At 74.8% G+C, this 54,977-nt stretch carries 46 protein-coding genes, 1 tRNA gene, 3 pseudogenes and 1 riboswitch (1 of these 51 running past the window's edge); of the genes and pseudogenes, 24 read left to right on the forward strand and 26 right to left on the reverse strand.

Features of this window, described 5'->3' with window-relative positions; all coding sequences use genetic code 11:
• Positions 1–138: 138 nt before the first annotated feature.
• The 6 genes from IEX99_RS19560 to IEX99_RS19585 all read right to left on the reverse strand — a co-directional run bounded on the left by IEX99_RS19560 (position 139) and on the right by IEX99_RS19585 (position 5,562).
• Positions 139–1,143, reverse strand: coding sequence for a zinc metalloprotease HtpX (locus IEX99_RS19560; protein WP_188903436.1), 1,005 nt, complete (start codon positions 1,141–1,143; stop codon positions 139–141).
• 7 nt (positions 1,144–1,150) lie between these two features.
• Positions 1,151–1,483: a chaperone modulator CbpM gene (locus IEX99_RS19565; RefSeq protein WP_188903438.1), complete on the reverse strand. Its 333-nt coding sequence runs from the start codon at positions 1,481–1,483 to the stop codon at positions 1,151–1,153.
• The gene (locus IEX99_RS19570; RefSeq protein ID WP_188903440.1) at positions 1,480–2,424 is read right to left on the reverse strand and encodes a DnaJ C-terminal domain-containing protein; all 945 of its coding nucleotides are present in this window, start codon (positions 2,422–2,424) and stop codon (positions 1,480–1,482) included. Before IEX99_RS19570 ends, IEX99_RS19565 begins: the two co-directional genes overlap by 4 nt.
• A gap of 222 nt (positions 2,425–2,646) precedes the next feature.
• Entirely contained in the window at positions 2,647–3,660 is a 1,014-nt protein-coding gene (locus tag IEX99_RS19575; protein ID WP_188903442.1) for a TRAP transporter substrate-binding protein, read from the reverse strand.
• Between the two features lie 43 nt (positions 3,661–3,703).
• The gene (locus IEX99_RS19580; protein WP_188903444.1) at positions 3,704–5,029 is read right to left on the reverse strand and encodes a TRAP transporter large permease; all 1,326 of its coding nucleotides are present in this window, start codon (positions 5,027–5,029) and stop codon (positions 3,704–3,706) included.
• Positions 5,030–5,043: 14 nt separating this feature from the next.
• The gene (locus tag IEX99_RS19585) at positions 5,044–5,562 is read right to left on the reverse strand and encodes a TRAP transporter small permease (protein WP_188903447.1); all 519 of its coding nucleotides are present in this window, start codon (positions 5,560–5,562) and stop codon (positions 5,044–5,046) included.
• A 215-nt stretch (positions 5,563–5,777) separates the two neighbouring features.
• Between IEX99_RS19585 and IEX99_RS19590 the strand changes: the two genes are divergently transcribed.
• The 6 genes from IEX99_RS19590 to IEX99_RS19615 are packed head-to-tail and all read left to right on the forward strand — an operon-like array spanning position 5,778 to position 11,555.
• Positions 5,778–6,680: an isocitrate lyase/PEP mutase family protein gene (locus IEX99_RS19590; RefSeq protein ID WP_188903449.1), complete on the forward strand. Its 903-nt coding sequence runs from the start codon at positions 5,778–5,780 to the stop codon at positions 6,678–6,680.
• A complete protein-coding gene (locus IEX99_RS19595; RefSeq protein ID WP_188903451.1) occupies positions 6,664–7,269 on the forward strand; it encodes an HD domain-containing protein in 606 nt (201 codons plus the stop codon). The genes IEX99_RS19590 and IEX99_RS19595 overlap by 17 nt, the downstream gene beginning before the upstream one ends.
• Positions 7,266–8,642 carry an acyclic terpene utilization AtuA family protein gene (locus IEX99_RS19600; protein ID WP_188903452.1) on the forward strand — a complete coding sequence of 459 codons (1,377 nt, stop codon included), beginning with the start codon at positions 7,266–7,268 and terminating at the stop codon, positions 8,640–8,642. The genes IEX99_RS19595 and IEX99_RS19600 overlap by 4 nt, the downstream gene beginning before the upstream one ends.
• 6 nt (positions 8,643–8,648) lie before the next feature.
• Positions 8,649–8,960 (forward strand): DUF4387 domain-containing protein, encoded by a 312-nt coding sequence (locus IEX99_RS19605; RefSeq protein WP_188903454.1) that lies wholly within the window; start codon positions 8,649–8,651, stop codon positions 8,958–8,960.
• A 40-nt stretch (positions 8,961–9,000) separates the two neighbouring features.
• The gene (locus IEX99_RS19610) at positions 9,001–10,728 is read left to right on the forward strand and encodes an acyl-CoA dehydrogenase family protein (protein ID WP_188903456.1); all 1,728 of its coding nucleotides are present in this window, start codon (positions 9,001–9,003) and stop codon (positions 10,726–10,728) included.
• A gap of 8 nt (positions 10,729–10,736) precedes the next feature.
• On the forward strand, positions 10,737–11,555 hold the full coding sequence (locus tag IEX99_RS19615) for an HpcH/HpaI aldolase family protein (RefSeq protein WP_188903458.1): 819 nt from the start codon (positions 10,737–10,739) through the stop codon (positions 11,553–11,555).
• 21 nt (positions 11,556–11,576) lie between these two features.
• On the opposite strand, the gene IEX99_RS19620 is transcribed toward IEX99_RS19615, so the two are convergent.
• Positions 11,577–12,566: a Bug family tripartite tricarboxylate transporter substrate binding protein gene (locus tag IEX99_RS19620; protein WP_188903460.1), complete on the reverse strand. Its 990-nt coding sequence runs from the start codon at positions 12,564–12,566 to the stop codon at positions 11,577–11,579.
• 489 nt (positions 12,567–13,055) lie between these two features.
• Here IEX99_RS19620 and IEX99_RS19625 point away from each other — a divergent pair, with 489 nt between their 5' ends.
• Genes IEX99_RS19625 through IEX99_RS19640 form a run of 4 tightly spaced genes read left to right on the forward strand, consistent with a single transcriptional unit; the run spans position 13,056 to position 17,261 of the window.
• A complete protein-coding gene (locus IEX99_RS19625) occupies positions 13,056–14,360 on the forward strand; it encodes an ABC transporter substrate-binding protein (protein WP_188903462.1) in 1,305 nt (434 codons plus the stop codon).
• Positions 14,361–14,372: 12 nt separating this feature from the next.
• Positions 14,373–15,329 (forward strand): carbohydrate ABC transporter permease, encoded by a 957-nt coding sequence (locus IEX99_RS19630; protein WP_188903464.1) that lies wholly within the window; start codon positions 14,373–14,375, stop codon positions 15,327–15,329.
• Positions 15,329–16,153: a carbohydrate ABC transporter permease gene (locus IEX99_RS19635; protein WP_188903466.1), complete on the forward strand. Its 825-nt coding sequence runs from the start codon at positions 15,329–15,331 to the stop codon at positions 16,151–16,153. The genes IEX99_RS19630 and IEX99_RS19635 overlap by 1 nt, the downstream gene beginning before the upstream one ends.
• Before the next feature lie 7 nt (positions 16,154–16,160).
• Positions 16,161–17,261 carry an ABC transporter ATP-binding protein gene (locus IEX99_RS19640; protein ID WP_188903468.1) on the forward strand — a complete coding sequence of 367 codons (1,101 nt, stop codon included), beginning with the start codon at positions 16,161–16,163 and terminating at the stop codon, positions 17,259–17,261.
• Between the two features lie 27 nt (positions 17,262–17,288).
• On the opposite strand, the gene IEX99_RS19645 is transcribed toward IEX99_RS19640, so the two are convergent.
• The 3 genes from IEX99_RS19645 to IEX99_RS19655 form a co-directional block, all read right to left on the reverse strand.
• Positions 17,289–18,431, reverse strand: coding sequence for an LLM class flavin-dependent oxidoreductase (locus IEX99_RS19645; protein ID WP_188903470.1), 1,143 nt, complete (start codon positions 18,429–18,431; stop codon positions 17,289–17,291).
• A 44-nt stretch (positions 18,432–18,475) separates the two neighbouring features.
• Positions 18,476–19,246 (reverse strand): SDR family NAD(P)-dependent oxidoreductase, encoded by a 771-nt coding sequence (locus tag IEX99_RS19650; RefSeq protein ID WP_188903472.1) that lies wholly within the window; start codon positions 19,244–19,246, stop codon positions 18,476–18,478.
• A 93-nt stretch (positions 19,247–19,339) separates the two neighbouring features.
• Positions 19,340–20,746, reverse strand: coding sequence for an MmgE/PrpD family protein (locus IEX99_RS19655; protein WP_229678162.1), 1,407 nt, complete (start codon positions 20,744–20,746; stop codon positions 19,340–19,342).
• Positions 20,747–20,914: 168 nt separating this feature from the next.
• Between IEX99_RS19655 and IEX99_RS19660 the strand changes: the two genes are divergently transcribed.
• Positions 20,915–21,901, forward strand: a complete 987-nt coding sequence (locus IEX99_RS19660; protein ID WP_188903474.1) for a Bug family tripartite tricarboxylate transporter substrate binding protein — start codon at positions 20,915–20,917, stop codon at positions 21,899–21,901.
• A 34-nt stretch (positions 21,902–21,935) separates the two neighbouring features.
• On the opposite strand, the pseudogene IEX99_RS22715 reads toward IEX99_RS19660, so the two are convergent.
• Together IEX99_RS22715 and IEX99_RS22860 are read right to left on the reverse strand one after the other, a co-directional pair.
• A pseudogene (locus IEX99_RS22715) lies at positions 21,936–22,504 on the reverse strand (TauD/TfdA dioxygenase family protein).
• Positions 22,505–22,655: 151 nt separating this feature from the next.
• Positions 22,656–22,874: pseudogene (locus IEX99_RS22860) on the reverse strand (hypothetical protein); the annotation flags it as partial.
• A gap of 191 nt (positions 22,875–23,065) precedes the next feature.
• On the opposite strand from IEX99_RS22860, the gene IEX99_RS19670 reads away from it, so the two are divergent.
• Positions 23,066–23,872 carry an SDR family NAD(P)-dependent oxidoreductase gene (locus IEX99_RS19670; protein ID WP_188903476.1) on the forward strand — a complete coding sequence of 269 codons (807 nt, stop codon included), beginning with the start codon at positions 23,066–23,068 and terminating at the stop codon, positions 23,870–23,872.
• Positions 23,873–23,898: 26 nt separating this feature from the next.
• On the opposite strand, the pseudogene IEX99_RS19675 reads toward IEX99_RS19670, so the two are convergent.
• Positions 23,899–25,031 (reverse strand): annotated as a pseudogene (locus IEX99_RS19675) (acetoin utilization protein AcuC).
• 62 nt (positions 25,032–25,093) lie between these two features.
• A riboswitch (TPP riboswitch) is annotated at positions 25,094–25,203 on the forward strand.
• Between IEX99_RS19675 and IEX99_RS19680 the strand changes: the two are divergent.
• The 4 genes from IEX99_RS19680 (at position 25,189) to IEX99_RS19695 (ending at position 28,602) form a co-directional block, all read left to right on the forward strand.
• The gene (locus tag IEX99_RS19680; RefSeq protein ID WP_188903478.1) at positions 25,189–25,947 is read left to right on the forward strand and encodes an ABC transporter ATP-binding protein; all 759 of its coding nucleotides are present in this window, start codon (positions 25,189–25,191) and stop codon (positions 25,945–25,947) included. (Overlaps the previous riboswitch by 15 nt.)
• Positions 25,944–26,795 carry an ABC transporter permease gene (locus IEX99_RS19685; protein WP_188903480.1) on the forward strand — a complete coding sequence of 284 codons (852 nt, stop codon included), beginning with the start codon at positions 25,944–25,946 and terminating at the stop codon, positions 26,793–26,795. Before IEX99_RS19680 ends, IEX99_RS19685 begins: the two co-directional genes overlap by 4 nt.
• A complete protein-coding gene (locus tag IEX99_RS19690; protein ID WP_188903481.1) occupies positions 26,792–27,799 on the forward strand; it encodes an ABC transporter substrate-binding protein in 1,008 nt (335 codons plus the stop codon). The genes IEX99_RS19685 and IEX99_RS19690 overlap by 4 nt, the downstream gene beginning before the upstream one ends.
• Before the next feature lie 17 nt (positions 27,800–27,816).
• Complete coding sequence (locus IEX99_RS19695; protein WP_188903483.1) at positions 27,817–28,602, forward strand: glucose 1-dehydrogenase; 786 nt, start codon at positions 27,817–27,819, stop codon at positions 28,600–28,602.
• Positions 28,603–28,709: 107 nt separating this feature from the next.
• Here IEX99_RS19695 and IEX99_RS19700 read toward each other — a convergent pair whose 3' ends face one another.
• Positions 28,710–29,135, reverse strand: coding sequence for a hypothetical protein (locus IEX99_RS19700; protein WP_188903485.1), 426 nt, complete (start codon positions 29,133–29,135; stop codon positions 28,710–28,712).
• 1,029 nt (positions 29,136–30,164) lie between these two features.
• Between IEX99_RS19700 and IEX99_RS19705 the strand changes: the two genes are divergently transcribed.
• From IEX99_RS19705 to IEX99_RS19720, 4 genes are all read left to right on the forward strand, one after another.
• Positions 30,165–31,322: a glycosyltransferase gene (locus IEX99_RS19705; protein WP_188903570.1), complete on the forward strand. Its 1,158-nt coding sequence runs from the start codon at positions 30,165–30,167 to the stop codon at positions 31,320–31,322.
• Positions 31,323–31,335: 13 nt separating this feature from the next.
• Positions 31,336–32,829, forward strand: coding sequence for an ArnT family glycosyltransferase (locus IEX99_RS19710; RefSeq protein WP_188903487.1), 1,494 nt, complete (start codon positions 31,336–31,338; stop codon positions 32,827–32,829).
• Positions 32,830–32,907: 78 nt separating this feature from the next.
• Entirely contained in the window at positions 32,908–33,870 is a 963-nt protein-coding gene (gene msrP, locus IEX99_RS19715; RefSeq protein WP_188903489.1) for a protein-methionine-sulfoxide reductase catalytic subunit MsrP, read from the forward strand.
• Positions 33,851–34,183, forward strand: coding sequence for a hypothetical protein (locus IEX99_RS19720; protein ID WP_188903491.1), 333 nt, complete (start codon positions 33,851–33,853; stop codon positions 34,181–34,183). Before msrP ends, IEX99_RS19720 begins: the two co-directional genes overlap by 20 nt.
• A gap of 93 nt (positions 34,184–34,276) precedes the next feature.
• On the opposite strand, the gene IEX99_RS19725 is transcribed toward IEX99_RS19720, so the two are convergent.
• The 3 genes from IEX99_RS19725 to IEX99_RS19735 all read right to left on the reverse strand — a co-directional run bounded on the left by IEX99_RS19725 (position 34,277) and on the right by IEX99_RS19735 (position 38,088).
• Positions 34,277–35,263 (reverse strand): 2-hydroxyacid dehydrogenase, encoded by a 987-nt coding sequence (locus tag IEX99_RS19725; protein ID WP_229678164.1) that lies wholly within the window; start codon positions 35,261–35,263, stop codon positions 34,277–34,279.
• 71 nt (positions 35,264–35,334) lie between these two features.
• Positions 35,335–36,327 carry an aldo/keto reductase gene (locus IEX99_RS19730; RefSeq protein ID WP_188903493.1) on the reverse strand — a complete coding sequence of 331 codons (993 nt, stop codon included), beginning with the start codon at positions 36,325–36,327 and terminating at the stop codon, positions 35,335–35,337.
• Between the two features lie 120 nt (positions 36,328–36,447).
• Positions 36,448–38,088, reverse strand: a complete 1,641-nt coding sequence (locus IEX99_RS19735) for a flavin-containing monooxygenase (RefSeq protein ID WP_188903495.1) — start codon at positions 38,086–38,088, stop codon at positions 36,448–36,450.
• Between the two features lie 1,022 nt (positions 38,089–39,110).
• Here IEX99_RS19735 and IEX99_RS19740 point away from each other — a divergent pair.
• The gene (locus tag IEX99_RS19740) at positions 39,111–39,746 is read left to right on the forward strand and encodes a tyrosine-type recombinase/integrase (RefSeq protein ID WP_188903496.1); all 636 of its coding nucleotides are present in this window, start codon (positions 39,111–39,113) and stop codon (positions 39,744–39,746) included.
• A gap of 123 nt (positions 39,747–39,869) precedes the next feature.
• On the opposite strand, the gene IEX99_RS19745 is transcribed toward IEX99_RS19740, so the two are convergent.
• The 7 genes from IEX99_RS19745 to IEX99_RS19775 all read right to left on the reverse strand — a co-directional run bounded on the left by IEX99_RS19745 (position 39,870) and on the right by IEX99_RS19775 (position 45,204).
• Positions 39,870–39,946 (reverse strand) — tRNA-Met (locus IEX99_RS19745).
• Positions 39,947–39,999: 53 nt separating this feature from the next.
• Positions 40,000–41,109 (reverse strand): tRNA 2-thiouridine(34) synthase MnmA, encoded by a 1,110-nt coding sequence (gene mnmA, locus IEX99_RS19750; RefSeq protein ID WP_188903498.1) that lies wholly within the window; start codon positions 41,107–41,109, stop codon positions 40,000–40,002.
• A 37-nt stretch (positions 41,110–41,146) separates the two neighbouring features.
• The gene (locus IEX99_RS19755; RefSeq protein ID WP_188903500.1) at positions 41,147–41,878 is read right to left on the reverse strand and encodes a TenA family protein; all 732 of its coding nucleotides are present in this window, start codon (positions 41,876–41,878) and stop codon (positions 41,147–41,149) included.
• A gap of 15 nt (positions 41,879–41,893) precedes the next feature.
• Complete coding sequence (locus tag IEX99_RS19760) at positions 41,894–42,223, reverse strand: ferredoxin family 2Fe-2S iron-sulfur cluster binding protein (protein ID WP_188903502.1); 330 nt, start codon at positions 42,221–42,223, stop codon at positions 41,894–41,896.
• A gap of 2 nt (positions 42,224–42,225) precedes the next feature.
• Positions 42,226–43,419, reverse strand: coding sequence for a cysteine desulfurase family protein (locus tag IEX99_RS19765; RefSeq protein ID WP_188903504.1), 1,194 nt, complete (start codon positions 43,417–43,419; stop codon positions 42,226–42,228).
• A 77-nt stretch (positions 43,420–43,496) separates the two neighbouring features.
• Entirely contained in the window at positions 43,497–44,666 is a 1,170-nt protein-coding gene (locus IEX99_RS19770; protein ID WP_188903506.1) for a cysteine desulfurase family protein, read from the reverse strand.
• Between the two features lie 4 nt (positions 44,667–44,670).
• Positions 44,671–45,204, reverse strand: a complete 534-nt coding sequence (locus tag IEX99_RS19775; RefSeq protein ID WP_188903508.1) for an Rrf2 family transcriptional regulator — start codon at positions 45,202–45,204, stop codon at positions 44,671–44,673.
• Positions 45,205–45,723: 519 nt separating this feature from the next.
• Here IEX99_RS19775 and IEX99_RS19780 point away from each other — a divergent pair.
• A complete protein-coding gene (locus IEX99_RS19780; RefSeq protein ID WP_188903510.1) occupies positions 45,724–46,392 on the forward strand; it encodes an alpha/beta hydrolase in 669 nt (222 codons plus the stop codon).
• 252 nt (positions 46,393–46,644) lie between these two features.
• Here the strand turns inward: IEX99_RS19780 and IEX99_RS19785 are convergent, their stop codons facing one another.
• Positions 46,645–47,724 carry an anhydro-N-acetylmuramic acid kinase gene (locus IEX99_RS19785; RefSeq protein WP_188903574.1) on the reverse strand — a complete coding sequence of 360 codons (1,080 nt, stop codon included), beginning with the start codon at positions 47,722–47,724 and terminating at the stop codon, positions 46,645–46,647.
• A 60-nt stretch (positions 47,725–47,784) separates the two neighbouring features.
• On the opposite strand from IEX99_RS19785, the gene tyrS reads away from it, so the two are divergent.
• The gene (gene tyrS, locus IEX99_RS19790; protein WP_188903513.1) at positions 47,785–49,020 is read left to right on the forward strand and encodes a tyrosine--tRNA ligase; all 1,236 of its coding nucleotides are present in this window, start codon (positions 47,785–47,787) and stop codon (positions 49,018–49,020) included.
• A gap of 26 nt (positions 49,021–49,046) precedes the next feature.
• On the opposite strand, the gene IEX99_RS19795 is transcribed toward tyrS, so the two are convergent.
• Positions 49,047–52,403 (reverse strand): YhdP family protein, encoded by a 3,357-nt coding sequence (locus IEX99_RS19795; protein ID WP_188903515.1) that lies wholly within the window; start codon positions 52,401–52,403, stop codon positions 49,047–49,049.
• A 17-nt stretch (positions 52,404–52,420) separates the two neighbouring features.
• On the opposite strand from IEX99_RS19795, the gene IEX99_RS19800 reads away from it, so the two are divergent.
• Positions 52,421–54,977, forward strand: the 5' portion of a protein-coding gene (locus tag IEX99_RS19800; protein WP_188903517.1) for a bifunctional [glutamine synthetase] adenylyltransferase/[glutamine synthetase]-adenylyl-L-tyrosine phosphorylase. It continues 437 nt past the right edge of the window; only the first 2,557 of its 2,994 coding nucleotides appear in the window; the start codon lies at positions 52,421–52,423; the stop codon falls past the right edge of the window.

Consider the following 54,977-nt stretch of genomic DNA (forward strand, 5'->3'; position numbering starts at 1 on the left):
CAACCGCGTCTTCGACAGCTACGACGCCATCCTCGACGCCTGCGGCGACGCCTGGAACTGGCTCGCCGATCAGCCCGAGCGCAGCACCGCCATCGCCTCACCCGCCTACGCACAGGTCAACTTCTGATGCCGCGCGTATCAGAGGAGCCAGCGGCCGGCCACGCGCTGACCCAGGCGGCCGCGCCACGGCCCGACGCCGCCGCCCCAGCCTGGCGGCCCCCCGGCTGGCAGCCAGCCGTCCCGGACCTCGGTGGGCCATTCGGGCACCGAGGGGACGAGGGCGATCGTCTCCGACAGGCGCGCGATCCGCTCGCGGATCGTGGGGTGGGTGCGGAACCACCGCAGCCAGCGCGCGCCGCTGCGGCTGGCCAGGCGCTCCCAGTCGTCGCCCTGAATGCGCTCGAGCCGCATCAGCGCCGCGGCCAGGCCGCCGGGGTCGCCGGTCAGCTCGACGGCGCCGGCATCGGCCAGGAGCTCGCGCCGGCGCGAGAGCGAGAGGATGAGCAGGTCGCCGAGCACCGGCGCTGCCATCAGCAGCAGGAAGGCGATCGGCGAGGGCGCCTCGCCGGCGGCGAGCAGCAACGGGAACCAGAGCACCAGCATCAGCGCCCCGAAGGTGCCCATGATCCGGGTCAGCGAGGACGCCGCGGCCGCGAGCCGCATCACCCGTACGTCGCCGTGCCGGAGATGCGCGATCTCGTGCGCGAGGATCGCGGCGACCTCGCGCGGCGGCAGGGCGCGCAGCAGGGCGAGGGTGAGGGCGATGGCCGGACGCGCGCGGTCGCCAGCGGCCATCGCCTGCAGCACGGGCGAGGGCAGCAGGTAGAGGGCGGGAGCGCGCAGCAGGCCCGCCCGGCGGGCCAGGGTCCGGGCCACCGCGTGGAGTTCGGGCGCCGCCTCGGGCGGCAGCGGCACGCCGCCGAGAAGCTGGCGGAACACCGCGCTGCCCGGCTCCGGGTCGAACAGCAGCAGCGCCAGCGCGACGCCGGCCGCCACCAGCAGCCCCGGCAGGCCGGCGACGATCAGTCCCGAGAGCGCGGCCAGCGCGGTGAGCCCGAGCAGCAGCAGCGCCGACTGCAGGCGGTTCAGCCGCGCCTGCCGGGCCAGCGCGGCGGTGTCGAGCGCGAGGCGGTAGGCGGCCACGCCGCGCTCAGCCCGGCGCGGGACCGTCGCGGCCCTCGGCCGCGGCGCGGAGCGCCGCGAGCGCCTCCGTGCGCAGCGGCTCGGGCAGGCGGTCGAGCGCCGCGCTCACCTGCCGCAGCGCGCGGCGCAGGCCGTGGATCTGGTCGATCAGGGCGAGCGCGACGGCCACCCCCTCGGCGTTCACGCCGAGCCGCTCGGTGAGGTCGCGGATCAGGGCGGCGCGCGCCAGTTCGGCCTCGGACAGGTCCGGCCCGCCGCAGATCCAGCCCTCCGCGACCCAGGCATCGAAGGTCTGCTCGCTGATCTCGGCGCGCAGCAGGAACTCGGCGCGGGCGATCATTGCCTCCCCTCCCGCGGGTTGTGCGCGCGACCGGCCTGCCAGCCGCGCACGAAGGCCTCGAGCTCGGGATCGGGCTTGTCGGGCAGGAACACGCGCAGCTCGGCATAGGCGTCGCCGCGGGTGCCGTCCCGGCGCGGCACGCCGCGCCCGCGCAGGCGGAGCACCGTGCCCGTGTTGCTGCCGGGGGGCACCGTGACCATCACGGGGCCGGCCGGGGTGGGCACTTCGACCTTGGCGCCGAGCACCGCCTCGACGAGGCTCACCGGCAGTTCCAGGTGAATGTCGTCGCCGCGGCGGGTGAAGCGGTGATGCCCGCCGACCTCCAGCTCGACCAGCAAATCGCCCGGCGGGCCGCCGCCGACGCCCGGCAGGCCCTTGCCGCGCAGCCGCAGCACCTGCCCGTCGTGCGCGCCCGGCGGGACCTGCACGTCCACCACCGAGCCGTCGGGCAGGGTGAGGCGCTTGGTGGCGCCGTTGATCGCCTCCAGGAACTCGAGGTGGAGCCGGCCGCGCAGGTCGCCGCCGCGCATCCGGATGCCGGCGCCCTCGAACGTCTCGCCGGGTCGCCGGCCCGGGCCGCCGCGGCCGAAGATCGCGGCGAGCAGGTCGTCGGCGTCGAGGATGTCGGCGAAGCCGGCGTCGGTGGCATAGGCGTCGCCGGCCGCGCCGGCGTGCTCGCGCCAGAAGCGGCGGGCCTGCGGCCGTTCCGCCCCGGTCGCGTCGATCTCGCCGCGGTCGAAGCGCGCGCGCTTCTCGGGGTCGCCCAGCAGCTCGTAGGCGGCCGTGACCTTCTTGAAACGCTCCTCCGCCGCCTTGTCGCCCGGGTTGAGGTCCGGGTGCAGCTTGCGCGCGAGCTTGCGGTAGGCGCTCCGGATCTCCTCGGCCGAGGCGTCGCGCTTGACGCCGAGCAGCGCGTAGGGGTCGTCGGACGCCTCGCTCATCGCACCGTTCGCCCCCGGGAACCGGCGCGACCCTGGGCCGCTCGGGGTCGCGGACGGGTCGGTCGCCGGTCGTGTTCGACCATGCCTGCTCTCCTTGTCGCGAGGGCCGGACGCAGCCGGCCGCCACGGCCCCCGTGGCGCGGGCGTAAGACGGCATCGTGGCGCGCGGCGTCAAGGTGCCGCGGGCGACTCGGGGAACGGCGTCGCCCGCACGCGCGCCGTTCAGCTGCTGGCCTCGCCGATCCGGGCCAGGCGCTGCATCACCGCCTCGCCCACCAGCGGGTTGCCGAGGCGTGCCCAGACCGGGCGCATCGCCTCGCGCCACTCGGCACGCTGCTCCGGCGTCAGCGTGTGCACCGTGGCGCCGAGCGAGGCGATGCGCCGGTAGGCCTCCTCGTTGATCCGCTCCGTGTTGGCCCAGTTCCACTCGGTCGCCTTGGCGAGGTTGCGGCGGACCGCGTCGCGCCGCTCCGCCGGCAGGCGGTCCCACCAGGCCTTGTTGGTGCAGACGACGTAGAAGTCCAGGATGTAGCCGATGCGGGTGATGTGGTCGGCGATCTCGTAGAGCTTGCTGGCGAGCCAGGCGTTCGCCACCGGCTCCACCGCGTCGATCACGCCCTGCGCGAGCGCGGTCGGCACCTCGCCCCAGTTGATCGTCACCACGTTGGCGCCGAGCTCGCGGAAGGCCTCGACGTAGTTGGCGCCCGAGGGGACGCGGATCTTCACCCCGCGCATGTCGGCGGGGCGCAGAATCGGCGTGCCGCGACGACCGACGTCGCGGTAGCCGTTGAGCCAGAAGGCGACCGGCTCCATCGCCTTGGCGCGCAGCTCGTCGAACAGGGCGCGGGACAGCTCCTCGTCCTCGATCACCGCCTGCAGGGCGCGCGGCGTCGGCAGCAGGTAGGGCAGGCCGAGCACGGCGAGCTTCGGCGCGGTGGCGGCGTAGATGCCCGCGACCGGCGCGATGAACTGGATGGCACCGAGCTGCAGCGCCTGCACCTGGCCGCGCTGGTCGTAGAGCGTGCCGGAATGGTGGAGCTGCACCTGCACCCGCGGGCCGAGATCGGACTCGATCTCGCGCTTGAACAGCTCCCAGGTCTGGCCCTTGAGCGAGGTGGCCTGGGTGTCGTTGTTGATGACGATGCGCGTCGCCGCCTGGGCGCGCGCGGCGCCGGGCGGCGTGCCGAGGGCGATCGCGGCGAGGCCGCCGAACGCGGCGCGGCGGGGGACGGTCATGGCGGGCTCCCTCCCTGTGCGGTCTTCTCGCCGGAGCATCGCCCTAGAACAGGACGCCCGGCAAGAAGGTCGAGAGCCAGGGCACGTAGGTGACGAGCAGCAGCATCAGGAAGGCCACCGCCACCCAGGGCAGCGAGGCGATCACCACCTCGTGGATCGGCACGTTGGCGATGGTGGAGGAGACGTAGAGGTTGATGCCGACGGGCGGCGAGATCAGCGCCAGCTCGATGTTCACCACCACGATGATGCAGAGGTGCAGCGGGTCCACGCCGAGCTCCATCGCCGCCGGGAACAGGATCGGCATGAACAGCAGGATCATCGGCACCCCGTCCATGAAGATGCCGGCGATGATCAAGACGACGTTGACGAGGAGCAGGAACAGCCATTGCGGCATCTGCACCTCGACCATCCACTGGGCGAGCGCCGCCGGCACCCCCTGCTGAGTGAGGAAGAACGAGAACAGGATCGCCATGGTGGTGATCCAGAAGATCATGCCGATCCGCGGCGTCACCAGGAGCATGGTGCGGACCAGGCCGGGGAGCGTCGTCTCGCGGTAGACCAGGGTGCCGATCACCGCCGCCAGCGCGGAGCAGACGACCGCCGCCTCGGTCGGGGTGAAGATCGCGCCGCCCTGGAACCGGTGGCCGAAGATCTCGAAGGCGGGGAAGCCGTAGATGCCGACGATCAGGAAGACCGGAAGGCTCAGCGCCGGCAGCGCGTCGCGGATCGCGGCGCGGCGCTCGGTCCAGGGCAGCGGCGGCGCGACCGGCACGCGATCGCGCACGGCGAGCACGCGCGCCAGCGCCATCAGCAGCAGCCCGAAGAGGATCCCGGGCAGAATGCCGGCGATGAAGAGCTTCGGGATCGAGGTCTCGGTGAGGAAGCCGTAGAGCACCATCGGGATCGAGGGTGGGATCAGGATGCCGAGCGAGCCGGCCGTCGTCATCGAGCCGACCGCGTAGCGCCTGGAGTATCCGTGCCGGATCATCGCCGGGATCATGATCCCGCCCACCGCCGCGACCGTCGCGCCGGAGGAGCCGGAGATCGCGGCGAAGAACATGCAGGCGAGCACGCCCGTCATCCCGATGCCGCCGCGCCGGTGCCCGACCAGCGCCTGCGCCACCGCGACCAGCCGGCGCACGATACCGCCCGTCTCCATGAAGGCGGCAGCGAGGAAGAAAAACGGCACCGCCATCAGCGTCGTGCTGTCGATGTTCGACAGGATCTTCTGGCCGACCAGCGGCAGCGGGATCGGGTCGAACAGCAGCAGCGCGACGAGGGTGGAGGCGCCGAGCGTCACCGCGATCGGCGCCCCGAGGACGGCGAGGAGGACGAACAGTCCGAGGGCGGTGGCGACGGCGGCGGACACGGCGGCGCCCCCGCTCAGTGCACCGAGGGGGCCGGGGCGCGAGCGCCGGCGGGCTGCCACGGATCGCCGCTCGGCGACCCGACGGCGGCCGGCACCAGCGCCGCATAGCGCACGCACATCAGCGCGAGGAACAGCGGCGTCACCAGGTAGGCGACCCACTCCGGCATGCCGGTCTCAACATTGGTGGTGCCCACCACGAACAGGAAGTCGAGATAGCCGAGCGCGGCCCACAGCATCACGCCGCAGAAGGCGAGGTTGATCGCGATGTTCAGCAGCTCCGCCGCGCGCCGCATCGGCGGGGCCAGATGCTGGAGGACCAGGTCCACGCGCACGTGCAGCCCGTCGCGCACCGCGCGCGCGGCGCCGATCAGGCACGCCCAGACCGTGAACTTGACGAAGGCCTCTTCCGACCAGACCACGCCCACGTTGAGCACGTAGCGCGCGAAGACCTGAGCGACGCCCACGACCAGGGCGGCCGAGAAGAAGAACGCCATGCCGAAGGTCTCGAGGCGGTCGATCAGGCGAAGCGGCATCGCGGATGTCCGGCAAGGGGTGGCGCGCGGGAGGGTTCGGCCGATCCGCCGGGCGATGCCCAGTCCGCCTCCTCCCTTCGCGGCGAGGCTCGCATCAGGCGCGGCGGACCGCAAGGGGATGCGCGATTGACGCGGCCCGCGGCACGGCCGAGAGTCCCGGCAGCCGGCGGCCCTTGCGCCGCGCAAGCCGGAGGGCGAGCCCAGTGACCCAGGCCATGCCGAGCAAGACCGCGGCGCTGCGGGCGCTGCTCCGCGCCGGGACCTTCCTGCACATGCCCTCGGTGTACGACCCGCTCGGCGCGCGCCTGGTGGCGCAGGCCGGGTTCGAGGCCGGCTATTGCGGCGGCTACGTCAGCGGCGCCTCGCGCTGCGTCACCGAGCCGCTGCTGACCATGACCGAGCAGATCGCCATCGCCGCGGAGGCCGCGGCCGCCGTGCCGATCCCCTTCTTGGCGGACGCCGGCGCCGGCTTCGGCGACCCGCTGCACACCATGCGCACGGTGCGCGAGTTCATCCGCGCCGGCGTCGCCGGCATCCACATCGAGGACCAGCTCTTCCCCAAGCGCGCGCACTACCACAAGTACCAGGTGCACGCCGCGCCGATCGAGGAGTTCGCGCTGAAAATCCGCTACGCCTGTCGCGAGCGCGACCGCACCGACCCGGACTTCGTGATCATCGCGCGCACCGACACCTGCCGCGAGTTCGGGCTGGAGGAGGCCGCGCGGCGCATCAACCGCGCCGCCGAGGAGGGCGCTGACATGGGCCTCCTCTTCCCGCGCACCCTCGAGGAGACGGAGCGCGCGCCGCGCGAGTGCCGACTGCCGCTCGTCTACGTCATGAGCCGCGGCAACCGCGACGGCCGGCCGATTCCCGCCGTCCCCGAGCTGAAGGCGATGGGCTGGGCCGCCTGCATCGACGCGCAGGTGATGCTGCTGACCGCCTTCGAGGCGAACCGGCGCGCGCTGGCCGAGCTGCGCGCGACCGGCGCCTTCACCGGCATGGGCGAGGAGGACTGCCGGCGCGCGCGCAAGGCGATCGAGGATCTGATCGGCCTCGACGAATACTACGCGATCGAGCAGGAGACGGTGGAGGGCCGGCCCGATGGCGGTGCGCATTGACGAGGCGGGGCTGCGGCGCCTGTTCCCGAAGATCGACCGGATCAAGGACGCGGCGCTGCGGCGCGGCGTGGCCGCGATCTGGCTCGAGGTCGCGGCGGAATGCGCCTGGGAGCGCTTCGAGGACGTCCCGAAGAACCTCGAGGCCGAGCGCCACCGCCGGCTGACCGACCACATCCGCGGCGTCACGCGCATGGCGCTGGCGCTCGCCGAGGTGGCGAAGGCGGAGCACGGCACGGCCTACGATCGCGACCACCTGATCGCGATGTGCCTGCTGCACGACGTGAGCAAGCCGCTGGAGTGCGAGCCGGATCCGGAGGGCCGGCCCTCCGGCGGCCCGATGCCGCCGGCGCGGAAGAGCGAAATGGGGAGGCTGATCCAGCACGCCGTGTACGCCACGCACAAGTGCTTCGTGCACGGCCTGCCGCTCGCGGTCGCGCACGCCGTGAACACGCACACGCACCAGAGCGCCCACCGCTCGCTCACGGTGGAGGCAGCCTACCTGTTCTACGCCGACTACGCCGACAGCGATTCCGCCCTGATCCCCGCCGGCGGCCGCGGCTTTCTCGCACGGTGGGAGCTGGGGCGATGACGGCCGAGGTCCGCGTCCTCTCCGCCACGGGCATGCTCGGATCGGGCTTCCTCGAATCCTCGCTCGAGCGCGGCGTGGCGCTGGCGCCGCACGTGATCGCCGCCGATGCGGGCTCGACCGACGGCGGCCCCGCCTATCTCGGCAGCGGCACGCCGTTCTTCTCGCGCGAGGCGACGGCGCGCGACCTGCGGCTGATGCTGCGCGCGCGGGCGCGGCTCGGCGTGCCGATGATCGTCGGCTCCTGCGGCTTCGGCGGCGGCGACGCCGGCGTGGACTGGACGCGCGACATCGTGCTCGCGATCGCGCGCGAGGAGGGGATGCGCTTCCGCCTCGCCCTGATCCGCAGCGAGCAGGACAGGGACTACCTGAAGCGCCGCCTGCGCGAGGGGCGCATCCTGCCGCTCCACCCCGCGCCGCCGCTCGACGAGGGAGTGATCGAGCGCAGCGCCCACATCGTCGGCGCCATGGGGCACGAGCCGATCGTCGCGGCGCTCGAGGCCGGCGCGGAGGTCGTGCTGGCCGGGCGCGCGACCGACACCTCGCTCTTCGCCGCGGTGCCGCTGATGCGCGGCGCCGGCGCCGGACCCGCCTGGCACGCGGCGAAGACGCTGGAATGCGGCACCGCCGCCGTGGTGCAGCGCAAGCGCCCGGACTGCCTCTTCGCCTGGGTGCGCGAGGACCACTTCGACGTCGCCCCCTGCGACCCCGAGATGCGCTGCACGCCGCAGAGCGTCGCCTCGCACACGCTCTACGAGAACGCCGACCCCTTCCTCGTCACCGAGCCCTCCGGCGTGATCGACACGACGGAAGCGGCCTACGAGGCGCTCGACGCGCGCAGCGTGCGCGTGCGCGGCTCCCGCTTCCGCCCGTCCGGGCAGGTGACGATCAAGCTGGAGGGCGCCGAACTCGCGGGCTACCAGTCCGTCATCGTCGCCGGCGTGCGCGAGCCCTACATCCTGCGCCAGCTCGACGCCTGGCTCGGCGGGATGCAGGCGCGCTTCGCCGAGCGGGCGCGGGAGGCGTTCGGCTTCGGCCCGGGCCCGGGCGGCTACGACCTGCGCATCCGCGTCTACGGCCGCGACGGCGTGATGGGCAGGCTGGAGCCGCGCGCCGGCGAACTCGGCCACGAGGTCTGCCTGCTGATCACCGTCACCGCCGCGCGGCAGGAGACCGCGCGCGCCGTGGCGAAGTCCTTCGCGCACTTCGCGCTGCACTACCCGATCCCGGAATGGGGCGGGCTGATCAGCGGCCTCGCCTTCCCCTTCACCCCGGCGGAGATGGACCGCGGGCCGGTCTACCGCTTCACCCTGCACCACGTCGTCCGGCCCGACGACCCGCTGGAGATGTTCCGCACCGAGATGCTGGAGGTCTGACCGGCCATGGCGACGCTCGGCGAGCTGGCGAGGCTGATCCGCTCCAAGAACGCGGGCCCGTTCCTCCTCACCTTCGACGTGATGTTCGGCGACGAGGCGACCTACCGCCGCGTGATCGCGAGCGGCGCGCTGACCCGCGCGCGCTTCGCGGCGCTCTACCGGCTGCCCGAATCGGAGGTGATGCTCTTCCATCACGACGCCGCGCGCGCGATCAAGATCTCCATCCCCCGCCCCTGCGTCCAGTGCGACCCCGACGACGGCGACGCCTATGGCGGCCAGCAGCACGCGCCGCTGGTCGAGCTGGTGGTGCCGAACTGAGGCCGCGCCGGCAGGGAAGGACCGCAAGGACGACGGCAGCATGCACATCCGCCCCCTCGCCCCGCCCAGCGGGGCCGCCGCGGTGCCCGACAGCCGCGGAATCAACCTCTACCGCGCCGATCCGACGATGCGGCGGCTGCTCGACCTCTACCTGCCCGCCGACCTCGTCGCGCACATCGAGCCGCATCTCGACCGCCTCGGCGGCCTCGCCGGCGGCGCGCTGGACGAGCTGGCCGCGACCGCCGACCGCAACCCGCCGGTGCTGCGCCACCGCACCCGCACCGGCGAGGAGGCGCAGGGCATCGAGTACCATCCCGCCTACCGCGAGATGGAGCGCATCGCCTTCGCCGAATACGGCCTCGCCGCCATGTCGCACCGCGGCGGCGTGCTCGGCTGGCCGGAGCCGATGCCGCCCGCGGTGAAGTACGCGATCACCTACCTCTTCGTGCAGGCGGAGTTCGGCCTGTGCTGCCCGGTCAGCATGACCGACAGCCTGGCGCGCACGCTGCGCAGGTTCGGCGATCCCGCCCTCGTCGCCCGCTACCTGCCGGCGCTGACCAGCCAGGACCTCGACGCGCTGCACCAGGGCGCGATGTTCATGACGGAACAGGGCGCCGGCTCCGACATCGCCGCCACCGCCGTGCGCGCGGCGCCGCTGCCGGACGGCACCTGGGCGCTTTCCGGCGACAAGTGGTTCTGCTCCAACCCGGATGCCGAGCTCGCCATGGTGCTGGCGCGGCGCGAGGGCGGGCCGCCGGGCCTCAAGGGCGTGTCGCTGTTCCTGCTGCCGCGCACCCTGCCCGACGGCGCGCCGAACCGCTACCGGATCGTGCGCCTGAAGGACAAGCTCGGCACGCGCTCCATGGCGAGCGGCGAGATCCGCCTGGAAGGCGCCATCGCCTGGCTGGTCGGCGAGCCCGAGGCCGGCTTCAAGCAGATGGCGGACATGGTCAACAACTCGCGCCTCTCCAACGGCGTGCGCGCGGCGGGGCTGATGCGCCGCGCCGTCGCCGAGGCGCTGTTCGTCGCCCGCCGCCGCGTCGCCTTCGGCCGGCGCCTGATCGAGCTGCCCCTGATGCGCCGCCAGCTCGGCAAGATGCTGGTCCGGGCCGAGCAGGCGCGCAGCATGATGTTCCAGACCGCCGAGGCGCTTCGCCGCAGCGACGCCGGGGAGCCGGGCGCCTACCCGCTGCTGCGCATCCTGACGCCGCTGATCAAGTTCCGCGCCTGCCGCGACGCGCGCCAGGTGACGGGCGACGCGATGGAGGTGCGCGGCGGCTGCGGCTACATCGAGGAGTGGCCCGACCCGCGCCTGCTGCGCGACGCCCATCTCGGCTCGATCTGGGAGGGCACGAGCAACATCGTCGCGCTCGACGTGCTGCGCGCCGCCGCGCGCGAGGGCGCGCTGCCGGTGCTGGCGGCGCATGTGCGCGGCCTGCTCGGCAACGGCGAGGCGCTGCCGGAGGCGCTCCCCGCGCTGGACCGCGCCGTGGCGCTGGCCGAGGCGGCGCAGCGGGACCACGCCCTCGCCCGCCAGGCGGCCTCCGCGCTCTACCACGTGACCAGCGCCGCGGCGATGGCGTGGGAGGCGGCGCGGCTGCGCGACGGGCAGCGCCTCGCCCTCGCCCGCATGGCGCTGCGCCACCGCGCGCTGCCGCGCGACCCGCTGGCGGCGGAGGACGCGGACGCGCCGGCCCTCGCCGCGATCCTGGCGGGGGACGACCGCGACGCGGAGGGCGCATCCGTGCCGCGCCCGCCGGGAGGATGACGCCCCGCATGGCCGACGAATCCCTGGACAGCGTCGTCCGCAACGCCGTGGCCGAGCGGCTCGCGGCGGGCGAGGTCGCCGTCTCGATGACGGTGCGCCTGGTCGAGAGCGTCGAGATCGCCCAGATCGCCAGGACCTGCGGCTACGACTCGCTCTACATCGACCTCGAGCACTGCCCGATGTCGCTCCGCCAGGCCGGGCAGATCTGCGTTGCCGCGCTCGGCGCCGGGATCACGCCCTTCGTGCGCGTGCCGAGCCACGCGCCGGAGTGGGTCTCGCGCGTGCTCGACGCGGGCGCGATGGGCGTGATCGCCCCGCACGTGCGCTCCGCCGAGGAGGCGCGCGCGGTCGTCGCCGCGGCGAAGTTCCCGCCCTTCGGCCACCGCTCCGTCGGCGGCGGCCTGCCGCAGCTCCGCTTCCGCGGCTACCCTCCCGTCGAATCCCGCCGGCTGCTGAACGAGCGGACGACGGTGCTGGCGATGATCGAGGGCCCGGAGGGCCTCGATCGCGTCGAGGAGATCGCCGCCGTGGACGGGGTGGACATCCTGTTCATCGGCACCAACGACCTCTGCGCCGAGCTCGGCATCGGCGGCCAGTTCGACCACCCCCTCGTGCGCGAGGCCTACGCGCGCACCATCGCCGCGGCGCGGCGCCACGGCAAGCATGTCGGCATCGGCGGCCTCGCCGGGCGGCCGAAGCTGCTCGCCGAGTTCGTCGCCCTCGGCGCGCGCTACGTCTCGGCCGGCAGCGACCTCTCCTACCTGATGGCGGCGGCGGAGGAGCGCTGCAGGCTGGTGCGCGGGTTCCTGGCGCGACCGCCAGGCTGAGCCGCGGCGGCACCGGCGGTCCTAGTCGAGCCGCACGCCGGACGCCTCGACCACCGGAAGCCACAGGTCGAGCTGGGCCTGCCAGAACGCCCTGAACTCGGCGGCGGTGGTGCCGGCGGGCTCGGAGCCCGTCTCGCGCAGGCGCCGCGCCACGGCCTCGTCGCGCACGGCGGCCCGCACCGCCTGCTCGAGCCGCGCGATCACCGCCGGCGGCGTCGCGGCCGGCGCGTAGATCCCCATGAAGTTGATGATCTGGAAGCCGGAGAGGCCCTGCTCGATCGCCGTCGGCACCTCCGGCAGCAGCGGGCTCCGCTCCGGCGCGAGCACGGCGATGGCACGCAGCTGGGCGTTGCGGACATAGGGCGCCTGGGACGGGATGCCCTCGATCAGCATGTCCACGTTGCCCGCGATCATGTCCGCGAAGACCAGGCCCGAGCCGCGGTAGGGCACGTGTACCGCCTGCGTCCCGGTGCGCTGGTTCAGCAGGTGCCCGCCGAGGTGGTTGATGCTGCCGGGGCCGGCCGAGCCGTAGGTCATGCGCCCCGGGCGGGTCCGCATCAGGGCGATCAGCTCCTGCAGGTTCTGCGCCGGCACGTGCTTGCCGACGGTGAGCACCATGGGCAGCGTCGCCACCAGGGAGACCGGCTGGAAGTCCCGGCGCGGATCCACGCGCGCGTTCGGCTGCAGCCCGACCATCAGCACCGAGTTGGTGATGGTGAGGATGATGATGGTGTGGCCGTCCGGCGGCGCGGCGGCGACGGCCTCGGCGCCGATCAGGCCGGCGGCGCCGCCGCGGTTCTCGACCACCACCGGCCGGCCGCCGAGGGCCTGCTGCATGCCCGGCGCCAGGATGCGCGCGACGATGTCCGTCGCCCCACCGGGGGCGAAGGGCACGATGAGGCGCACCGGCTGGCGCGGGAAGTCCGAAGCGTCCTGGCTGCGCGCGGCCTGCGGATAGAGGGGGGCGGCGACGGCGGCGGCGAGCAGCGGGCGGCGGGCGAATGCGCGCATGGTCATCCTCGTGCTGTTCGGTTGCGCGATGGACGGAAGGGCGCCGGGGGCGGACACGGCCGCGGCGCGCCGGGCGCCGCGGTCGCGCAGCGGCGCCCCTGTCGGGATCGCGTGCCTCCGCCCCCGCGCCGGTCGCGGCCTCGACACGCCGCCCGGACGGTCCGGGCCAGCAGCGGCGCGTCGCGCGCCTCCCGTCCGGCATCCGCGAATCCTCCCCGCCGCCAGTCGCGTCCTTGCCGCGCGGCCCGCTCGCGAGCCTGCGCAGCCACCTCGGCCCGGTCAAATGGAAAATCACGGGCGCGCGATGCCGGCGACGCTCGCGGCGGCGAACCGCCGATCGGCACCACGGCGCAAGACGCCGGGGGCAGGCGGGCGCAGGATGCCCATGCCCCGTCATTGACCGTTGCAGCGCTCCGTCCTGCCCTGCAAAGCTCGCCGCACAACGCGACGACCGGGCCGAGGGGCCAGGCGACCAGGGAGGGAATGGACATGAAGCGACGCGAGCTTCTCGCGGCCGGCCTGCTTGGCGGGTTCGGCCTCGCCGCGGGCGGCGCCCGACCGGCGCGGGCGCAGGCGCAGGCCACGATCCGCTTCCTCACGCCGGAGACGGACCCGAGCCAGGTGCGGGTGTGGCAGGAGCTGATCCAGGGCTTCGCCGGCGTCAACCGCACCGTGACGATCCGCCCCGAATACGCCTCCTGGGACGACCTCGTCCGCAAGATCTCCGCCGACCTGATCGCCGGCGCGCCGCCCGAGATCGTCGCCGGATCGAGCCGCACCGGCTTCATGGCGAGCGCGGCGCGGCGCAACCTGCTCGTGGACCTCGCGCCGCTGGTGGACGAGCTCGGCCGCGACGACTTCCACAAGCCCAGTCTCGAGGCCTGGCACTACAACGGCATCCAGGCCGCCATCCCCTACGGCATGCAGTGGCCCGTCCTGTGGTGCCGCACCGACCTGTTCCAGGAGGCCGGCCTCGCGCTGCCCACCACCTGGGACGAGTACCGCGCCGCGGCCGAGCGGCTGACCAACCCCTCCCGCGGCATCTACGGCGCCTGCTTCCCCGCCGGACGCACCTGGAACACGGAGATCCAGTCGAGCATCACCATCTGGGCCGCCGGCGGCCACATCTTCGACGAGCGGCTGAACGTCTCGCTCGACACGCCGGAGGTGCGGCGGGCGATGACCTACTACGCGGAGATGTGCCGCTTCTCGCCGCCGGACATCGGCCAGTACGGCTTCCGCGAGGCCTCCGCCGCGTACACCTCCGGCAAGTCGGCGACGACCTTCTACTGGGGCCGGGTGCTCTCGCACCTCTACCAGCAGGCGCCGGACCTGCTGCAGAAGACGAAGACCGTGCACATCCCGCACGGCGGCAAGCGCGCCACCTCGCTCGGCTGGGACGAGTTCGTGGTCTACCGCGGCCGCAACAGCCGCGCGGCGCTGGAGTACGTGAAGTACCTGATGCAGCCGCGGCAGGTGTACATGATGATGGAGCCGGTGATCGCGCACGTCGTGCCGACGCGGAACTCCGTGCTGCCGATGCTGCGGCAGCACGAATGGGTGCAGAAGAACCCCGACATCGTGACGACGCTGATCGAGCCGATCGACTTCGGCATCTCCGCGACGAAGGAGAGCCCGAACCATCCCTTCAACTACAAGTGGGACGCCTTCCAGGCCCGCAACATCCTGCCGGACATGGTCCAGCGCATCGTGCTGGGCCGCGAGCCGGTCGCGCTCGCCGTGGAGAAGGCGCACAAGGAGGCGGTCGAGGCCACCAGGGACATCCGCCAGTAGGACGGCCGCCGCATGGCACCCAACGAGGCGGAGGCCGCCCTCGCGCGGGAGGGCGGCGCGTCGTGGCGGGCGGCCCGCCGCGCCGGCGGCCTGCTCGCCGCGCTGCGCGACCAGCACCTCGGCGTCATCCTGCTGCTGCCGAGCGCGCTCACCTTCCTGGTGCTGCTCGTCTTCCCGCTCGGCTACGGCATCTGGACCAGCTTCTTCCAGCGCCACGTGCTGGACCCGGAGGGTGTCTGGGTCGGCCTCGGCAACTACGTCTGGCTGTTCGGCAACCGGGAGTTCTGGCACTCCCTCACCATCTCGACCTTCTGGGCCGGAGCGACGGTCGGGCTGCAGATCGTGCTCGGCACGGCGGTCGCGCTGCTGCTGCACCAGCCCTTCAAGGGACGCTCCCTCGTGCGGGGGCTGGTGCTGTTCCCCTACATGATGCCGGTCGTCTCGGTCGTGCTGGTGTGGATGCTGCTCTACAACGCGCTCTACGGCGTCATCAACTACCTACTGGTCGCGTCCGGCATCGTCGGCGCGCCGATCGCCTGGCTCTCGGACCCCGACAGCGCCTTCTGGGGCGTCGTCTTCGTCGGCGTCTGGAAGTACTTGCCCTTCGTCGTCGTCATCGTGCTGGCGCGCCTGCAGGTGATCCCGCAGGACCTCTACGAGGCGGCGCGGATCGACGGCGCCGGCGCCGTCGCCCGCTTCCTCGACATCACGCTGCACCAGATCAAGGACGTGCTGCTGGTGGTGGCGCTGCTGCGCACGATCTTCATGTTCAACAACTTCGAGATCGTGTTCCTGCTCACCGGCGGCGGCCCGCTGCGCGCCACCATGACGCTGCCGATCCTCGTCTACGAGCAGGCCTTCGGCACCTACGAGCTCGGCCGCGGCTCCGCCATCGCCGTCGTGATGTTCTTCCTGCTGATCGCCGTCATGTCGGTCTACTTCGCCTTCCTCCGCAAGGAGCCGGACTGATGCCGCCGCGCAACGCCGCCCGCCTCTACCCGCTGGTCCTGCTGCTGCTCGCCTTCGTCGCCTTCCCGCTCTACTGGATGGCCTCGACCTCGCTGAAGCCGCAGACCGAGGTGTTCCGCGTCCCGCCGACCTTCGTGCCGGAGACCTGGACGCTGCGGCACTACGTCGAGCTGTTCTGGCTGACCGACTTCGGCCTGCTGTTCGTGAACAGCCTGAAGGTCTGCCTGGTCTCGACCGGCCTCGCGCTGGTGGTGGGCAGCCTCGGCGCCTACGCCCTCGCCCGCTTCCGCGTGCGCGGGAAGGAGGCGTACGGCCGCCTGGTGCTGCTCGCCTACATGTTCCCGGGCGCGCTGCTGGTGATCCCGCTGCTGCTGCTGTTCCGCCAGCTCGGCCTCACCAACAGCCATCTCGGCTTGTCGCTCGCCTACCTGACCTTCGCGGTGCCCTTCGTGATGTGGGTGATGCGCGACTTCTTCGCCTCCGTCCCCGTGGACCTAGAGGAGGCGGCGCTGATCGACGGCGCGAGCCGCCTCGGCGCGCTGTGGGACGTGGTGCTGCCGCAGGCGGTGCCGGGCCTGATCGCCACCGGCATCTTCGCCTTCCTCTTCGCGTGGAACGAGTACCTGTTCGCGCTGATCCTGATCTCGGACGAGAGCCTGCGCACCCTGCCGCCCGGCATGATGCGCTTCGTCTCGACCACCGACACGAACTGGGGCCTGATCATGGCGGCGTCCACCCTCGCGACCCTGCCGATGGCGCTCGCCTTCGGCCTGATCCAGCGCTACCTCGTGACCGGCCTCGGCGCCGGCGGCGTGAAGGGCTGAGCGGCCCATGGCGAACGTCCGGATCGAGCGCCTGCACAAGGAATTCCGCGGCGCCGGCGGCATCGTGCACGCCCTCGCCGACCTCACCCTCGACATCGCCGACGGCGAGTTCATCTCCCTCGTCGGCCCCTCCGGCTGCGGCAAGACCACCGCGCTCCGCATCATCGCCGGGCTGGAGACGCCCACCTCCGGCCGCATCCTGTTCGACGGGCGCGACATCACCCGGCTCGAGCCGCGCGACCGCAACATCGCCATGGTGTTCCAGAGCTACGCGCTCTACCCCCACATGACGGTGCGGCAGAACCTGGAATACGGCCTGAGGAAGCGCGGCGCGCCGAGGGATGAGCGCGCGCGCAAGGTTGCCGCCATCGCCGCCATGCTGCGGATCGAGCCGATGCTCGACCGGCGGCCGCTCCAGCTCTCCGGCGGCCAGCGGCAGCGCGTGGCGCTCGGCCGCGCGCTGATCCGCGACCCGGAGGTTTTCCTGCTCGACGAGCCGCTCTCCAACCTCGACGCCAAGCTGCGCGTGCACATGCGCGCCGAGCTCGCCGCGCTGCACCAGAAGGTGCGCACCACGATGGTCTACGTCACCCACGACCAGCTCGAGGCGATGACGCTCTCCGACCGCATCGTGGTGATGAACCACGGCGTGATGCAGCAGGTCGGGCGGCCGGAGGAGATCTACTCCCGCCCGGCCAACCGCTTCGTCGCGGAGTTCATCGGCACGCCCTCGATGAACATGATCGAGGGCCAGGTGCGCACCGAGGCGGGCCGCCCCCTGTTCACCGGCCCCGGCATCACCGTCGTGCTGCCGCGGGACGCGCCCCAGGCCCTCCCCTCCTCGGGCCGCGCGACGCTCGGCATCCGGCCGGAGCACGTGAGCCTCGTCGCGCCGGACGCGCCCGGCGCCATCCCGGCCCGGGTCACCGTCTCCGAGCTGGCGGGGCCGGAACGCTTCCACTTCGTCGCGGTCGAGGGCGGCTCGATCATCGTCCGCACGCCGGCGGCGACCGTCCTGCATCCGGGCGAGACGGTCGCGCTCGGCTTCGACCCGGACCGGCTGCACCTGTTCGACGGCACCGGCGAGGACGCCCCGGCGCTGCGCTGACGACGCCCCGCCGGACCTCCGGATCCGCTACGCGACCGGCCGGCGGAGTCCCAGGCGCTCCAGGCGCGGCAGCACCTCCTGGACGAAGTACGGGATCTCCTTGAGGTAGTCGAGGAACGCGACCGAGGTGCCGGCGAGCCCCGCCTCGCTCATCCGCGCCATCTCGGCCGCGATGTCGTCGGGCGTGCCGACCAGCGGATAGGCCCCGGGATAGGCGCCGGCGAAGCGCTTGCCGGTCGCGCGGGTGAAGCGCGTCTCGAAGGGGCGCCCGATCTCGCGCCCCTCCGCGTCCTTCACCGTCACGCCGCGGGTACGGCGGTAGTAGTCCTGCCCCTCCTCGTCCGCCATCTCCTCGGCGAAGTAGTGGTAGAACGCCTCCGCTTCCGCCCGCGTCGGGCGGCACACCACATGGGCCATGGTGAAGACCGAGACGCGCCGGCCGTGGCGCGCCATGTGCGCCGCGAGGCTCGACAGCATCGCCGGCGCCTGGTCGAGCTCGGTCATGTTGGTGAACAGCACGTCGGCGGCCTGCGCGGCGAAGTCGCGCCCCTTCGGCGAGAAGCCGGCCGACATCACCGCCGGCCAGGGCCGCTGCACCGAGACCGGGTTGGTGTGCACGCGCCTGAGCTTGAAGAACTCGCCGTCCCAGTCGAACTCCGGCCCGCCCTGCAGCATCCTCGACCACACCCGGAACCATTCGAGCCCGTGGTCGTAGCGCCGCTCCTGGTCTATGGTGACGCCGTGGAGGTCGAACTCCTCCTGGTTCCAGCCGCAGACGATGTTGAGGCCCGCCCGCCCGTGGGTCACGTGGTCCACCGTGGCGATCGCCTTAGCCGCGAAGGCCGGCGTCACCAGCGGCGTGTGCACGGTGCAGAAGATCGCGATCCGCTTCGTCAGCGCGCCGAGCGCCGCGCCGTGCGTCAGCGTCTCGAAGGAGCGGCCGTAGATGTTCGCCTTGCCCTGGTAGCCGCGCCACTTCGCGACCGGCAGGATGAACTCCAGCCCGGCCTCGTCGGCGATGCGCGTCATCGCCGCGATGTCGTCCCACTCCGCCCGCCAGCGCTCGGGGGCGAGGCTCATCGTCAGGCCGCCGTCGCAATTGGCGCTGAAGACGCCGAGCTTGAAGCGGTTCGGGCCGAACAGCGGGTTGGACCGGCGGTCCGTCTCCATGGGCCGTCTCCCTCGGGGCCGCGGCGGCGGTCGGGGGCGCCGTTTCAGCGCCAGCCGCCGCCGCCGTTCACGTACACCGTGTCGGCCGTCATGTAGGGACAGGCGTCGGAGCAGAGGAACAGCACCAGCTCGCCGATCTCCTCGGGCTCCGCCATCCGCTTCATCGGCACGTCCTCGACGAAGCGGCGGATCAGCTCCGGCGGGGTGTTGGCCGCCCGCGCGAAGGGCGTGTTCACCGGCCCCGGCGAGATCGAGATCGCGCGGATGCCGCGGTCGGCGAACTCCCGCGCCACGCCGAGGGTCATGGTCAGCACCGCCCCCTTGGCCGAGGCGTAGTGCACCGAGGCGCCCGGGCCGCCGCGCTTGTGCGACATGCTGGCCATGTTGACGATCACGCCGGCGCCGTTCTCCAGCATGTGCGGCAGCACCGCCTGCATGGCGTAGAAGGTGCCCTTGACGTTGAGGTCGAAGGTCCGCTCCAGCAGCTCGTCGTCGATCTCGAGGAACCCGCACCGCCGCCCCGCCGCGCCGGCGGAGTTGAACAGGAAGTCCACCCGGCCGAATTCCTCGATGGCGCGGCGGATCAGTGCGTTGACCTGGGCGCGCGAGGTCACGTCCGTCGCCACGCCGAGCCCCTTCGCGCCGAGCTGCGCCACCCCTTCCGCCGTCCGGCGCGCGCCCTCGGCGTCCACGTCGGCGCAGACGACGTTGGCGCCCTCGCGCGCGAAGATCAGTGCGGTGGCGCGGCCGATGCCGCTCGCCGCGCCGGTGATGACGATGGTGCGGCCGTGGAAGTAGTCCGGCGTCCTGGGCATGGCGAGGGCGTCCTCCGCTGCGTCATGGTCCGGCGGCGGGCACGCCGCCAAGGCCGGCGCGTCCGCCGCCTATAGGCGCGGCGCCGCGCTTCCTCAAGCACGCGAAGACGGCCGAGCGCCCTGGCCGCCGCCCACCGCGCCCCGTCCCGACATCAGTGCCATCAGCGGCCCGACGCCGCCCGCCTCGTCGAGCCGCCAGACCTCCTCGATCAGCCGCGCCGTGTCGCCCGCGAAGCCGCCGAGGCGGGCGTTCTCCGCGAATTTCGCCTCCAGCTCCCGATCGGAGAGCGGCCGCTCGCGGCTGCCGCGGGCGTGCATCACGACCGAGCGCAGCGTCCCGCCGCCCGCCGTCTCGACCTCGACCGCCGCCGCGCCGACCGGGAGCGACCCGTCCGCCTCCGCCCGCACCTTCCGCCGCAGCGCCGCCACCGCCGGGTCCGCGACGACGGGGGGAGAGAACTCGCGCACCCCCGCCGCCCCGAAGGCGAAGGCGACGGCCGCGCTGTGGTGGATGCTCACCCGCGCGTCGCGCTCGTTCCCCACCGGCCGGTCGCCGCGGGCGAGCAGCAAGGGGTGTCCCCGCACCACCACCCCCGCGATGTCGGCCGCCGACAGCCCGTGCCGCGCGCGCAGGTCCAGGCAGGCATCAATGACCGCGTGGAGGACGATGCCGCACGGGTAGGGCTTGTAGGTGTTCTTCATGATCTCCCAGCGCTCGCCCAGCCCCTCGGCGATGGCGGCGAGCCGCGGCGCGTCGCCCGCCGCGCGCGCCCAGCCGAGCGGCCCCTCGATCGCCGCCGGCGCGGCCGCGTAGCCCTGCTGCGCCAGCAGGGCCGCGAACAGCCCGTTCCGCGCCGCGTTGCCGACGCCGACGTTCTTCGCCGCGCTCGGCAGGTTCTCGACCACCCCGGCCGCCTGGCTCGCGGCGATGCCGAGCGCGTGCCAGGTCTGCGCGCCGTCCAGGCCGAGCAGCCGCGCGCACGCCGCCGCCGCACCGAACACGCCGCAGGTCGCCGTGATGTGCCAGCCGCGCGCGTAGTGGCCGGGCGAGACGGCGTTGCCGACGCGGCACTCCACCTCGGCGCCGAGCAGGAAGGCGTGCAGCACCTCGGCGCCCGGCAGCCCGCGCCGCTCGGCGAGCGCGAGGACCGGCGGCGCCACGGGCGCGGTCGGGTGGATCACGGTCTCCAGATGCGTGTCGTCGTAATCGAGCAGGTTCGCCGCCACCGCGTTGACGAAGGACGCCGCCATGGCGTCGAGCCGCTCCGCCCGCCCGATCAGGCTCGCCTCGCCGGGCCCGGAGAAGGGCCGCAGGACCCGGATCGCCGTCTCCACCGCCGGGTCGCGCGCGACGCCGAGGGCGCAGCCGAAGAAGTTCAGCAGCGACCGCTTCGCCTCGTGGCGCAGCGCCGCCGGCGCCTCCTGCCGCGGGAAGCGCGCCACGAAGTCGCCGAGCATCGCGCCGGCGAAGGTCTTGTCGCCCCGGACCTGCGTATCCATCCCGTCCTCCCGACGCGGATGCTAGGACTCCGCACCGCGCGCGGCAACGCGCCCGGCGCCATGCCGGTTGACCTTCACCGAAGCGAGGGCGAGGCTCGCCCCGTCGCCGAGGAAGGATGCGCGCGGCTGCTGCCACCCTGGCCGCGCCGCATCGAGGGAGGATGCGCCATGTCCCTGCGCCTCCGCCGCCGCCTGGTCGGCGCCGCCGCCGCGCTGGCCGCCATGCTTGCCGGACGATCGCGCGCCGCGCACGCCGCGTTCCCGGACCGGCCGGTGCGCATCGTCGTCCCCTGGCCGCCAGGCGCCTTCACCGACGTCTCGGCCCGCGCGCTCGCGCAGGTCATGACCGCATCGCTCGGCCAGCCCGTGGTGGTCGAGAACCGCCCCGGCGCGACCGGCGCGATCGGCGCCGAGGCCGTCGCGCGCGCCGCACCCGACGGCTACACGCTCTACGTCGCGAGCGCCGAGACCCATGCGATCAACCCGCTGGTCCGCCGCAACCTGCCCTACGACCCGGAGGCGGACTTCGCGCCGATCAGCCTCTACGCGCGCGTCCCCGCCACGCTGGTCGTCGGGCCCAGCCTGCGCGACGTCCCGGACTTCGCCGGCTTCCTCGCCGCCGCCCGCGCCGCGCCCGGCCGGCTCACCTTCGCCTCCTGGGGGATCGCCAGCGTCTCCCACCTGACGATGGAGAAGCTGATCCAGGCCACGGGGGCGGAGTTGCTGCACGTCCCCTTCACCGGCGCGGCGCCGGCCGTCACCGCGGTCGCCGGCGGCCAGGTGGATGCGATGTTCCTCCTCGCCGGCACCGCGATGGGCGCGGCGCGCAGCGGCCGCGTGCGCATCCTCGCCCTCGCCGCCGACCGGCGCGCGGACCCGATGCCCGATGTGCCGACCCTGCGCGAACACGGGGTCGGCGTCGAGGGCGGCAACTGGTTCGCCCTCGCCGGTCCGGCGCGCATGCCGGCGGAAGTGGTGCGGCGGCTGGCCCGGGCGACGGCCGAGGCCGTGCACGCGCCGCCGGTGCAGGAGCTGTTCCGCGCCCAGGCCGCCGAGCCGAGCGCGACCACGCCCGAGGCGCTGCGCGACTTCATCGCCGCCGACCGCGCGCGCTGGGCGGAGCTGATCCGTCGCCTGAACATCCAGATCGAGTGATGCCGCACCGCCTCCGAGGACGCGCGGCGCCGCCTCAGACCGGCTGCTCGAGCGTCGGCAAGACGTCCTCCAGCGTGACGCGGCGCATGTCGCGCGGGTAGCGCTTGCCCTCGTAGCGCCGGCCGCGGTGCATGGTGCAGCGGTTGTCCCAAATGGCGAGGTCGCCCACGGCCAAGACGTGGCGGTAGACGAGCTCGCGCCGGGTCGCGTGCTCGGTCAGGTCGCGGATCAGCGCCATCCCCTCGGCACCGGCCAGCCGCGGACGCGCCCGATGTGCGCCGAGAGGAACAGCGACAGCCGTCCCGACCCCGGGTGCCGGCGCACCAGGCGCTGCGGCACCGGCGCGCAGCGCGCCTTCTGCTCCTTGGTGAGGTCGTCGAAGCCGAGCTGGGCGCGGGAGAAGATCAGCGAGTGCTCGCAGACCAGGCGGCGCACCGTCTCCTTCATCGCTTCCGGCAGCGTGTCCCAGGCGGCGCGCATGTCGGCGAACTCGGTCTCGCCGCCCGCGGGCGGGATCACCCGCGCGTGCAGCATGGAGTACTTGGCGGGCGCCGGCTTGAAGCTCGAGTCGCTGTGCCAGAGCAGGTTGCCGAGGTTGTACATCCGCCGCCGGGTCGTCGGCCGGCAGGATCTTCCCGTCCACGCCGAGATTGGAGACGTCGTTGATCCGGTTGTCCGGCAGCCGGCGCCGCCCCTGCTCCACCGGGGTGGGCGTCTCCTCCACCTCGCCGAAGTTGCGGCCGAAGGCGAGCTGCCGCTCGTCGTCGAGGCGCTGCTGGCCCGGGAAGACCAGCACGGCGTGGCGGTCCATCGCCGCCTCGATCGCCCGCACCGCCTCCGGCGCGAGCGGGCGGGAGAGGTCGAGGCCCTCCGCGCGCGCGGCGAACACCGGGGGCAGGGGCGTCAGGCGCAATCCCCCGCCACGCCCGGTTTCCGTCGTCGCAGCGGCCGTGCCGACCCGCCCGTCGGGCATCGCCGCTCCTCCTCTCCCACGCGGGCGCCCGGACCCCTCGCGCGAGGCCCGGGACCGATCCCGACCGGCATGGCGGCCGTCCCGGCGGAGGGCCACAAGCGCCCCGCGCGCGCCCGCATCCCGCGCGCGCTTGTCCCGCCGCGCACGCGCCGGTATGTGACCGGCGCCATGGCCGATCCGCGCCCGCCGGCATGAGCCCGCCGCCGCTGAAGGGCCGTCGCGCCCTCGTCACCGGCTCGACCGGCGGGCTCGGTCTCGCCATCGCCGCGCGCCTCGCCGCGGAGGGCTGCGGCGTCATGCTCCACGGCCTCGCCGACCCCGAGGAGGCCGAACCCGCGCGTCGCGCCCTCGCCGAGCGGCACGGCGCGCCGGTCCTCTACTGCCGCGCCGACCTCGCCGACCGGACGGAGATCGAGGCGCTGGTGTGCGCGACCGAGCGGGGCCTCGGCGGCGGCGTGGACATCCTGGTCAACAACGCCGTGACGCGGCACTTCGGCCCGGTGGACGCGCTCGCGCCCGCGGACTGGGACGCCGACATCGCCGTCAATCTCACCGCCGCCTTCCACGCCATCCGCCTGACGCTGCCCGGCATGCGCGCCCGCGGCTGGGGCCGCATCCTCAACATGTCCTCGGTCTACGGCCTGATCGGCGCGGCCGGGCGGGCCGGCTACGTCACCACCAAGACCGCGCTGATCGGCCTGACGCGCGCCGTGGCGCTGGAGACGGCGCGCGAGGACATCACTTGCAACGCGCTCTGCCCCGGCTCCACCCTGACCCCGGCGATCGAGACGCGCCTCGCGCCCCAGCTCGCGGCCGCGGGCGACGACCCGGCCGCGCGCGCGGCGGTGGAGGCCGCCTTCCTCGCCGACCGCCAGCCGAGCCGCCGCTTCATCGCCGCCGACCGGGTCGCCGCCATGGCTGCCTTCCTCTGCGGCCCCGCGGGCGCGGACATCACCGGCGCGGCGATCCCGATCGACGGCGGCTGGTCGGCGAGCTGAGCGGCCCGCGGCCGGGCGCGTCTCCCTCACCCCTCCGGCGCCCGCGCGAAGACCTGCCGCACCTCCGCCCGCACCGGCCCGGCCGCGGCGCATCGCGCAGCGTCGTGAACCGGCGTTCGGGCGGCGCGCGACCTGCCGCGCGATGCCAGGCGAGGCCCCGCAGCACCGCCTCGGCCACCTCCGGCAGCCGCTCCTGGCTGGCATGCCCGTTCAGCGTCGCCCACACGCCCGCCCAGCAGCGCGCCACGGACCACGGATTGTACCCGCCCCCGCCGAGCACGATGAGCCGCTGCCCCCCGAGACCGGTCAGCGCCCCCCACCGCCCGGTGCGCGGTGTTGGAGAGCGACGGCCGCGCCAGCGGATCGTCCTCCAGCGCATCGGTGCCGCGCTGCGGCATGATCGTCTTGGGCCGCAGACGCCGGGCGATCGGCAGGATCGCGTGATGCAGCACGTGGTCCGTCTCGCTGTCGTTGAACCAGGGCGGGACCGGGATATCGCGCGCGGCCCGCCCTCTTCCCGCGCGGTCCTCCGCCGCCCCGCTGAAGAGCCAGCGCCCGGCCTCGCGCACCGACAGCGTGAAGACCCGCGGATCGTCGTGGAATGCGTCCTGCACGCCGTCGCCGCGATGCGCGTCAGTGTCCAGGTAGAGGACGTCCGAGAGGCCCGCATCCCGCCGTCGAGCAGCTCGAGCACCGCGTCGTTCAGGCAGCAGAAGCCGCTCGCCCGGTCCGCGCGGCCGTGATGGGTGCCGCCGCCCGGCGCGTGCACGACGCCGCTCCGCGACGCGGTGAGCCGCGCCACCAGGATGGTGCCCCCGGCGCCGGTCGCGGGCCGGCGGAACATCTCGCGGAACACCGGGTTGCCGTTCGCCCCGAGGCCGTGACGCGCCCGCTCTGCCTCGCCCACCGACCGCGTCGCCTCCGCCCGCATCAGCGCAGCGACGTATTCGGGCGTGTGGAAGCGGGCGAGCTCCTCCGGCGCCGCGCAGGGGCTCTCGCGATAGGCGGCGTCGGGCAGCCAGGCGAGCGCGCGGCACAGGTCCGTCGTCGTCGAGACCCGCGGGATCGCCAGCGGATGCTTCCGCCCGCAGGACGAGCCGCGATAGATCTCCGCGCCGACGTAGATCGGACGCGCCGCGGGCGGATCGGGCGGGGGCATCGGCGCGAGAGAGCCCGGCCGGGCGGCACTTGCAAGACGGCGCCGCCCGGCCCATACGGGATGGCGTCATCGGGGGGAGCCCCCTTTCGGGCTGAGAGGCGGGCATGGGGCCCGCGACCCCTGGAACCTGATCCGGTTAGGACCGGCGAAGGGATCGATGGACCGCGACCGCCCTCCTTCCTCCCCTGGCCTCTCGCTACGCGTCCCCGGCTTCGCCTTCGCCGGCGTGCCGGTGCTCGGCGGCTTCGCGCTGGAGCTGCGGGGCGGCGAGACGACGGCGCTGCTCGGCCCTTCCGGCTCGGGGAAATCCACCCTCCTGCGCATGGTCGCCGGCCTGCTGCCGGCGCCGGAGGGCACGCGCATCGCCGCCTCGGACGGCGGGCCGGTCGCCGGGCGGCTCGCCTGGATGGCGCAGCAGGACCTGCTGCTGCCCTGGCTCGACCTGATCGGCAACGTGATGCTCGGCGCGCGGCTGCGCGGCGAGGCGCCGGACCGGGCGCGCGCGCTGCGGCTGATCGAGGCCGTGGGCCTCGCGGGGCGCGAGCGCGCGCGGCCGACGGAACTCTCCGGCGGCATGCGCCAGCGCGCCGCGCTCGCGCGCACCCTGATGGAGGACCGGCCCTTCGTCCTGATGGACGAGCCCTTCAGCGCCGTGGACGCGCCGACGCGCCACCGCCTGCAGGGCCTCGCCGCGCGCCTCCTCGCCGGCCGCACCGTGCTGCTGGTCACGCACGAGCCGCTGGAGGCGATGCGCCTCGCCCACCGCGTGCTCGTCCTGCGCGGCACGCCGGCGGTGCCGGTGGAGGTCGCGGTGCCCGCCGCCACTCCGCCGCGCGAGGCGCATGACGTCGCGGTGCTGTCGGCCCAGGCCGCGCTGCTCGAGAGCCTCGCCGAGGCCACGGCGGAGGCAGCATGAGCGGCCTCGCCGAGGCCGCGGCGTCCCGGCGAGCGGGCGCCGCGCCGCTCCCCGCCCGCCGCGCCTGGCCGCGTCCCGCCGCCGCCGCGGCGCGCGCCCTCGTCTCCGGCATCGGCCTGATCGCCCTCTGGTGGCTGTTCGTCTGGGCGACGGACCAGCCGCACTTCATCCTCCCCTCGCCCGCCCGCGTCGCGACCGCGCTGGTGGACCGCTGGGACATCATCCTCGGCCACGCCTGGATCACGCTGCAGGAGATCCTGCTCGGCCTCGTGCTCGGCACCGTGCTCGGCGCGGCGGTGGCGCTGCTGCTGATGGCCTTCCCGCCGGCGCGGCGCTGGCTGCTGCCGGTGCTGCTCGCCTCGCAGGCGGTGCCGGTGTTCGCCATCGCGCCGCTGCTCACCCTGTGGATGGGCTTCGGCATGGCGAGCAAGATCGCCATGGCGACGATCATCATCTTCTTCCCCGTCGCCTCCGCCTTCTACGACGGGCTGCGCCGCACCGAACCCGGCTGGCTCGACCTCGCCGCCGCCATGGGCGCCCCGCGCCGCGCGGTGCTGCTCCGCATCCGCCTGCCGGCGGCGCTGCCCGCCCTCGCCTCCGGCCTGCGCGTCGCCGCCGCCTTCGCGCCGATCGGCGCGGTGGTGGGCGAGTGGGTCGGGGCCTCGGCCGGCCTCGGCTACCTGATGCTGCACGCCAACGGGCGCAGCCAGACCGACCTGATGTTCGCCGCGCTGTTCGTGCTCGCGGCCATGGCGCTCGCGCTGTGGTTCGCGCTCGACGCGCTGCTGCGCGCCGTCCTGCCCTGGCAACCGGACCGCATCTCCGAGGGGGAGACCACCACGCCATGACCGCCGAGATCCCGCGCCGCGCCCTGCCCGCGCTCGCCGCCTCGTCGCTGCTGCTGCCCGCCGCCGCCGCGGCGCAGCAGCCCGCCGCGCAGCCCCGGCCCGCGCCGCCGCCGACCGCGCGCCTCACCCTGCTGCTCGACTGGTTCGTCAACCCGGACCACGCGCCGATCATCGTCGCGCAGGAGGGCGGGCACTTCGCGCGCCAGGGTCTCGAGGTGCGCATCGTCGCCCCCGCCGACCCCTCCGACCCGCCGAAGCTGGTCGCCGCGAGGCAGGGCGACATCGCGGTGTACTACCAGAAGAACCTCCCGCTCGCGATCGAGCAGGGCCTGCCGCTGGTGCGCATCGGCACGCTGGTCCCGACGGTGCTCAACACGCTCACCGTGCTGCGCGACGGACCGGTCCGCACCCTCGCCGACCTGCGCGGCAAACGCATCGGCTTCTCCGTCGCCGGGTTCGAGGAGATCTTCGTCGGCACGATGCTGGAAAGCGTCGGCCTCTCGGCGCGCGACGTGCGCTTCGTCAACGTGAACTTCGGACTCTCCACCGCGCTCATGTCGGGCCAGGTGGACGCCATCATCGGCGGCTTCCGCAACTTCGAGCTGAACCAGCTCGACATCGAGAACCGTCCCGGCCGCCCCTTCTTCCCGGAGCAGCACGGGCTGCCCGTCTGGGACGAGCTGATCTACGTCGCCCACCGCGACCGCGCGCGCGATCCCGTGATGCGCCGCTTCGTGGACGCGGTCGACGCGGCGACCCACTTCCTCGTCAACGATCCCGAGGAGTCGTGGCGCATGTTCATCGCCGGCCCGCGGCGCGAGCTGGACAACGAGCTGAACCGCCGCGCCTGGCGCGACACGCTGACGCGCTTCTCCCTCTCCCCCGGCGCGCTCGACCGCAACCGCTACGAGCGCTTCACGCGCTTCCTGCACGAGCGGCGCATGATCCGCGCCGTCCCGCCGCTCGACAGCTACGCCGTCGAGCCGGTGCCGGCCGCGGCCTAGCGCGGGGAGACGCCGCCATGCCCGGCCGCGTGCAGGACAAGGTCGCCCTCGTCACCGGCGCCGCCTCCGGCATCGGCGCCGCCACCGCGAGGCTGCTCGCGCGGGAGGGCGCGCGCGTCGCGCTCACCGACCTCGACGCCGCGCAGGGCGAGGCGGTCGCCGCCGCGATCCGCGCCGACGGCGCCGAGGCGCTGTTCCTCGCGCACGACGTCACCGACGAGGCGGCGTGGGAGCGGGTGATCGCCGCCACCCTCGCCCGCTTCGGCCGGCTCGACGTGCTGGTCAACAACGCCGGCATCGGCGGGCCGGCGCGCCCGCCCGACGAGCAGGGCCTGGAGGACTGGCGCCGGGTGATGGCGGTCAACCTCGACGGCGTCTTCCTCGGCACCAAGCACGCGATCCGCGCCATGAAGCGCAACCGGCCGAGGCCGGGCGGCTCGATCGTGAACCTCTCCTCGATCCTCGGCCTGGTCGGCGGCACGCGGAGCGGGGCCTACACCGCCTCGAAGGGCGGCGTGCGGCTCTACACCAAGTCCGCCGCGCTGGCCTGCGCGCGCGAGGGCAACGGCGTCCGCGTCAACTCCGTCCACCCCGGCTACATCTGGACGCCGCTCGTCGAGCACGCCTTCGCCCAGCTCGAGGACCCGGAGGAGGCGCGCCGCAGGACCGAGGCGCTGCACCCGATCGGCCGCCTCGGCGAGCCGGAGGACATCGCCTACGGCATCCTCTACCTCGCCTCCGACGAGGCGAAATTCGTCACCGGCGCCGAGCTGGTGATAGACGGCGGCTACACGGCGCAGTAGCCCGCCGGAGCCGTCTTCGCCCGGCTGTGCGCGCTGCAACGGCTCCCGCTCGTCGTCGGTCGAGCCGATTCACGCTCCCGGCCGTTTCCAGCCGTCCGCGATCGGCCCTACTCCGCCGGCATCGGCAGGACCGGCGCCGGCGCCGCCTCCGTCGCCTCCTCGCGCGTCGTCAGCGCGAGCCGCGCCAGCTTGCCGAGGAAGGTCAGCACCCCGCCGAGCCAGAGGAAGGAGGCGACGATCGCCAGCATCGGCTGCTCCTGCGCAATCGAGAGATAGATGCCGAGCGGGAAGAGCACCGCCGCCGGCGCGCTGAGCACGAAGTGCAGCCGCGCCGACCAGCCATCGCGCAGGCCGGGCCAGGCGCGGTAGGTGAGCCCGAACAGCCCGAGCGAGGCCCAGCCCACCAGGTTCGCGTGCGCGTGCACAGGCGCCAGGCTGAAATCGTGCAGGATGCCCATGGCGATGCCCATCGAGACGCCCGCCGTCAGGCAGACCGCCGCCAGGAGGAGGAACCAGATGTCGATGCGAGCCATGGTGGGTCTCTCTCCGTGCGCGAGGGTGGCCGGAAGCGCCGACAGCGCGGGAGCGGGCTGCGCGCGGCCGGGCGGCGGGATCGCCTTCAGCCGGGACACGGGGGACAGCCGGGCGCGGCGCCGGCGCACCCCGCCGCGTCGCCGCGCCGCGGGTCGCGGTCGCCCGCGCCGGCGCGGCGCCGGCCGAGGCGCGGGCCGGCGCCGCCGCGGCGGCCCGCCGCGGTCGCCGCCCCGAGCCAGGCATCGCTCACGCGCAGCCACAAGGCCGCGGCGCCGCCGCTCAGCGTCTGGCCGCCGTCCCTGCTCATGCGCGCTCCCGATCCGTTCGCCTTGGCGGCTTCGTTCCTAGCGGGGCGATGTTTCGCCATGATGCCGCGATGCCGGCGACCGTGTTTCGCGTGTTTCGCGGCCCCGGCCCTCGCCTGCGGCCGGCTGCGCCGGGCGCGGGCCGCCCGGCCTGGCGCTCGCCCCGCGATCCGCACCTCCGGACCCTGTTCCTCGCCGGCGCGCCGCGGCCCCGTCGCTCCATGGCCGGCGGCACGAGGACGGGCGCATCGCGACGGACCGCATCCGCGGCCGCCGGACGCGCACCGGGCGAGCCGCGGCCCCCGCCCGCCTCGTCGGCTTCCCGCCCGAGGCGCTCGGCTTCCTGCGCGCCGTCGCCTGCCATCAGGAGCGCGCCCGGTTCGCCGCGAACCGCGCGATCCGCGAGGGGCCGTGCGCCCCCTTCGCCGCGCCGGTCCGACCTCGCGGCCGAGCTCGCCCGGCGCCGACTGCCGCTCACCGGCGACCCCGCGCGGGCGCTGCTCCAGCGGCGGCGCTGCGCCACCGCAGCCTCATCCTCATCCTCCGCCGCCGCTGGCCGGCCCGACAGGGCCTCGTCGCGCCTGGTCGCGCGCGCCGCCGAGGTCCTGCCGCCCCTCCGCTGGGGCTGGACGGCGCCCGCCGCCACCCGCCCGGGGCGCTGACCGCCAGGGCCGCGCGTGGCCCTTGCCCCGCCTCGCCCGCCGTGGAACATCCGCCGTGCCGATGCGCCTCGCCGACGCCGTCCCGGCGGAACCCGCACCCCTGACCGCGCCCTCGCCGCCCGGCCTCGTCCCGCCGCGGCTGTCCGTGATCGTCCCCTGCTACCAGGAGGCGGCCAACGTCATCCCCATGGTCGAGCGGCTGGCCGCGGCGCTCGAGGGCACGCCCTGGGAGGTCATCTTCGTCGACGACGACAGCCCCGACGGCACCGCCGCCATCGCCAAGCAGATCGCCGCGCGCGATCCTCGGGTGCGCTGCATCCGCCGCGTCGGCCGCCGCGGCCTCGCCTCCGCCTGCCTCGAGGGCATGCTCGCCTCCGCCGCCCCCTACGTCGCCGTGATCGACGGCGACGGCCAGCATGACGAGACGGTGCTGCCGCGCATGCTCGAGGCGCTGGAACAGGGCCGCGCCGAGATCGCCGTCGGCAGCCGCCATGTCGCGGGCGGCGACGCGGCGGCAGGACTCTCCCCGCTGCGCTGCGGGGTCTCGCGGGCCGGCGCGGCGCTGGCCCGCGCGCTGCTGCCGGTGCGCGTCGCCGATCCGATGAGCGGCTTCTTCATGCTGCCCCGGCCGCTCGCCGAGGAGCTGGCGCCGCGGCTGAGCGCCACGGGCTTCAAGATCCTGCTCGACCTGCTGCTGTCCGCGCCGCGGCCTCTGCGCGTGCTGGAGCTGCCCTACCGCTTCCGCGCCCGCGCCGCCGGGGAGAGCAAGCTCGACGCGCTGGTGCTCGTGGAGTACCTCGGCCTGCTGCTGCACAAGGCGCTGGGCGGCGCGGTGCCGCTGCGCTTCCTCGCCTTCGCCGCCGTCGGCGCGGTCGGACTGGTGGTGCACCTCGCGGTGCTGTCGCTGGCGCACGGCGCGCTCGCCATGGGCTTCGGCGCCGCGCAATGGGCCGCGACGCTCGCCGCGATGACGGCGAACTTCCTGCTCAACAACCGCATCACCTACCGCGACCAGCGCCTGCGCGGGGCGCGGCTAGTCCGCGGCCTGCTGCTGTTCTACCTCGTCTGCGGCATCGGTGCGGTGGCCAATGTCGGCGTCGCCAGCCTGCTGCTCCGCGACGGCATCTTCGACTGGGGCGTGGCCGGAGCGGCGGGCGCGCTGCTGACCCTGGTGTGGAACTACGCGGTTTCCTCCACGCTGGTCTGGCGCGCGCGATGACGATCCTGCCGGAATGAGCGTCTGGGCCTGGGCGCTGCTCGGCGCGACGGCGCTGCGCCTGGCGCTGGCGGCGGCCGTGCCGCTGGCGCCGGACGAGGCCTACTACTGGGTCTGGTCGCGCGGCCTGCAGCCCGGCTACCTCGACCACCCGCCGATGGTGGCGCTGTGGATCCGCGCCGGCACGGCGCTGCTCGGCGAGACGCCGCTCGGCATCCGGCTGCTCGGGCCGCTCTCGGTGGCGCTCGGCTCCGTGCTGCTCGCCCGCGCGGCGGCGGCGCTGGTGCCGGACCGGCCCGGCTGCGGGCCCTGGGCGGCGGCGCTGCTCAACGCCACCCTGGCGCTCGGCGTCGGCGCGGTGGTGATGACGCCGGACACGCCGCTGCTGTTCTTCTGGACCCTCGCGCTCTGGGCGCTGGCGCGGCTGCACCGCGACGGCGACGCGAACTGGTGGCTGCTCGTCGGCCTCGCCGCGGGGCTGGCGCTGGCGAGCAAGTACACCGCCGCGCTGCTCGGCCTCGGCATCCTGCTCTGGCTCCTCGCCTCGCCGCCGGCGCGGCGCTGGTTCCGGTCCTGGCAGCTCTGGGCCGGCGGGGCGCTGGCGCTCGCCGCCTTCGCCCCCGTGCTGGCGTGGAACGCCGCCCACGACTGGGCAAGCTTCGCCAAGCAGGGCGGCCGCGCCGGCGACGCCGGGGCCGGCGGCCTCACGCTGCGCTTCCTCGGCGAGCTGGTCGCCGGCCAGTTCGGCCTGGCGACGCCGCTGGTCTTCGTGCTGTGCGTCGCCGGTTCCGTCGCCGCGCTGCGCCTCGCCCGGCCCGCAACGCGCGGGGAGCGGACGGCCGCCGCCAGCGCGGCGCTGCTCCTCGCCGCCCTCGCCGTGCCCGGCGCCCTGCTCTTGCTGTGGCAGTCGCTCGGCAGCCGGGTGCAGGGCAACTGGCCCGCCATCCTCTACCCCGCGGCCGGCATCGCCGCGGCCTGCCTGCTCGGCCCGCGCTGGCAGCGCCTGCGGGCCCCCGCCCTCGCCCTCGGCGCGGCGGCGACCGCCTTCGTCTATCTCCAGGCCGTCGCCGCCCCCCTTCCGCTGCCGCGGCGCACCGACCCCACCCTGGCGCGGCTCGGCGGCTGGGACGAGTTCGCCGCCGCGGTCGAATCCGCCCGCGTCACCGCCGGCGCCGCCTTCGTTGCCGCCGAGGAGTACGGCCTGGCGAGCGGGCTTGCCTACCGCCTGCCGCCCGGCGTGCCGGTCGTGGCGATGGACGCGCGCTGGCGGTTCTTCGCGTTGCCCGCCCCGGCACCGGGCGTGACCGGCGTGCTGGTGCGCAGCGAAAGGCGCGGCGAGGGTCCCCCAATCTGGCCGGGCGCGGTCCCCCTCGGCACCACCCTGGTCCGCGCCCGGCGCGGCGTGGAGGCGGAACGCTACCGCCTCTGGCGCGTCGAGACCGCGGAGGGGCTGCCGCCGGCCGCGCGACTGCCGCGCCCGGAGCCGGCGGCGCGGTCGGGAGGAGGCTAAGGCGGACGCCACGCTTGACCTTGCGGGGCCCGCCCCGAACTGTGACCGAGCCCTGCCGAGCCCCGAGGGAGACCCCACATGCTGATCCGCATCCGGCGAGGATGGGAGATCCCCGAAAGCCGCGTCACGCCGGAGGCGATCGCGACCAACCGGCGCGCCGTCCTCGGCCTCGCCGCCGCCGGCCTCGCCGCCGCCCCGCCGGCGCTCGGCCAGACGCGGGACGCGGGCGCCCCGGCAGAGGGCTCGCCCCTGCCGCCCGCGATGCGCAACCCGCGCTACCGCGTCGAGCGCGCGATCACGCCGGAGCACGAGGCCACCACCTTCAACAACTACTACGAGTTCGGCAGCCACAAGAGCATCTACAGGGCCGCCCAGCGCCTGCCGATGCGCCCCTGGACCGTGAAGGTCGAGGGCATGGTCGAGCAGCCGCGCGAGTTCGGCATTGACGACCTGATCGCCGCCATGCCGATCGAGGAGCGGGTCTACCGCCTGCGCTGCGTCGAGGCCTGGTCCATGGTCGTCCCGTGGACCGGATTCCGGCTCTCCGCCCTGCTCGACCGCGTCCGCCCGCTGTCCTCCGCCCGCTACGTGCGGTTCGAGACCGCGGCGGTCCCGGAGGTGATGCCGGGCCTGCGCCAGAGCTGGTATCCCTGGCCCTACATCGAGGGATGCACCATCGAGGAGGCGGCGAACGAGCTCGCCTTCCTGGTCGTCGGCGCCTACGGCAGGCCGCTGCCGCCGCAGAACGGCGGGCCGCTGCGCGTGCACTTCCCGTGGAAGTACGGCTTCAAGTCGGGCAAGTCGCTGGTGCGCATCACCCTGACCGACCGGCGCCCGAAGAGCTTCTGGGAGACCGTCCAGGGCAACGAGTACGGCTTCTGGGCCAACGTGAACCCGGAGGTGCCGCACCCGCGCTGGAGCCAGGCGACCGAGCGGGTCCTCGGCACCGGCGAGCGCATCCCGACGCGGATCTTCAACGGCTACGGCGAGTTCGTCGCGCACCTCTACGTCAACCTGCAGAATGAACGCCTCTGGGCGTAGCGCGCGGCGGCCGGGCGGAGCGGCAGGCACGGCGGCGATCGCGCTCGGCATCGCGTTCCTGCTGCTCGCGGTGCTGCCCGCCGGCCTGCTCGGGCCGTCGGCGCCGCTCGGCGAGGCGATCTATCGCCTCCACCCGCCCTTCCTGAACACGTTCCAGGCCGGGGTGCAGCGCCACCTCGCGCCCTGGCTGTGGGACGACGTCCTGCTGCCGGTCCTGCTGCTGCCGGGCTGGCTGCCGTTCGCCGCGATCGGCCTCCTGCTGGTCGCGCTCGGCGGCGCGCGCCGCCGCCAGCGCCGCGCCGCCGCCCGCTGAACCCGCGCGCCGGAGCCGTCTTCGCCCGGCCGCGCTCGCCGCGACGGCGCCTCCGGTTGCCTGCCCGGCCGCTTCCGGCCGACCGCATCGGCCCTACGCGCCCGCCAGCTCCGGCACGATCCAGAGCGGCTTCTCGCCCCGCGCCACGCGCTGGCAGTTGTCGAAGGCGTTGCGGAAGCGCGCGACCTGGTTGTCCCAGGTCGGCCCGGCGTAGTGCGGCGTCAGCACCACGTTGTCGAGGCCGAACAGCGGGTTGTCCGCCGGCGGCGGCTCCTGGTCGAAGACGTCGAGGCCGGCGCCGGCGATCCTCCCCTCGCGCAGCGCCTCGCAGAGCGCCGCCTCGTCCACCACCGGCCCGCGGCAGGTGTTGACGAGGTAGGCGCTCGGCTTCATCCGCGCGAGCTCCGCCGCGCCGATCATGTGCCGCGTCGCCGGCGTCAGCGGCACGTGCAGCGAGACGATGTCCGACGCCCCGAGCAGCTCGCCGAGCAGGCGGAAGCGCACGCCGAGCGCGTCCTCCGCGTCCTCCGGCAGCCGCACGATGTCGTGGTAGAGGACGCCCATGCCGAAGGCGTTGGCGAGCCGCGCCACCTTCTTCCCGATCGTGCCGAGCCCGACGATGCCGAGCGTCCTGCCCCGCAGCTCGTAGAGCCTGACCTGCGAGGGGTCGTTGCCGCGCCAGCGGCCGGCGACGACGTTCTGGTGCTGCCAGACCAGGCGGCGGCAGACCGCGAGCATCAGCATCAGCGCGTGCTCGGCGACGGCGGTCGCGTTCGCCCCGCCGTTGTTGCAGATCGGCACCCCGGCGCGCCGCGCCGCCTCGAGGTCGCAGGTGTCGTAGCCGGCGCTGAGGAGCTGGACCAGGCGGAGCTTCGGCGCGGCGCGGAAGAAGGCGTCGTCCATCGCCGGGCTGCCGAAGCCGACGAGGTATTCGGCCTCCCGCATCGCCTCGGCGAACTCCGGCGTGCCGAACCGCGCCACCACCATCTCGAACCCGGGCGGCGCCAGTTCGCGCGCCACCTCCATGGCGCTGAGCGGGCTGTCCATCACCACCATGCGCGGCCGGCGCTGCGTCGCCATCGGCGTCTCCTCCCCCCTGGGCGGGGCCCAGGATAGCGCGCCGCCGCCCGGCGGCCAGGGGCGCGGCGCGCTCAGCCGCCGGCGAGGCCGCGCTGCAGCTCCGCCGCGCGCGCCAGCGCCTCGGCCGGCAACGGCCCCTTCGCCGCCGCGGCCAGCGCGTGCTCCAGCTGGTCGAGCGTCGCCGTGCCGATCAGCACCGTGCCCATCTCCGGCGCCGCGATGGCGTAGCGCAGCGCCGCCTCGACCAGGTCGCCCGCGTGGCCCTCGGCGACCAGGGCGCGGAGCCGCCGCGCCCGCTCGACATCCGCGCGGTAGCTCGGGCCGGAGCCGATCGGCGCCACCTCCGGCTGCGCGACCGGGTGCCGCGCCTCCTCGCCGCTCAGCGCGCCGCCGGCGAGGACGCGGATGCCGATCACGCCCATCCCCGCCGTCGCCGCGTCGCGCATCGAGCCCTCGAAATCGTGCACGCCAAGCCCTGCCGGCAGCGGCGCGCGGGCGCTCGGGTTGAGCAGGTTGTAGGGGATCTGCGCCGTGTCCAGCACCCGCGCGCCGATCACCCGGCGCAGCGCCGCCGGCTGGCCGAGCGCGGTGAGGCCGAGGAAGCGCGTCTTGCCCTGCGCGCGCAGCCGCTCGAAGGCCGGGACCACCTCCTCCAGCACCGCCTGCGGCGTCAGCTCCGCCGGCGCCGGCGTCTCCGAGACCGGGTTGTGCAGCTGGAAGAGGTCCACCTGGTCGCGGCCGAGCCGGCGCAGGCTGTCCTCGAGCGAGGCGACGACCGCGGCGCCGATCCGCCCGCGCTGCTCCGGCGCGATCCGCACCTTGGTGCCGACGAGCACGTCCGGCGCGCCGAGCGCCTTCAGCACGCGGCCGAGGTTCCGCTCCGACTCGCCATCGCCGTAGGAGGCGGCGGTGTCGAAGTAGGTGATCCCCGCCTCGATGGCGCGCGCGATCGAGCGCTCCTGCTCGGCCGGCGCGCCGCGCACCATCAGCCCGCCGACCGCGCCGCACCCGTAGCCGAGCACCGAGACCATGAGCCCGGTGCGCCCGAGCCTGCGCTGTTCCATGCGGTGTGCCCTCCCCTCCCCGCGGGCGGCGCGACGGCCGCGGCGTCCCCCTGTTCCGGCCGCGCCAGGCCGCCCGTGCCCGCCGATGCGGGGGCCGGCCGGCCCGCGCGCGGCCGCGGCCTATGCCAGCGTGAGGTCCCGGTACCCTTTCGCCGCCACCTCGTCGCACCACGCGCGGTAGGTCGGCGCGCTGCCGGTGTAGCGCGCGACGATGCGCTTCTGCCTGCCCTCGACGTTGCGGTTGACGCCGGTCATCCAGGAATCGACCTCCATCGAGAGCAGGCCGACGGCGCACTCCATGACGTGCGCCATCCACCGCTCCACCGCCTCGGGCCGCGCCTCCGCGTAGGTCTTCCCATGCGCCTGCATGTGGCGGAGCAGGGCGGTGACCCACTCGACGTTGTACTCGATGCTGCGCGGGATGTTGCCGAGCGCCGTGTGCGGCCCGAGCAGCATGAACATGTTGGGGAAGTCGTCGACCAGCATGCCGACCAGCGAGGTCGCGCCGTCGGCCCACTTGTCCTTCAGCTTGATTCCGCCCTTGCCGGTGAAGTCGATGCGGTCGAAGGCGCCGCGCAGCGCGTCGAAGCCGGTGGCGTAGATGATGATGTCGAATTCGTACTCGGCGTCCGAGGTCCTGATCCCGGTGGGCGTGATGCGCTCGATCGGCGTCGCCCTGACGTCCACCAGCTTGACGTTGGGCTGGTTGTAGCACTCGTAGTAGTTGGTCTCGAGCGGCACGCGGCGCGTGCCGAAGCCGTGGTCCTTCGGGATCAGCATCTCCGCCACCTTCGGGTCCTTCACCCGCTGGCGGATCTTGTTGGCGACGAAGCGGGAGATCTCCTCGTTCGCCGCGCGGTTGGTCAGCATGTCCTTGAAGTTGCCGACCCAGATGCCGAAGCCGCGCTCGGAATAGAGCTTCTCGAGGAAGGCCTCGCGCTCCTCCGGCGTCACGTCGAAGGTGTTGCGCGGGTCCGGCGTGTGCAGGAAGCAGGAGAAGGTCTCCCCGCAGCGCTTGAAGATCTCGTCGTAGCGGCTGCGGATCTCCTCCATCTCCTCCGGCGAGATCTTGGCGTTGTGCAGCGGCGCGCACCAGTTGGGCGTGCGCTGGAACACCGTGAGCTGCGCCGCGGTCTTGGAGACCTCCTGGATCACCTGCACGCCCGAGGCGCCGGTGCCAATGACGGCGACGCGCTTGCCCGCGAACTCCACCGGCGTCTTCGGCCAGAGGGCGGTGTGGTACGACTCGCCCCTGAACTCGTCCATGCCGGGGAAGTTCGGCATGGTGGGCGCCGAGAGCGCGCCGATCGCGGTGATCAGGAAGCGGGAGCTGTGCCTGCTGCCGTCTTCCAGCGTCACCGTCCAGCCGCGGCGGGCCTCGTCCCAGGCGGCCGCCGTCACGCGGGCGCTGAACCGGATGTCGCGCCGCAGGTCGTACTTGTCGGCCACCAGGTTGAGGTAGCGCTCGGTCTCCGGCTGCGGCGCGAAATGCTCGGTCCAGCTCCACTCCTTGAGCAGATCCTTGTCGAAGGAGTAGCCGTAGGAGTAGCTCTCCGAATCGAAGCGCGCGCCCGGGTAGCGGTTCCAGTACCAGGTGCCGCCGACGCCGGTGCCGGCCTCGAATACCTGCGTCTTCATGCCGAGCTCGCGCAGGCGGATCAGCTGGAACATGCCGGACATGCCGGCGCCGATGACGATGGCGTCGTGGTCGAGATCCGACGCCGTACCGGTGAGGACTTGTGCTTCGTGCGACGCAGCCATCCGAGTTCGTCCCAGCGCGCGGTTGAGCGATCCGGCCCCGTTCCGCGGCCGTCCGGCACCGCGCCACCCGCGGTATGTTCGATCGGCCGCGCTCCCGCCGGCCGCAAGCCGGCGCGCGGAGCCCGGCTACAGTTTACGCACCGAGTCGGGCAGCCTGCAAACGCGCCTCCGGTGCCGGACGGGCGCGACCGGGTGGCGCGGCGGCGCCGAAGCCCCCGCCCGGGCCGACCTGCCCCCGCCATCCCCGGCCACCAAGGCCGCCCCGATCGCCCGGGCGAGCGCCGGGGGCTTGCCACGGCGCCCCTACGGCTCGCCCGTGTCCGGCCGGGCGCAGCGCGTGATCACGGTCACAATGGCGGCGGCGCGTCCTTCGGCATGCCTGCCCGCCGGTCGTCGCCGCCGATCGCGCGAAGCCCGCGGGCGGCGCCCTCGCGCCACCTCGCCCCGACGATCGGCCGGAGCGCCCCGCCGGCGCGCGGCGCCGTGCCGCCTGCCGGCCATCCGGCTGGCCGCGCGCGGCATCACCCCGCACGCGGCCGTGAACCGCGGCGTGCCAGGGCGCCATGCGTGCGGCGCCAGCGGCGCCAATCGCGCCCGCAGCGCGCCCGACCCGACATGAGCGGCGGCCGCCCGCAACCTGCGCGGCAAGGCGGCAGGATCGCCGCGCGGCTGGAGGAGCCATCCGCATCGGCCGCGAGAGTATCGCGGTCGCCGAACTCAGCACAGGAGCGCGTGCGCGAGCAGACGCGCAGGCTATCGCGGCGGCCGAGGAAGCCCGCATCCGTGCTGCCCACCTGGACGGTCCTGCCGGGCGGGCGCGCCACCTGACCATCGCCGAGTGCATCGAGAGCTATCTGGCGCGCCCTGGCGGCGTCGCGCGGCTCGATGCGCTGAAGTTCGGCCGCCTCAACGACCTGATCGGCGGCTACACGCTCGCTCGGCTGCGCGAGGCGTGGTCCTCATGGCAGGGAGCACATGCGCGGCACTCGCCGGGGACGGCGACGCGATATCGAGCGCTGCTGATGGCCGCCGTCCGCGCCGGCTGCGCAGTCCGAGACGTGCCCGCGCCCCCGCCGCCGCCGCCGGTTCGCCGCCGCCGCGAGGAGCGCATCGCTCACCTGACGGACGATGAACGCCGCCGTCTGCTCGCCGCTTACAACCCGCACGCCGCGTGCCCCGTGCTGCTTCTGGCCTACCAGGGGATGCGGACGCGCGAGGTGCTGCGGCTCGACTGGCGGGACGTGATCTGGCGGACGGAGACGATCCGCGTCCCGGCGGAACGGGCGAAGGCGCGGCGGGCACGGGCGCTGCCGATGCACCCGCGCGTGCGGCTGATGCTGTGGGGGCTGTGGCACGCCGCCGGGAAGCCGGGCAAGGGGCCGGTGTTCCTGTCGAGCCGGGGCGAGCCCTACCACGACACGCGGGAGATCGGCGGCAATCCGCTGGCGAAGGCGCATTCCACCGCCTGCGGGGCGGCGGGTGTGAAGGGCTTCCGCGTCCACGACTGGCGGCACGACTGGGCCTGCCGGATGGTGCTGGCCGGCGTGGATCTGGTGACGCTGATGGAGCTCGGCGGGTGGGCCTCGCTGGAGATGGTGCGGCGCTACGCGAGCATCCGAGGGGACCACCGGCGCGAGGCGATCACGCGGCTGGCGTGACTGCCGGGGCGCTGCCCAGATTTTGCCCAGTCCGTTGGCCCGGAATCGGCCCCTGACAGTCCCTGATTGTCCAGATGCGGACCTGTCAATGGGGTTCTAAGTCACGGAAATCGCTGAGTTACCTGGTAGCGGCGGGCAGACTTGAACTGCCGACCCCGGCATTATGAGTGCCGTGCTCTAACCAGCTGAGCTACGCCGCCAACCGGGAACGGGACGCGCCGGAGTTAGGCCCCACCCCTGCGCCTGTCAACCGTCACGCCACTGCGCGCCGCGGCGCCTCCGCCTCCGCCTGCGCCGCACGGATGAAGCCGCCGCCGAGCACCCGGTCGCCGTCGTAGAGCACCGCCGCCTGCCCGGGCGCCGCGATGCCCGGCGTCTCCAGCACGAGCCGCAGCGCCGCACCGTCCCAGTGGGCCAGCGCCGGCTGCGGCGCCTCCCGCGCGCGCAGCTTCACCGTGCAGGGAAGCGGCGCGGCCGGGGGCGCGGCAAGCCAGTTGACCTCGCCCGCCACGACCTCGCGCCGCGGCAGCACGCCGCGCGGCGCCACCAGGATGCGCCGCCGCCCGGCGTCAATGCCGGCGACGAACAGTCGCTCCTCGCCCTGCCGCGCGGCGCCGCCGAGTCCTCGCCCCTGCCCCACCGTGTAGCGGGCGATGCCGCGGTGCGTGCCCAACACACGCCCCTCCAGCGCGTGCACGATCTCGCCCGGCGCGCCGGTCTCCGGCCGCAGCCGCTCGACCAGCTCGTGGTAGGCGCCGCGCGGCACGAAACAGAGGTCCTGGCTGTCGGGCTTCTCGGCCACCGGCAGGCGAAGCCGCGCCGCCGCCGCCCGCACCGCCGCCTTGGACGGGAACGCGCCGAGCGGGAAGCGGCAGAAGGCGAGCTGCGCCCGCGTCGTGGCGAACAGGAAGTAGCTCTGGTCGCGCGCCGGATCGGCGGCGCGGTGCAGCTCGGCGCCGTCCGGCCCCTCGACGCGGCGCGCGTAGTGCCCCGTCGCCAGCGCCTCGCAGCCGAGGTCGCGGGCGAGCTCCACCAGATCCTGGAACTTCACCGTCTGGTTGCAGCGCACGCAGGGGATCGGCGTCTCGCCGCGGGCGTAGGTGTCGGCGAAGTCCTCGATCACCGCGCGGCGGAAGCGCGCCTCGCGGTCGAGGACGTAGTGGGGGATGCCGAGCGCGTCGGCGACGCGCCGCGCGTCGTGGATGTCCTGGCCGGCGCAGCAGGCGCCCTTGCGCGCGCCGGTCGCGGCGCCGTGGTCGTAGAGCTGCAGCGTGGCGCCGATCACCTCGTGGCCCTGCTCGGCGAGCAGGCCGGCCGCCACCGAGCTGTCCACGCCGCCCGACATGGCGACGAGGATGCGCATGGCTATCCCCGGCCCGGGCGCGGGCGCGGCGCGCGCATCAGCGGTGGACCTTCTCGTATTCCGGGGTCGCGCCGCGCGCCGCGTCGAGGCCCATCTGCCAGAACCGCGCCTCGAGCCGCGCCGCCTCGGAGAAGATCGCGGACAGCATCGGGAACCGCGCCTCCCCGCCGTGCGAGGCGCCGAGCGTGTCGATCCGCGCCGCGGCGGCCCGCGCCAGCGCCTGGTAGCCGGGCGCGATGTAGGTGGCAATCCAGCTCTCGTAGGGATTGTCCTCGCGCCGCCGCTTCGGGTCGTTCTCGATGCGCAGCGCCACCTCGGCGTAGCCCACCGTGCAGGGTGCCAGCGCCACCTCGAGGTCGAGGATGTCGCCGGCCAGCCCGCGGTCAATCACGTAGCGCGTGTAGCTGACCGTCTCCGCCGCCTCCGGCGTCGCCAGCACCTCGTCCTGCGGGATTCCCCATTCCGCGCAGTAGCGCAGGTGCATCGTCGTCTCGGACAGGATCGCGGCGATGCCCTCGGTCTTCTCGCGCATCGCCTGGATGCCCTCCGCCTTGAACACGGCGAGCGCCTTGGCGCGGGCGAAGTGGATCAGGAACAGGTAGTCCTGGATCAGGTAGCGCCGGAAGGCGGCGAGCGGCAGCGTGCCGTCGGCGATCGCGCGCACGAAGGGGTGCCAGGTGTAGGCCTCCCAGTCGGAGGCGCAGGCGGCGCGCAGGCGGCGGTAGAGGCCGCCCTCGGCGCCGAACTCCGTCTCCCACGGTCGTGCCACGGCGCGCCGCTCCCCTCAGCCCATCGCGTTGCGGGTGCCGGCGGGCAGCTTCACCACCAGCCCGTCGAGCGCCTCCGTCATGATGATCTGGCAGCCGAGCCGGCTCGTCTCCTGCAGGTCGAAGGCGAGGTCGAGCATGTCCTCCTCGTCCTCCGTCGGCTTGGCGAGCCTGCCGAACCAGGCCGGGTCCACGATCACGTGGCAGGTCGAGCAGGCGAGCGAGCCCTCGCAGGCGCCCTCGATGTCGATGCCGTGGCGGTGCGCGATCTCCAGCACCGAGAGGCCGAGCGGCGCGTCCACCTCGCGGCGCGTGCCGTCGCGCTCGATGAAGGTCATCCGGGGCATCGTCACTCCGCCGCGTCTCGGGAAGCCTCGCTCAGGGCCTGGCGCCAGGCGGCGGCGAGCGCCGCGGCGGCCCGGTCCACGTCGGCCGGGGAGGTAAAGCGGCCGATCCCGATGCGCAAGGTGGCGCGCGCCCGCTCCTCCGGCAGCCCGATCGCCCTGAGGACGTAGGAGGGCTCGACCTCCGCCGAGGAGCAGGCGGAGCCCGTGGAGACGCAGACCGCGGGCGCCGCCGCCATGATCGCCTGCGCGCTGACCGGCCCCGGGAAGGTCAGGTTCAGGTTCCCGGCCACGCGCCGCTCGGGATGGCCGTTCAGCGCGATCCCCGGCACCTCGGCCCGCAGCGCGGCGAGGAAGCGGTCGCGCTGGCCGGCGATCCGCCCGGCGTCGAGCATCCCCTCGGCGGCGGCGATCCGCGCCGCCTCCCCGAAGCCCACCGCCAGCGGCGCCGGCAGCGTGCCGGAGCGCAGGCCGCGCTCCTGCCCGCCGCCCGAGAACAGCGGCGCGAGCCGCACCCGCGGCCGGCGTCGCACGTAGAGGGCGCCGATCCCCTTCGGCCCGTAGATCTTGTGGCCGGAGAGCGAGAGCAGGTCGGCGCGGATCGCCTCCACCTCGAGCGGGATCCGCCCCGCCGCCTGCGCCGCGTCGGTGTGGAACAGCGCGCCGGCCTCCTTCGCGATCGCGCCGATCGCCGCGAGGTCCTGGATGACGCCGATCTCGTTGTTCACCGCCATGACCGAGACCAGCAGCGTCGGCGCCCCGGCGAGCGCCGCGCGCAGCCGGTCGAGGTCGAGCAGCCCGTCGGCCTGCACCGGCAGCACCACCGGCTCGAAGCCCTCGGCGGCGAGGTCGCGCACGCTCTCGAGGACGCATTTGTGCTCGGTCGCGAGGGTGATGATCCGCTTCCGCTCGTCCCCCTGCGCCGCGGCGAAGCGCGCCGCGCCCTTGATCGCCAGGTTGTTGGCCTCGGTCGCGCCGGAGGTGAAGACGATCTCCCGCGCCTCGGCCCCGATCAGCGCGGCGACCTGCGCCCGCGCCTCCTCCACCGCCGCCTCGGCGGCGCGGCCCAGCGCGTGCTCGACCGAGGCGGGATTGGCGAAGTTCTCCTCCCACCAGGGGCGCATGGCGGCGAGCACGCGCGGGTCCACCGGCGTGGTCGCGTGGTTGTCGAGATAGACGGGGCGGTCGGGCGCGGACATGGGGCGAATGTGGAACTCCCCCCGCTCGGGCGGAAGACGGCGCCGGCGCAGGCCGGCCATGCCGCGCGGCGCCGCCGCTACGCGGCGCGGCGCCGCGCCCGCTCGCGCAGCGGCGCCCAGGCGGCGAGGAACCGCTCGACGCTCTCGGCCGTCGCGTTCCAGGGCAGCGAGACGCGGATCGCCTCCCCGGCCGCCGTCTCGCCGAGCCCCATCGCCTCCAGCACCGGGCTGCGCGCCACCTTGCCGGAGGAGCAGGCGGCGCCGGCCGACACCCGCACCCCGGCGAGGTCGAGGGCGATCACCTGCGTCTCCGCCGGTACGCCGGGCAGCAGGATGCAGCTCGTGTTCGGCAGCCGCGGCGCCGCCGCGCCGATGATCCGCGCCTCCGGCGCGAGGGCGCGCACCTCCGCCTCGAGCCGGTCGCGCAGCGGCGCCAGCTCGGTCGCGGCGTCCTCCGGCCGCGCCTCCTCCGCCGCGGCGGCGAGACCGGCGATTGCCGGCAGCGGCTCGGTCCCGCCGCGCCGCCCGCGCTCCTGCCCCCCGCCCGGGATCAGCGGCGTCGGGTCGAGGCCGGGCCGCAGCAGCAGCGCCCCCGCCCCCTTGGGCCCGCCCAGCTTGTGGCCGGAGATCGCCAGGCTGTCGGCGCCGAGCGCGGCGAGCGAGATCGGCACCCGCCCCGCCGCCTGCACCGCGTCCACGTGCAGCAGCGCGCCGTGCGCGCGGCACAGCGCCGCCGCCTCGGCGAGCGGGTGCAGCACGCCGGTCTCGTTGTTCGCCGCCATCAGGCAGACGAGCGCCGGCGGCCCGCCGCCGGACCCCGCCAGCAGCGCGGCGAGCGCGGCCAGATCCGCCCGGCCGTCGCTCCGCACCGGCACCTTCGCCGCGGCGTCGCCCGCCACCGCGCGGGCCGCCGCCAGGACCGAGGGGTGCTCGGTCGCGCCGAACAGGATGCGGCGGCCGGCGCCGAACGCGTGGATCGCCAGCGCGTTCGCCTCCGTTCCGCCGGCGGTGAAGACCACCTCGGCCGGCCGCGCCCCGAAGCGCGCGGCCACCCGCTCCCGCGCGTCCTCGAGCAGCCGCCGGGCCGCCCGGCCGGCGCCGTGGACCGAGGACGGATTGCCGACCAGGTCGAGGGCGGCGATCGCCGCCTCGCGCGCCGCGCCGCGGATCGGCTCGGTCGCGTTGGCGTCGAGATAGCATCCGGCGGGCCCGCCCGCCGGCCCGCCGCCGACCGGCCCGCGCGCCATCGCGCTAGTCCCCGTTGGCCGCCGCCACGACGGCCGCGGCCGTCGCGGCCGGCCCTTCGGCGCGCGGCGGCAGCGGCGCGGCGGCGCGGCCGGCCACCCGCTCCCGCACCACGTCCTCCAGCGTCACGCCGGCGAGGAACAGCCGGATCTGCGCGCCGAGCTCGTGCCAGAGGTCGTGCGTGCGGCAGCGCAGGCCGGCCGCGAGGCAGCCCGGATTCCCGCCTTCGCAGCGCGTGGTGGTGATCGGCTCCTCGACCGCGTCCACGATGTCCGCGATCGCGATGGCCGCGGGCGGCAGCGCGAGCCGGTATCCCCCGCCGGGGCCGCGCGCGGACGCCACCAGTCCGGCACGGCGGAGCTTCGCGAAGAGTTGCTCCAGGTACGCAACCGAGAGTTGCTGGGCCGCGGCGATCTCGGCAAGGCAGGTCGGCGCCCGCGATCGCACCGCTTCCGGGGCGCGGTCGCGCGCGGCCATTTCCCGCGCCGCCATCTCGGCCAGCGCCATGACCGCATAGCGCCCACGGGTGGACAGCTTCATGCCCCCCCTCCGCCGGCCGGCCGGGGCATTGCTGCCATGCACAGCCAAATGAGCGCCATACCATGAATCCGTTATGAAAGCCGGGCGCCGATCCCTATATTTCCGCGGCCCCCGGGACGGGAACCTGACCCGGGGGCGATCTCGGTGCGACCGAAGCGCGCGTGCCCTGGCCGGCGAACCGCGGTGCGACCTGCGCCGTGGCGGAAATTAGATTTTCCGAGTTGGTCAGTCAACATTGCGGCGGTCGTCTTTGGACCACGCGTGGTCCGGCCCGAAGGGGGCGGTCGGGGCGATCCCCGATCGGCACCCGAGCGGCGCCGATCTCGGTGGAACGGAGGGGCCGAGCGTCCTTCGGGGCGTGCGGCCGGGCGCACCCGGATCGGCTCCCGGGTTCCCCAACCAGGCGGCGGTGCGCCTGGACGTCCGGGATTGCGGCAAGGCACGGCGGGCCCCCGCCGGTGCATCGCCGGACTGCCGGGCCGCACCGACGGCGCAGAGAGAACCGGACGCGACGCGACGATGCCAGAAGTGATGTTCGCCGGACCAGACGGCCGGCTCGAGGGCCGCTATCACCACGCCAAGCAGCCCAACGCGCCGGTAGCGCTCGTCCTGCACCCGCACCCGCTGCACGGCGGGACGATGAACAACCGCGTGGTGCATGCGCTGTTCGAGCGCTTCCGCGACATGGGCTTCTCGGTGCTGCGCTTCAATTTCCGCGGCGTCGGCCGCAGCCAGGGGCGCTACGACGGCGGCATCGGCGAGATCTCGGACGCCGCCGCCGCGCTCGACTTCCTGCAGGCGGTCAACCCGAGCGCCTCCGCGCTCTGGGTCGCCGGCTACTCCTTCGGCGCCTATGTCGGCATGCAGCTCCTGATGCGCCGGCCGGAGATGGGCGGCTTCGTCTCGGTCAGCCTGCCCGCCTCGCACTACGATTTCGGCTTCCTCGCCCCCTGCCCCTGCAACGGCCTCGTCGTGCATGGCGCCGAGGACGAGCTGGTGCCGGAGGGCAGCGTGCGGAAGCTGGTCGAGAAGCTGAACACGCAGAAGGGCATCAGGCTCGACTACCGCGTGCTGCCGGGCGCCGGCCACGTCTTCACGCCGGAGCAGACCGCGAAGGTCGTGGACATGGCGGAGGACCACGTGCGGGCCGCGCTGAACCGCAGCCGCATGCCGCTCGCCGCCGACTGAGAGCAGATCGCGCACGGCTGGAAACAGCCGGGAGCGTGAATCGGCTCGGCCAACGACGAGCGGGAGCCGTTGCAGCGAGCACGGCCGAGCGAAAACGGCTCGAGCCGCGCGGCGCGCGCGACCGCCTCCCCGCCCCTCGCCCGAAGCCGCCGGCCCGTCGCGAGGCCGGCGGTTTCCGTTCCGGGGGGCGCCCGGCAGGTGGCGCGGACCGCCCCTCCGACGCGCGCCCGTCCGGCGCCGAGGGGCGGATGCTCAGCGCCCCGGCGGCGGCTGGATCCGTCCGCCCGGCAGGGGCCGCGGCGCGCCGGTCGTCCCCGGGAAGGTGAGCGGCAGCCCGCGCGCCACGCGCGCCGCCAGCACGCCGAAGGCCTGCGCCTCCAGCGCGTCCCCGTCCCAGCCCGCGACCTCCACCGGCCGCACCGGCTCCGCCAGCGCGCCGGCGAGCGCCCGCATCAGGGCCGGGTTGCGCCGCCCGCCGCCCGTCACCAGCCACTGCCGCGGCGGCGCCGGGAGGTGCCGCGCCGCGGCGGCGACGCAGACGGCGCAGAACGCCACCAGCGTCGCGGCGCCGTCCTCGGCGGAGAGATGCTCGATGCCCGCCGCCCCCAGTGCGCGGTGGAAGTCCAGACGGTCGAGGCTCTTGGGCGGCGGCGCGGCGAGATAGGGGTGGCCAAGCAGCCGCGCCAGCACCGCTCCGTCCGGCCGGCCCGCGGCGGCCAGCGCCCCGTCGCGGTCGAAGGGTCGCCCGGCGCGCCGCTGCGCCCAGTCGTCGAGCGGACCGTTCGCCGGCCCGGTGTCGAAGGCGAGCAGCGCCCCGTCCTCGCCGATCCAGGTGACGTTGGCGACGCCGCCGAGGTTCAGCACCGCCAGCGGCTTCGGCAGCGCCTCGGCCAGCGCCGCGTGCACCACCGGCACGAGCGGCGCCCCCTGCCCGCCCGCCGCGACGTCCGCCGAGCGGAAGTCGAACGCGACCGGCATGCCGGTCAGCCGCGCCAGCAGGGCCGCGTCGCCGATCTGCCAGGTCCGCCGCTCCGCCGGGCGATGGAGGATGGTCTGCCCGTGGAACCCGATCAGGTCCGCCGGCTCGCCCAGCGCCGCCACCGCCTCCGCGTGGCGCTCGGTCAGGCGCCGCACGCAGTCGGCCAGTTCCGGCTCGTCGCCGCCGAGCCCGGGCGCCGCGTCGAGCAGCGCGCGCAGGTCGCGCCGCAGCGCCGGGTCGTAGGGCAGCGTCAGGCGCGGGCCGAGGCGGCCGATGCGCTCCCCGTCCGTTTCCACCCAGGCGGCGTCCACCCCGTCGAGCGAGGTGCCGCTCATCAGCCCGATGGTTCTCAGCATCGCCGCGCCGTGCTAGCCGCTCCGCCCGATTCCCGAGGTCCCCGAGAGCCCTACGCCATGAGCGCCGCCCCGACCAGCGACTTCCTGCGAGAGGCCAGGGAGCGCGGCTTCGTCCACCAGATCACCGACGCCGAGGCGCTCGACGCGCGGCTTCGGGCCGGCCCGGTCTCGGCCTACATCGGCTTCGACTGCACGGCGGACAGCCTGCATGTCGGCCATCTGCTCTCGATCATGCTGCTGCGGCTGTTCCAGCGCACCGGGCACCGGCCGGTGGTGCTGATCGGCGGCGGCACGACCAAGGTCGGCGACCCCTCCGGCAAGGACGAGACGCGCCAGCTCCTCACCGAGGCGGAGATCGAGGCCAACAAGGCCGGCATCCGCCGCAGCTTCGACCCCTTCCTCGACTTCGGGCCGGGCGGGGCGCTGATGCTCGACAACGCGGCGTGGCTCGATTCGCTGCTCTACATCCCCTTCCTGCGCGACATCGGGCGGCACTTCAGCGTCAACCGCATGCTGACGATGGACAGCGTGCGGCTCCGGCTCGAGCGCGACCAGGCGCTCACCTTCCTCGAGTTCAACTACATGCTGCTCCAGTCCTACGACTTCCTGGAGCTCTACCGCCGCCACGGCGTGATCCTGCAGATGGGCGGCTCCGACCAGTGGGGCAACATCGTCATGGGCGCCGACCTGGTGCGGCGGATGGAGGGCGCGGAGGCCTTCGGCCTCACCACCCCGCTGATCACCACGGCGAGCGGCGCCAAGATGGGCAAGACCGCCGCCGGCGCGGTGTGGCTCAATCCGGACCGCCTCTCGCCCTACGACTACTGGCAGTTCTGGCGCAACGCGGACGACGCCGATGTGGGCCGCTTCCTCGCCCTGTTCACCGACCTGCCGATGGCGGAGGTGCGCCGCCTCGCCGCGCTGCGCGGCGCCGAGGTGAACGAGGCGAAGAAGCTGCTCGCGACGGAGGCGACCGCGCTCCTGCACGGACGCGCCGCGGCGGAGCTCGCCGCCGAGACCGCGCGCCGCACCTTCGAGGAGGGCGTGGCGGCGGAGACGCTGCCGACGATCGCCGCGGCGCTGCCCGCGCCGGTGGTGGACCTGCTGGCCGCGGCCAGGCTGGTGGCGAGCAAGGGCGAGGCGCGGCGGCTCGTGCGCCAGGGCGGGGTGCGGCTGAACGACGTGCCGGTGGCGGAGGAGACCCGCGCCGTCACGCCGGACGACCTGCGCGGCGGCGTCGCCAAGCTGTCGGTCGGCCGCAAGCGCCACATCCTGGTGCGCCCCGCAGGCTGATCGCGCGGCCCGCCGCCGGTCGCCGCCTACTGCTGCGCCGGCGCCGGCTGGTCGAACAGCCGGAACAGCCCGCGCAGGAAGCCCGGCGTCAGCGTCGCCAGGGGGTTCACCATCACCTGCGGATCGTCGAGCGGTCCGCGCAGCCGGAAGGTGGCCGCGAACAGCCCGCCGCCCGTCTCCGGGCTGAACAGCCGCCCGAGCAGCGGGATGTTGCCGAGGAGCTGGTTGAACACGTAGGCGGGGACGATCGTCCCCTCCATGTCGATCGTGTTGCGCCGCCGGTCGATGGTCCCGCGCGCCGTCACCCCGAGCGAGGCCGAGAAGGCGCGCGCCCCGTCGTGCACCACGATCGCCTCCGGCGAGAGCGAGAACGGCGCCACCAGCCGCGCGAACCCGAGGCCCGGCCCGCGCAGCGCCTCCATCAGCCCGTAGACGGTGAGCGCCTGCAGCAGCCGGCCGATCGCCGGCGCGTCGCGCACCACGAAGTCCGACATGTCCGCCGTGCCGCTGAGCGTCGCGCCGGGCCGCGGCTCCGCGTAGGCGGCGTCCACCTGCAGCGTGCCGCCGCCGATGTTGCCGGCGATGTCGAGCGCGCGCAGCAGCGCCCCGGCGTCCTCCGCCGTCAGGCTGAGCCGGCGCCGGCCATCCGGCTGCGGCGTGAGGCTGAAGGCGACCGCGCCGCCGGACGGCTGTTCCGCCGTGCGGGCGCGCGCCTGCGCCGCGCGCAGCACGCCCCGGCCGTCCACCCGCGCCCGCGCGACCAGCCCGAGCAGCTGGCGCCGCTCGCCGAGCACCACGCGCTCGAACTGCGCGGTGACCGCCAGCGCCGGCGCGCCCGGCGCGTCCCGTGGCGTCGCCGGCCGCTGCTGCTGGTCCGGAGACGCCTCGCGTTCTGCCGCGAAGGCCTGGCGGAGGTCGAGCACCGGTCCGCGCAGCGCCATCTGCCATTCGCCGCCCTCGCGAGGCGGCTGCACCGTGCCGGCGAGGCGGGTGCCGCCGATCCGCGACTCCTGGAGTTCGATCCGATCGGGCCAGCCGTTGACGAAGGCCGGGACGCGGGCGCGGAGATTGAGGCCGCCGGCCTCCACCCGGGCGCCCTCCACGGACTGCAGCGCGCTGCCGCGCAGGCGCAGCTCCGCCTCGGCCAGGCCGGGCTGGCCCCGCGGCTTGCGCCAGCCGAGCGGGGCCAGCGCCAGCGCCGCGTCGCGCAGATCGGCGCGCACCATCGTCCGGCCCTGCCCGTTGCGGCGGGTCTCGTGCCGCGCCTCCACCGCCACCGTGCCGCCCTCCAGCACCTCTCCTGGATCGGCGCCGAGCACGGCGAGGCTGCGCGGCCCGACGCGCGGGGCGCTCACCGTCTCGCGGCTGATCACCTGGTCGGGCGGACCGGCCCGGAAGTCCATCTCGACGCCGAAGCGGACCGGGGTCTCGACGAACTGGCCGGTTCCGGACGCGCGCAGCCCGTCGTTGTCCACCTCGAGCGCGAGCGTCCCGCGCTCGATGTCGTGCCCGAGCAGCACGCCCGGCAGCCGCACCGCGGTCAGCCGGGCCTCGGCACCGATCCGCAGCTCCTCCACCGGCAGGGCGGCGACCAGGGGAAAGGCGAGGGAGAGTCGCCCCTCCAGCATGCCGCTCGGGTTCTCGATCCCGACCCGCCGTCGGTCCAGCAGACGCAGCCGCGAGTGCCGCAGCACCTCCCACAGGTCCTGCACCGGCCCGGCCAGGCGGAACTCGAGATCGGCCCTCTCGGGGGTCGAACCGAGCAGGAAGCGCAGCGCGCCCTCCCGCGCCTCGAGCCGCGTGCCCTGCTGGCGCCCGCCCCGCGTGCGCAGGACGATCTCCGAGAGGCCGAACTCGGCGGTCGCCGCGACGCCTTCCACGGGAGGGATCGGCCGCAGCCAGTGGACCGTCGCGTCGGCCGCCTCGGCGGTGCCGGAGAGCGCGGTGACGACGAGCCCGCCCGGATCGTCCGGCGACGCCATCTCGCCTTCGACCCGGAAGCGCCCGTCGCGGACGGTGCCGTCGGTGACGTTGCGCAGCATCCAGTCGCGGGCGCCGGGCGCCACGCCCTCGGGCCAGTAGGCGCCGAGATCGGCGAAGCGGACGGCGTCCAGCGCCAGCGTCACCGCGCCGCGCCAGGACCCTCCCTCGATGCGATGTGCCTCGGCTTCCGCCGTGATCGTCGGTCCGACCAGCGGGTCGGCAGGGGCGGAGGGCGCCTCCGGTCGCGTCTCGCGCCGCGGCGCCGGCCGCTGGCGCGGCAGCGGCGCGGCCGGCGCGGCCGCCTCGGCCGGCGGCGAGGGCCCGATGGCCGGGGCGAGCCGCAGCACCGCCCGCTCGATGCGCAGCGCCGCAGGCGTGACGGAGCCGTCCACCTCCAGGCCCGCGATCGGGATGCGCCGGCCGTCGCCGAGGTCCAATGCCCCCGCCCCGGCGCGCAGGCGCCCCTGCACCGCCTCGGGCCGCCAGGTGCGGCCGTCGAGCGCGGCGTGCAGCGCGACCTCCGCGGTCGCGTCCAGCAGCCCGAGCGGAGCCAGTCCCCGGGCCGCGCGGGCCAGGGCGCCCGGGCGGATCGAGGGCAGGGCGAGACCGAGCTCGATGCGCGGCGGCTCGCCCCTGGCGCTGCCGCTCAGTCGGATCGGCACCGATTCGGCGCCGAGCCGGAGGGTTGCGGTCCCCGCCCCCTGCACGCCGCCCTCCGGGCGGCGCCGAAGCACCAGGTTCGGCTCCTGCAGCCACCAGACCCGGCCGATCTGGCGGTCCACGATCAGGAACAGTCCGCCCTCGACCTCGATCCGCTCCAGCGCCGCGAGCGGCGTCGCCTGGGAGGGCGGGCGCATGAGCTCGGCGAGCAGCCGCGCGGCATGGCCGCCGCCGTCCGCCGGTGCGCCCTCCTCCTCGGCTGGCAGCGCCGCCGCCTCCTCCGGCGCGGCCGCGGCGAAGCCGAAGCGCAGCGCGCCCTCCGGGGTGCGGACCAGGCGCAGCACGGGGCGGCGGAACTCGATGACGCGGGGGGCGATCTCGCCGCGCAGCAGCCAGGGCAGGGAGAGCGAGACCGACGCCGCGGGCAGCACCGCCTGGACCCGCCCCGAATCGGGCTCGACCAGGCGCACGTCCTCGAGCAGGAAGTCGATCGGCGAGAGGTGGCCGGCGCGCCAGCCTTCCCAGGCGACGCGGGCCGCGCCGACCTCGAGGCGCGTGTCGGGGGCCCCGGCGTTGACCCGGCGCTCGATCTCGCGCGCCAGGGCGGGCAGCTCCATCGGCCCCTGGGCGAGCCGCCAGGCGAGCGCGCCGAGCGCCAGCCCGCCCAGGATCGCCAGCGCGAAGAGCGCGCCGAGCAGGCGGCGGGCCCAGCGCCACGCTTGACCGCCCGCCCGGCTCACGGCACGCCTCCGCGGTCATGCCGCCGCCATCCCTCAGCCCGGAGCGGCTGCCCCCCACCGCCTTCGACCCGCAGGCCGCGGCGCGGCTGGTCGAGCAGTTCGCCGAGCGCGGCGCGGCCGAGCGCGGCTTCGCGGCCAGCGCCGCCGGCGCCGCCCTGCTCCGCGCGCTCGGCGGGCACAGCCCGTTCCTCGCCGAGCTGGCGCTGCGCGAGCCGGCGACCCTGCTGCGCCTCGCCGAGCGCGGACCGGACGAGGCCTTCGCCCTCGCCCTCGACCCGCTCGGCCGGGCCGATCCCGGGGCCGGCCGCGCCGCGGTCGGCGCGCTGCTCCGCCAGGCCAAGCGGCAGGGGGCGCTGATCGCCGCGGTCGCCGACATCGCCGGGCTGTGGACGCTCGACCGGGTGACGGGGGCGCTCTCGGACCTCGCCGACGCGGCGCTCGACTACGCCTGCGCCCATCTGCTGCGCGACGCCGCCCGGCGCGGCGAGCTGCGCCTGCCGGGCGGCGGCCGCTCCGACCCGCGCGCCATCGCGCGCGGCTCCGGCCTCGTCGTGCTCGGCATGGGCAAGCTGGGCGGGCGCGAGCTGAACTACTCCTCGGATGTGGATCTCCTGGTCCTTTTCGACCCCGAGGCGGCAGCCTACCACGCCGAACGCGCCCAGGCCTGCTACGTGCGCATCGCGCGCGAACTCGTGCGGCTCATGGAGGAGCGCACCGCCGAAGGCTACGTCTTCCGCACCGACCTGCGCCTGCGCCCGGACCCCGCGGCGACGCCGCTCGCCGTCTCGATCCCGGCGGCGATCACCTACTACGAGTCGATGGGCCAGAACTGGGAACGCGCGGCGATGATCAAGGCGCGCCCGGTGGCCGGCGACCGCGCGGCGGGCGAGGCCTTCCTGCGCGAGCTGCGCCCCTTCGTCTGGCGCCGCCACCTCGACTTCGCCGCGGTCGCCGACATCCACTCGATCAAGCGGCAGATCCACGCCCACAAGGCCGAGCGCGGCGCCTACCAGCAGATCCAGGTCGCCGGGCTCGACGTCAAGCTCGGCCGCGGGGGGATCCGCGAGATCGAGTTCACCACCCAGGTCCTGCAGCTGATCTGGGGCGGGCGCGATCCCGCGCTGCGCGACCCGACCACGCTCGGCGCCCTCGCCGCCCTCGCCGCGGCGGGCAAGCTCGACCGCCGCGCCGCGGCGGACCTCGCCGACGCCTACGTGTTCCTGCGCACCGTCGAGCACCGGCTGCAGATGATCGCGGACCGGCAGACGCACCGCCTGCCCGAGGACGCGGAGGGCCTCGGCCGGATCGCGAGCTTCCTCGGCTACGACGGCGCCGAGGCCTTCGGCGCCGCGCTGACGACCCACCTGATGCGCGTGGAGCGCCACTACGCGCGGCTGTTCGAGGCCGAGCCGAGCCTCGCCTCCGCCGAGGCCGGCGGCAGCCTCGTCTTCACGGGCGTCGAGGACGACCCCGCCACGATCGAGACGCTGCGCGCGATGGGCTACACGAACCCCTCCGGCGTCGCCGCGATGGTGCGCGGCTGGCACCACGGCCGGCCGCGCGCGACGCGCAGCGAGCGGGCGCGCGAGCTGCTGACCGCGCTGATGCCGGCCCTGCTCGCCGCCTTCGCCCGCCAGCCGCAGCCCGACGTGGCGCTCGCGCGGTTCGACGCGGTGCTGATGCGGCTCGCCGCCGGCGTCCAGGTCCTGTCGCTGCTGCACCACAACCCCGCGCTGCTCGACCGGCTCGCCGGCCTGCTCGGCGCGGCGCCGGCCCTCGCCGACCATCTCGCGCGCAACGCCGAGGCGCTCGACGGGTTGTTGTCCGGCGCGCTCGCCTCCGTCGTCGCCGGCCCCGGGCCCGCCGCGGCGCTGCCGGCCCTCGTCAAGGACGCGCGCCACCTGGAGGAGGCGCTGGAGACCGCGCGCCGCCTCGCCAGCGAGCGCAAGTTCGAGATCGACGCGGCCGCGCTCGAGGGGCTGCTCGACGCCGACGCCGCCGGGGAGGCGCGCAGCGCGCTCGCCGACGCCGCGATCGGCGCGCTGCTGCCCCGCGTCGCGGCGGACTTCGCGACGCGGCACGGCAGGGTCGCGGGCGGGGCGCTCGCGGTCGTCGCGCTCGGCAAGCTCGGCGGGCGGGAGATGCTGCCGGGCTCGGACCTCGACCTGATCCTGATCTACGACCACCCGCCGGGCGCCGAGACCAGCACCGGCGGCCCGCGGCCCCTGCCGGCGAGCCAGTACTTCATCCGCCTCGCCCACGCCGTCGTCGCCGCGATCACCGCCCCGGGCGCGGAGGGCCGGCTCTACGAGGTGGACATGCGGCTGCGGCCGTCCGGCAGCAAGGGGCCGGTCGCCGTCTCGCTCGCCGCCTTCGAGCGCTACCACGCCGAGGACGCCTGGACCTGGGAGCGCATGGCGCTGACCCGGGCGCGGCCGGTCGCCGGGCCGGCGGCGCTGCGCCGGAAGATCGCGGCCGCGATCCGCGGCGCCCTCACCCGCCCCGGCGCGGGCGAGGCGGCGCTGCGCGACGCCGCCGCGATGCGGGCGCGGATGCTGCGCGACCTGCCCCCCG

Origin of the sequence: Caldovatus sediminis (assembly GCF_014644455.1) — a bacterium.
In the GTDB taxonomy this organism is placed as follows: domain Bacteria; phylum Pseudomonadota; class Alphaproteobacteria; order Acetobacterales; family Acetobacteraceae; genus Caldovatus; species Caldovatus sediminis.

Bases quoted from the DNA above. Each gene is read 5' to 3' on its own strand.
- IEX99_RS19565 (WP_188903438.1), bottom strand. From the start codon at position 1,483: ATGATCGCCCGCGCCGAGTTCCTGCTGCGCGCCGAGATCAGCGAGCAG.
- IEX99_RS19570 (WP_188903440.1), bottom strand. From the start codon at position 2,424: ATGAGCGAGGCGTCCGACGACCCCTACGCGCTGCTCGGCGTCAAGCGC.
- IEX99_RS19575 (WP_188903442.1), bottom strand. From the start codon at position 3,660: ATGACCGTCCCCCGCCGCGCCGCGTTCGGCGGCCTCGCCGCGATCGCC.
- IEX99_RS19585 (WP_188903447.1), bottom strand. From the start codon at position 5,562: ATGCCGCTTCGCCTGATCGACCGCCTCGAGACCTTCGGCATGGCGTTC.
- IEX99_RS19590 (WP_188903449.1), top strand. From the start codon at position 5,778: ATGCCGAGCAAGACCGCGGCGCTGCGGGCGCTGCTCCGCGCCGGGACC.
- IEX99_RS19595 (WP_188903451.1), top strand. From the start codon at position 6,664: ATGGCGGTGCGCATTGACGAGGCGGGGCTGCGGCGCCTGTTCCCGAAG.
- IEX99_RS19600 (WP_188903452.1), top strand. From the start codon at position 7,266: ATGACGGCCGAGGTCCGCGTCCTCTCCGCCACGGGCATGCTCGGATCG.
- IEX99_RS19605 (WP_188903454.1), top strand. From the start codon at position 8,649: ATGGCGACGCTCGGCGAGCTGGCGAGGCTGATCCGCTCCAAGAACGCG.
- IEX99_RS19610 (WP_188903456.1), top strand. From the start codon at position 9,001: ATGCACATCCGCCCCCTCGCCCCGCCCAGCGGGGCCGCCGCGGTGCCC.
- IEX99_RS19615 (WP_188903458.1), top strand. From the start codon at position 10,737: ATGGCCGACGAATCCCTGGACAGCGTCGTCCGCAACGCCGTGGCCGAG.
- IEX99_RS19620 (WP_188903460.1), bottom strand. From the start codon at position 12,566: ATGCGCGCATTCGCCCGCCGCCCGCTGCTCGCCGCCGCCGTCGCCGCC.
- IEX99_RS19625 (WP_188903462.1), top strand. From the start codon at position 13,056: ATGAAGCGACGCGAGCTTCTCGCGGCCGGCCTGCTTGGCGGGTTCGGC.
- IEX99_RS19630 (WP_188903464.1), top strand. From the start codon at position 14,373: ATGGCACCCAACGAGGCGGAGGCCGCCCTCGCGCGGGAGGGCGGCGCG.
- IEX99_RS19635 (WP_188903466.1), top strand. From the start codon at position 15,329: ATGCCGCCGCGCAACGCCGCCCGCCTCTACCCGCTGGTCCTGCTGCTG.
- IEX99_RS19640 (WP_188903468.1), top strand. From the start codon at position 16,161: ATGGCGAACGTCCGGATCGAGCGCCTGCACAAGGAATTCCGCGGCGCC.
- IEX99_RS19645 (WP_188903470.1), bottom strand. From the start codon at position 18,431: ATGGAGACGGACCGCCGGTCCAACCCGCTGTTCGGCCCGAACCGCTTC.
- IEX99_RS19650 (WP_188903472.1), bottom strand. From the start codon at position 19,246: ATGCCCAGGACGCCGGACTACTTCCACGGCCGCACCATCGTCATCACC.
- IEX99_RS19655 (WP_229678162.1), bottom strand. From the start codon at position 20,746: ATGGATACGCAGGTCCGGGGCGACAAGACCTTCGCCGGCGCGATGCTC.
- IEX99_RS19660 (WP_188903474.1), top strand. From the start codon at position 20,915: ATGTCCCTGCGCCTCCGCCGCCGCCTGGTCGGCGCCGCCGCCGCGCTG.
- IEX99_RS19670 (WP_188903476.1), top strand. From the start codon at position 23,066: ATGAGCCCGCCGCCGCTGAAGGGCCGTCGCGCCCTCGTCACCGGCTCG.
- IEX99_RS19680 (WP_188903478.1), top strand. From the start codon at position 25,189: ATGGACCGCGACCGCCCTCCTTCCTCCCCTGGCCTCTCGCTACGCGTC.
- IEX99_RS19685 (WP_188903480.1), top strand. From the start codon at position 25,944: ATGAGCGGCCTCGCCGAGGCCGCGGCGTCCCGGCGAGCGGGCGCCGCG.
- IEX99_RS19690 (WP_188903481.1), top strand. From the start codon at position 26,792: ATGACCGCCGAGATCCCGCGCCGCGCCCTGCCCGCGCTCGCCGCCTCG.
- IEX99_RS19695 (WP_188903483.1), top strand. From the start codon at position 27,817: ATGCCCGGCCGCGTGCAGGACAAGGTCGCCCTCGTCACCGGCGCCGCC.
- IEX99_RS19700 (WP_188903485.1), bottom strand. From the start codon at position 29,135: ATGGCTCGCATCGACATCTGGTTCCTCCTCCTGGCGGCGGTCTGCCTG.
- IEX99_RS19705 (WP_188903570.1), top strand. From the start codon at position 30,165: ATGCGCCTCGCCGACGCCGTCCCGGCGGAACCCGCACCCCTGACCGCG.
- IEX99_RS19710 (WP_188903487.1), top strand. From the start codon at position 31,336: ATGAGCGTCTGGGCCTGGGCGCTGCTCGGCGCGACGGCGCTGCGCCTG.
- msrP (WP_188903489.1), top strand. From the start codon at position 32,908: ATGCTGATCCGCATCCGGCGAGGATGGGAGATCCCCGAAAGCCGCGTC.
- IEX99_RS19720 (WP_188903491.1), top strand. From the start codon at position 33,851: ATGAACGCCTCTGGGCGTAGCGCGCGGCGGCCGGGCGGAGCGGCAGGC.
- IEX99_RS19725 (WP_229678164.1), bottom strand. From the start codon at position 35,263: ATGGCGACGCAGCGCCGGCCGCGCATGGTGGTGATGGACAGCCCGCTC.
- IEX99_RS19730 (WP_188903493.1), bottom strand. From the start codon at position 36,327: ATGGAACAGCGCAGGCTCGGGCGCACCGGGCTCATGGTCTCGGTGCTC.
- IEX99_RS19735 (WP_188903495.1), bottom strand. From the start codon at position 38,088: ATGGCTGCGTCGCACGAAGCACAAGTCCTCACCGGTACGGCGTCGGAT.
- IEX99_RS19740 (WP_188903496.1), top strand. From the start codon at position 39,111: ATGGCCGCCGTCCGCGCCGGCTGCGCAGTCCGAGACGTGCCCGCGCCC.
- mnmA (WP_188903498.1), bottom strand. From the start codon at position 41,109: ATGCGCATCCTCGTCGCCATGTCGGGCGGCGTGGACAGCTCGGTGGCG.
- IEX99_RS19760 (WP_188903502.1), bottom strand. From the start codon at position 42,223: ATGCCCCGGATGACCTTCATCGAGCGCGACGGCACGCGCCGCGAGGTG.
- IEX99_RS19765 (WP_188903504.1), bottom strand. From the start codon at position 43,419: ATGTCCGCGCCCGACCGCCCCGTCTATCTCGACAACCACGCGACCACG.
- IEX99_RS19770 (WP_188903506.1), bottom strand. From the start codon at position 44,666: ATGGCGCGCGGGCCGGTCGGCGGCGGGCCGGCGGGCGGGCCCGCCGGA.
- IEX99_RS19775 (WP_188903508.1), bottom strand. From the start codon at position 45,204: ATGAAGCTGTCCACCCGTGGGCGCTATGCGGTCATGGCGCTGGCCGAG.
- IEX99_RS19780 (WP_188903510.1), top strand. From the start codon at position 45,724: ATGCCAGAAGTGATGTTCGCCGGACCAGACGGCCGGCTCGAGGGCCGC.
- tyrS (WP_188903513.1), top strand. From the start codon at position 47,785: ATGAGCGCCGCCCCGACCAGCGACTTCCTGCGAGAGGCCAGGGAGCGC.